This window comes from Sphingomonas bacterium, from assembly GCF_028292945.1.
GTDB lineage: Bacteria > Pseudomonadota > Alphaproteobacteria > Sphingomonadales > Sphingomonadaceae > Sphingomonas.
In genome coordinates, this window is record NZ_JAQGLJ010000029.1 from 1 (window position 1) to 43,187 (window position 43,187).

Here is a 43,187-nt window from a genome sequence, read left to right on the forward strand (position 1 = left end):
GTCGACATTGCGACGGTCAGCCGCGATGACGCGATCGCCTGGGGCTTTTCGGGGCCGATGATCCGCGCGGCTGGGCTGCCGTGGGACCTGCGCAAGTCGCAGCCGTATGACGTGTACGCGCGCATGGACTTCGACGTGCCGGTGGGGACGCGCGGCGACTGTTACGACCGGTTCATGGTGCGCGTCGAGGAGTGCCGGCAGTCGGCGCGGATCATGAAGCAGTGCCTGGCCGAGATGCCGGAAGGACCGGTGCACGCGCTCAACAGCAAGGTCGTGCCGCCCAAGCGCGCGGACATGAAGCGCTCGATGGAGGCGCTGATCCACCACTTCAAGCTGTATACCGAGGGCTTCCACGTTCCCGCGGGCGAGGTCTATGTCGCGACGGAAAGCCCCAAGGGCGAGTTCGGCGTGTATCTGGTCAGCGACGGGACCAACAAGCCGTACCGCTGCAAGATCCGGCCGACCGCGTTCAGTCACCTGCAGGCGATGGACTTCATGAGCCGCGGGCACATGCTGGCGGACACGACGGCTATTCTGGGGGCGATGGACATCGTTTTCGGGGAGTGTGACCGGTGAGGCGTGCTTACCGCATTGCTGCGGTAATCCTAGGATTTGGGGCAGCTTTCTACCTCATCTTGGTGGCTATGGATTACGTTGAGCGATCGATTTGGACGACAGTGCTGTTGGCTGCGCTTGCGGCTTACAACCTCGGCATCTTCTTCGTCGGCCTGTACCGCCGCCGACATCTGGAAACGAAGAGAGCTGTTAATGGCTGAGGCAGCGACCATTCCCGACGAAGCCGAGACCCGCGCGCGGTGGGGTGGCTTTGCGTGGAGCGAGGACAACCAGCGCAAGGCGAACGAGATCCTCGGTCGCTATCCGGCGGGGCGCGAGCAGTCGGCGTGTCTGCCGCTGCTCGACCTAGCCCAGCGGCAGGTGGGGGCGGAGACGCAGACGCAGGGCTGGCTCCCCGTGCCGGTGATCGAGTTCGTCGCGAGGGCGATCGGCGTGTCGTACATGCGCGTGTTCGAGGTCGCGACCTTCTATACCATGTACAATCTCGCCCCGGTCGGGCGCTATCACGTGCAGGTGTGCGGGACGACGCCGTGCCTGCTGGCGGGCAGCGACGACGTGCTCGCGGCGTGCAAGAACCACGGGCTGACCAAGGGGCGGACCACGCCCGACGGGCTGTTCACGCTGACCGAGGTCGAGTGCCTGGGTGCCTGCGCCAACGCGCCGATGGTGCAGATCAACGACGACAATTTCGAGGATCTGGACTACGACCGCACGACGGCCGTGCTGCAGATGCTCGCACGTGGCGAGACGCCGAAGCCGGGATCGCAGACGGGGCGGCAGGACAGCTGCCCGGCGGGTGGGCCGACCACGCTCAGGGAAATGGTCGGCTCGAACCACGACTATCGCGGGGAGTGGGCATGAAGAAATATCTCCTGCCGCTCACGGCCGTGGCGGCCGGTCTTGCAACGAGTCTGGGACTGCAGGCAGCCGAGGTGGCGCCGCTGGCTGCTAAATTGATCGGGCTGGGTGTATCCGTCTCCGTTGTCGGATCCTGGTGGCTTAGGAAGGCGCGCGGCTGATGCTCGCGGACAAGGATCGCATCTTCACCAACCTGTACGGGTTCCAGCCGTGGAACCTCGACGGAGCGATGGCGCGTGGGGATTGGGACAACACCAAGGCACTGCTCGCTACCGGGCCGGACGCGATCATCGATGTGGTCAAAGCGTCGGGCTTGCGCGGACGGGGCGGGGCGGGGTTTCCGACCGGGACCAAATGGTCGTTCATGCCCAAGGAGCCCAAGCCGGACCGGCCAAACTTCCTGGTCATCAACGCTGACGAGTCCGAGCCCGGCAGCTGCAAGGACCGCGAGATCATCCGCCACGATCCGCACAAGCTGATCGAAGGTGCGCTGATCGCGGGGTTCGCGATGCGCGCGCGCGCGGCGTATATCTACATTCGGGGGGAATATATTCGCGAGGCGGAGGTGCTGTTCGCCGCCGTTGCCGAGGCGTACGCCAAGGGATTGGTGGGCAAGAACGCTTGTGGCTCGGGCTATGACTTCGATGTGTTCGTTCACCGTGGCGCCGGCGCGTATATCTGCGGCGAAGAGACCGCGATGCTTGAATCGCTGGAGGGCAAGAAGGGCCAGCCGCGCCTGAAGCCGCCGTTCCCGGCGGGGGCGGGTCTTTATGGCTGCCCGACGACGGTCAACAATGTGGAATCGATTGCGGTCGTGCCAACCATCCTTCGGCGGGGCGGGGCGTGGTTCGCCGGCATCGGCACGCCCAAGAACGAGGGCACGAAGCTCTTTCAAATCAGCGGCCACGTCGACAAACCCTGCGTGGTCGAGGAGGCGATGAGCATCCCGTTCCGCGAGCTGATCGAGAAGCATTGCGGCGGTATCCGGGGTGGCTGGGACAATCTGCTCGCGGTGATCCCCGGCGGTTCGTCGGTGCCGCTGGTGCCCGCGCACGAGATCATCGACGCGCCAATGGATTTCGACGGGCTGAAGGCGCTGGGTTCGGGGCTGGGAACGGCGGCGGTGATCGTCATGGACAAATCGACCGACATCGTCCGCGCGATCGCGCGCCTGAGCTACTTCTACAAGCACGAGAGCTGCGGCCAGTGCACGCCGTGTCGCGAGGGCACCGGCTGGATGTGGCGGATGATGGAGCGGCTGCGCACCGGTGACGCTGACATCGGTGAAATCGACCTGCTGCAGCAGGTGACCAAGCAGGTCGAGGGCCACTCGATCTGCGCGCTGGGCGACGCGGCGGCTTGGCCGGTGCAGGGGCTGATCAAGCATTTCCGGCCCGAGCTGGAGCGGCGCATCCGCGAGCGCGGCGGCGACCTCGGGCCGATGATGGAGGCGGCGGAGTGAAGTGCGCGCGCGTCCTCGCGGCGACGCTGGCGATCGCTGCTGTTGCTCCAGCCTCGGCACAACTTGCGCCGGGCCGGTCGGGCGCTTCCGATGAGCCCAGGACCGCCAGCGAGGAGGAGTTCTGGTTCTTCATGCGCGAGCTCGGTGCCTGCCTGGCTAAGACGAAACGCGAGCAGTCGATGGCGTTCCTTGCAACGGTGGTGGACTCTCCTCAAGAGAAGCGTGCGTTTGACGGCCTGATCCGAAAGGGTGGGAGTAACGTCTGCATGCGCAACATGGTTCGCGCGACGGTGGTCCGAGCGCAAGTGCGCGGCGTGGTCGCTGAGGGTCTGTACAAGTTGCAGCCCCCAGGCGCGGTGCCTGCAGCGGTCGCGAGTGACCGACAAATCCGCTCAATTCATGATTTCGCCGACTGCTACATAGCTCGCAATCACGCCGATGCCCGTGGCCTGCTCATCACGACCAAGCTAGGTACCGTTGAGGAGAGCCAGCGCGTGCAAGCGATGTCGCAGCAGTTCGGCGTCTGCCTCCCGCAGGGTCGGAAGGTTCCCATTGTGCCGACAGACATCCGTATGGCGTTGGCCGGGGCGCTGTACCGTGCAAGCACGGTTCTCCCCATGACCGCCCAAGGGACGAACTGATGCCTAAGCTCAAAGTCGACGGCATCGAGGTCGAGGTCCCCCAAGGCGCCACCGTGCTCCAGGCGTGCGAAGCCGCGGGCAAGGAAATCCCGCGTTTCTGCTATCACGAGCGGCTGTCGATCGCCGGCAATTGCCGGATGTGCCTGGTCGAGGTGAAGCCGGGGCCGCCCAAGCCGCAGGCGAGTTGCGCGCTGCCGGCGGCGGACAATCAGGAGATCTTCACCACCACGCCGATGGTGAAGCATGCCCGCGAAGGGATCATGGAGTTCCTGCTCATCAACCATCCGCTCGACTGCCCGATCTGCGATCAGGGCGGCGAGTGCGATCTGCAGGATCAGTCGATCGCGTACGGCAAGGGGCACAGCCGCTACACCGAGAACAAGCGCGCGGTGACCGAGAAATACATGGGCCCGATCGTCAAGACGATCATGACCAGGTGCATCCAGTGCACGCGCTGCGTCCGCTTTGCCGAGGAGGTCGCCGGCGTCGAGGAGATCGGCGCGATCGGTCGCGGCGAGGACATGCAGATCACCTCGTATCTCGAGGGAGCGGTGAGCAGCGAACTGAGTGGCAACGTCGTCGATCTGTGCCCGGTCGGCGCGCTGACGCACAAGCCGTACCAGTATGAGTACCGTCCCTGGGAGCTGCGGCGGACGCATGCGATCGACGTCCACGACGCGGTCGGCACCAACGTGCGGCTCGACAGCCGCGGACGCCAGGTGCTGCGCTGCCTGCCGCGCATCAACGAGGATGTGAACGAGGAGTGGGCGCACGACAAGACGCGCTACGCGATCGACGGGCTGGTGCGGCGGCGGCTTGATCGGCCCTATATTCGCCGCGACGGCAAGCTGCAGCCCGCGACGTGGGATGAGGCGTTTGCATCGATCGCGGCCGTGGACCATGGCGGCAGCGTCGCGGCGGTCCATGGCGACCTGCTCGATTGCGAGACCATCTACGCGGCCAAGGTGCTGCTGCGGAACCTCGGCTCGACGCTGATCGAGGGGCGGCAGACCGGCGCCGACTATGACGTCTCGAGCCTGGCGGCAGTGAACTTCAACACCACCATCGCCGGGGCGGAGCATGCGGACGTGGTGCTGCTGGTCGGCACCAACGTGCGCTGGGAAGCGCCGCTGGTGAACACCCGGTTGCGCAAGGCGGTGAAGCGCGGCGCGAAGGTCTTTGCGATTGGGCCGGAGACCGAGCTGACCTACAAGGTCGAGTGGCTGGGCGACGATCTGGCGATGCTCGGGTCGCTCCCCGATGCGGTAGTAGAGGCGTTCGGCAAGGCCGAGCGGCCGATGATCGTGCTGGGCGGGCTGGCGGTAAAGCGCGCGCACGGCGCGGCGCTGGCGCTGGCCCTGCGGTTCAACCTGGTTCGCGACCAGTGGAACGGGTTCAACGTCCTGCACTTCTCCGCGAGCCGCATGGGTTCGTTGATGCTGGGTGCGGCTCAGGCTGGCGGCATTGCCGACCTGGTCGCGGCCAAGCCGAAGCTCGCCTTCTTCCTAGGCGCCGACGAGGTTGATTTCGCCGGCTTCGCAAGCAGCTTCAAGGTGTATCTGGGCCATCATGGCGATCGCGGTGCGGCGGCTGCCGACGTGGTGCTGCCGGGCGCGGCCTATTCCGAGAAGTCGGGCACGTGGGTCAACCTGGAGGGCCGGGTCCAGCGTGGTGAGCGCGCGGTGTTCCCGCCGGGCGATGCGCGCGAGGACTGGACGGTACTGCGCGCGCTGTCGGCGGTGATGGGTGCGACGCTGCCGTTCGACAGCTTGCCAGGCCTGCGCGAGGCGATGTTCGGCGAGGTGCCGGGCTTGCGCGAACAGGGGCTGGCGCAGTTCGACTGGACTCCGCCGAAGCTCGACAAGAAGGTCTCCGGCACGGTCGACGGCTATCCGGTGAAGGACTTCTACCTGACCAACGCGATCTGCCGCGCCAGTCCGACCATGCAGCGCTGCTCGCAAGAGCTGGTGCATGGCGAAGCGTTTGCGGAGGCGGCGGAATGACCGACTTCTTTCAGAACACCGTCGGGTTTAGCCATGGTGCGGCCTGGTTCACCGCAACCATTGCCGGCATCCTGCTGATCGCCTTGCCGCTGATGCTGGCCGTCGCGATGATCATCTATGCCGATCGCAAGATCTGGGCCGCGATGGCGTTGCGGCGCGGGCCCAACGTCGTCGGACCGTTCGGGCTGCTGCAGAGCTTCGCCGACGGGCTGAAGGTGTTCCTGCAGGAAACGATCATCCCGTCGGCCGCCAACCGCGTGCTGTTCCTGCTGGCGCCGATCATTACCTTCACCGTCGCGCTGATCGTGTGGGCGGTGGTGCCGTTCGATGCCGGCGTGGTGTTGGCCGACATCAATGTCGGGCTGTTGTACGTGCTCGCGGCGTCTTCGCTGGGCGTGTACGGGATCATCCTGTCGGGTTGGGCGTCCAACTCCAAATACCCGTTCTATTCGGCGCTGCGGGCGGCGGCGCAGATGGTGTCTTACGAGGTCGCGATCGGTTTCGTGCTCGTGACCGTGGTGCTGTGGGCGGGAACGTTCAACCTGTCCGGCATCGTCATGGCGCAGGTCGGGCATGGCTTCGGGCTGGTCAACGGCTTCGTGTTCAACCCGCTGCTGTTTCCGATGTGGGTCGTGTTCCTGATCTCGTCGATGGCGGAGACGCAGCGCGCGCCGTTCGACGTGACGGAGGCGGAATCGGAGCTGGTCGCGGGCTATCAGACCGAATATTCGTCGATGAGCTTCGCACTGTTCTGGCTGGGCGAATACGCCAACGTGCTGCTGATGTGCGCGCTCAACGCGACGCTGTTCTGGGGCGGATGGCTGCCGCCGCTCAACATCGATCTGATCCCGTGGTTCGACGTGCCCGGCATCGTCTGGCTGTTCGGCAAGATCCTGTTCTTCTTTTTCATCTTCAGCTGGGTGAAGGCGACCGTGCCGCGCTATCGCTATGACCAGATCATGCGGCTGGGGTGGAAGATATTCCTGCCGATGTCGCTGATCTGGGTGTTTCTGGTGTCCGGTTATCTCATGCTGAAACGTGTTCCGTGTCCTGGCACGCCAAGGACGGGCTATACCGTCCATGCGCCAGGCATCACGCCGGCCAAGTATCCTGGAGCTTGCCTGTGAGCCCCGCGCATTTCATCAAGTCGTTCACGCTGTGGGAGTTTCTGCTCGCGCACGCCAAGACGTTGCGGTATTTTTTCAAGCCCAAGGCGACGATCAACTATCCGTACGAGAAGATGCCGATGAGCCCGCGATTCCGCGGCGAGCATGCGTTGCGGCGGTATCCCAATGGCGAGGAACGCTGCATCGCGTGCAAGCTGTGCGAGGCAGTGTGCCCGGCGCTGGCGATCACCATCGAGTCCGAGCCGCGCGACGATGGCAGCCGCCGCACCACGCGCTACGACATCGACATGACCAAGTGCATCTTCTGCGGATTGTGTCAGGAGGCGTGCCCGGTCGACGCGATCGTCGAGGGGCCGAACCTGGAATATTCGACCGAGACGCGCGAAGAGCTGATCTACGACAAGGCCAAGCTGCTCGATAACGGCGATCGCTGGGAAAGCGTGCTCGCCGCAAACCTTGCCGCCGATGCACCCTACCGCTAGGCGCGCCGCCAAGATGAACGAACGCGCATGATTCAGGCCATAGCCTTTTACCTGTTTGCCATCGTCGTGATCGTGGCCGGCGCGATGACGGTATCGTCGCGCAACCCGGTCAACGCGGTGATGTGGCTGATCCTGGCGTTCTTCAACGGCGCGGGGCTGATGGTGCTGTGTGGTGCTGAGTTCATCGCGATGCTGCTGGTGATCGTTTATGTCGGCGCGGTCGCGGTGCTGTTCCTGTTCGTTGTCATGATGCTGGACATCGACGTGGCGGAGATGCGCGCGGGGTTCGCGCGCTACTGGCCGCTCGGTTTCGCGCTGGCGCTGGCGCTGGCGGCCGAGATCGTGATCGCGGTGCAGGCATGGTCGGTCGGCGGTGTCCAGCTGGCGCGGCGTGCAGGCACGACGGCGCTGGACAAGCCCAACATCGAGGCGCTCGGCGAGCTGCTCTACAGCCGCTATCTGTTCGTGTTCGAGGGCGCGGGTCTGGTGCTGCTGGTGGCGATGATCGGCGCGATCGTGCTGACGCACCGCGAGCGCAAGGGCACGCGCTACCAGAACGTAAGCCGCCAGAATTCACGGCGGCCGCAGGACGCGACGCGCAACGTCGATCAGCCGGTGGGCGTGGGGGTGGAGTTGTGATCGGTTCGGCTGCGCTGCTCCCCTCCCGCTCGCGGGAGCGGCTAGGGGTGGGCATGTTCCCTCGCCTTGCTGGACAGGCCTACCCCCAAACCCTCCCGCAAGCGGGAGGGGAGCTGTGATTGGCCTGGTCCATTACCTCGTCGTCGCGGCGATCCTGTTCGCGCTCGGCGTGCTGGGGCTGGTCGCGAACCGCAAGAACCTGATCGTCATGCTGATGGCGATCGAGCTGATCCTGCTGGCAGTGAACATCAACCTGGTCGCATTCTCCAACGCGCTCGGCGATCTGGTCGGGCAGGTGTTCGCGATGTTCGTGCTCACGGTCGCGGCGGGGGAGGCGGCGATCGGACTCGCCATTCTGGTGATCTATTTCCGTAGTCGCGGAACGATCGCGGTCGACGACGTCAATCGGATGAAGGGATGATCCTTCTCATCGTTTTCCTGCCGTTGCTGGCGGCGATCGTCGCCGGGCTGGGCAATCGCGCGCTGGGCAACGTGCCGGCGAAGCTGATCACCACGGGCGCGCTGTTCGTGTCGGCGGCGCTGTCATGGCCCATCTTCCTGGGCTTCATGACGGGATCGATCGAGCCCGGCGTGACGCCGGTTGCGAGCTGGATCGTGTCGGGGAGCATGGACGCGAGCTGGGGGCTGCGTGTCGACGCGCTGACCGCGGTGATGCTGGTGGTCATCACGACCGTGTCCGCGCTCGTGCATCTGTATAGCTGGGGGTATATGGACGAGGACCCGGATCAGCCGCGGTTCTTCGCCTATTTGTCGCTGTTTACCTTCGCCATGCTGATGTTGGTGACGGCGGACAACCTCGTCCAGATGTTCTTCGGCTGGGAGGGCGTCGGGCTCGCGAGTTATCTGCTGATCGGGTTCTGGTTCAAGAAGCCGAGCGCCAACGCCGCCGCGATCAAGGCGTTCGTGGTAAATCGCGTCGGCGATCTGGGCTTCATGCTCGGCATCTTCGCGACCTATCTGGTGTTCGACACCGTCTCGATCCCGGCGATCCTCGCCGCCGCGCCGAACATGGCGGGATCGACGATCGGCTTCCTTTGGTTCCGCGCGGATACGATGACGGTGCTGTGCCTGCTGCTGTTCGTCGGGGCGATGGGCAAGTCGGCGCAATTGGGGCTGCACACCTGGCTGCCCGACGCGATGGAGGGGCCGACGCCGGTCTCCGCGCTGATCCACGCCGCGACGATGGTGACGGCGGGCGTGTTCATGGTGTGCCGCCTGTCGCCGATGTTCGAGGCGTCACCCGATGCGCTGTCGGTAGTGCGCTTCGTCGGCGCGGCGACGTGCCTATTCGCGGCCACCGTCGCGCTGGTGCAGACCGACATCAAGCGCGTGATCGCCTATTCGACCTGTTCTCAGCTCGGCTATATGTTCTTTGCCGCCGGTGTCGGCGCCTATGGCGCGGCGATGTTCCACCTGTTCACGCACGCCTTCTTCAAGGCGCTGCTGTTCCTGGGCGCGGGCTCGGTGATCCACGCGATGCATCACGAGCAGGACATGCGCTATTACGGCGGGCTGCGTAAAAGCATCCCGCTTACCTTTTGGGCGATGCTGTTGGGGACGCTGGCGATCACCGGCGTCGGTATTCCGCATGTCTTCGGGCTGCCGCATGTCGGCTTCGCCGGCTTCTTCTCCAAGGACGCAATCATCGAGGCGGGCTGGGCGTCGGGTTGGACCGGAACGTGGTTCGTCGGCACGCTGGTGGCGATGATCACCAGCTTCTATTCGTGGCGGCTGATGTTCCTGACCTTCTGGGGCACGCCGCGCTGGGCGGCGTCGGAGCACATCCAGCACGCGCTGCACGCGCATGACCACGACCACCCGGCCGACGAGCATGGCGGCCATGCGCCGGCCGAGCACGGACCCGCGCAAGTGGACCTGCCGGCGGGGACGGGCGGCTATCATCCGCACGAGAGCCCGTGGACGATGCTGGTGCCGCTGGGCGTGCTGTCGCTGGGCGCGGTGCTGGCCGGGCTGCTGTTCTATCACAGCTTCATCGATACGGGCGCTGGTGAGCGGTTCTGGCGCGGCACGATCGCGTTCAGCGAGACGCTGGCGCACGCGATGCATGAGGTGCCGGTGCTCATCAAGCTGAGCGCCACGATCGCGATGCTGCTGGGCCTGCTGGGCGCATGGTATGCGTATATTCGGGCGCCGGGCGTGCCGAGTGCGCTCGCCGATCAGTTCGACGTCTTCCATCGCTTCTTGGCGCACAAATGGTATTTCGACGAGCTGTACCAGCTGCTGTTCGTACGCCCCGCCTTTGCGATCGGGCGGTTGTTCTGGCACCGCGGTGACGAGCAGACGATCGATCGGTTCGGGCCCAACGGCATGGCGGCTCTGGCGATGTCGGGTAGTCGCGTCGCGGGGCGGTTTCAGTCGGGCTACCTCTATACCTATGCCTTCGTGATGCTGCTCGGCCTGACGGCAGCGGTGACGTGGGCGATCACGCGATGACCGGTTTTCCGTTGCTGTCGCTGATGCTAGCCGTGCCTGCGGTTGCGGCGGTGGCATGCCTGTTTCTGTCCGCGGACAATGCGCGTCGGCTTGCGCTGGCGGCGACGCTGATCGATCTCGCACTCGGGGTGGTGCTGTGGGCCGGGTATGAGATCGGCGGGCCGCAATGGCAGTTCGTCGAGTTTCAGCCGGTGTTCGGCCAGTTTGCCTGGGCGCTGGGGATCGACGGCTTTGCTCTGCTGCTGATCGCGCTCAGCGTGTTCCTGATGCCGATCTGCATCGGTGCCAGCTGGCAGGCGATCACGACCCGCGTGCCCGAATACATGGCCGCGTTCCTGCTCACCGAGGTGCTGATGATCGGCACCTTCGCCGCGCAGGACCTGTTCCTGTTCTACATCTTCTTCGAGGCCGGGCTGATCCCGATGTACCTCATCATCGGCATCTGGGGCGGCGCGAACCGCATCTACGCCAGCTACAAGTTCTTCCTGTACACGCTGCTCGGCTCGGTCGTGATGCTGATCGCGATGCTTTACATGCGGGCGGAGGCGGGGACCTCGTTCATTCCCGACCTGATGCGGTTCGACTTTCCGCCGGACGTGCAGATCTGGTTGTGGCTGGCATTCTTCGCGAGTTTCGCGGTCAAGATGCCGATGTGGCCGGTCCATACATGGCTGCCTGACGCGCACGTTCAGGCACCGACCGCCGGTTCGGTAATCTTGGCGGGCGTGCTGCTGAAGCTCGGCGGCTATGGCTTCCTGCGCTTCTCGCTGCCGATGTTCCCCGAGGCGTCGGCGGAGCTGGCGTGGCTGATCTTCGCGCTATCCGCCATCGCAGTGGTGTACACGTCGCTGGTGGCGCTGGTGCAGGCGGACATGAAGAAGCTGATCGCCTATTCGTCCGTCGCGCACATGGCGATCGTCACCATCGGGCTGTTCGCGTTCAACCGGCAGGGCATCGAGGGCGCGATGATCATGATGCTATCGCACGGGCTTGTGTCGGGCGCGCTGTTCCTGTGCGTCGGCGTGATCTACGACCGGCTGCACACGCGCGAGATCAGCCGCTATGGCGGCCTGAGCATCAACATGCCGCGTTACGCGCTGTTTTTCCTGCTGTTCACCATGGCGTCGATCGGGCTGCCGGGCACGAGCGGGTTCGTGGCCGAGTTCCTGGCGCTGGCGGGAATCTATCAGCTGTCGACCTGGACTGCGCTGATCTGCACCACGGGAATTATTCTGGGTGCCGGGTACATGCTCTACCTGTATCGCCGCGTCGCGTTCGGCGAGATCAAGTCGGACGATGTGCGCGCAATGCCGGACCTGTCACGGCGCGAGCTGTGGCTGCTGGCGCCGATTGCGGCGGTGGTGCTGTGGATGGGTGTGTACCCGGAGAGCTTCATGGCGCCGATGCGGCAGGACGTTGCGGTGCTGCTGGCGCGACTGGACCGTGCGACGCCGCCCAGCGACTCCGCGCCCACGGTGGGACGGCCGGCGGCCAAGCCGGTGCATGTCGCGCCCGCTCATGGCGCGGTGGAGTCGCACTGATGGCCGCGAACATGATGATGACGCTGCCCGAAGTGGTGCTGGCGCTGGGTGCCATCGCGCTGATGCTGGTCGCTGCCTGGGGTGGAGCAAGCTCGACGCGGATCGTGTCGTGGACGGCGGTGGCAGTACTGGCGGGGGCGGGGATTGCGCTGCTCGGTCCGGCATCGGGTGGTGGCGAGGCGTATGCCGGCCTGTACCGCGCCGACGCCTTCGCAGCGTTCGCCAAGGCGCTGATCTATCTCGCGACCGCGGTGTCGATCGTGATCGCGCCGGGCTTCTTCGAGCGCACGTCGGGCGACGATCTGCGGCCCGAATATCCGGTGCTGATGCTGCTTGCGGCGATCGGTATGGGGATGATGGTGTCGGCGGGCGACCTGCTGACGCTCTATGTCGGATTGGAGCTGCAATCGCTCGCCTCTTATGTGCTGGCCAGCTTCATGCGGCGCGACGCGCGGTCCGCGGAGGCGGGGCTGAAGTATTTCGTGCTCGGCGCGCTGGCGAGCGGGATACTGCTGTACGGCGTTAGCCTGGTGTACGGTTTCAGCGGCACGACGTTGTTCGTCGGTGTGGCGGAAGCCTATGCCGCAACCGGTCCCGGAACAGCCAGCTTCTATGGCCTGATGTTCGGTCTGGTGTTCGTGTTCGCGGGCATCGCGTTCAAGATGGCGGTAGTACCGTTCCACATGTGGACGCCTGACGTCTATACCGGCGCACCGACGCCGGTGACGGCGTTCTTCGCCACCGCGTCAAAGGTGTCGGCGGTGGCGCTTGCGGTGCGGGTGGCGATCGGCGCGATGGGGCCGGCTTACGACCAGTGGCAGCAGATCGTCATCTTTGCGGCGCTCGCTTCGATTATTTTGGGCGCGGTGGCGGCGATCGCGCAATCCAATATCAAGCGGCTGCTCGCTTACTCTTCCATTAACAATGTCGGCTTCATCCTGGTCGGCCTGGCGGCGGGAACGGCCGAGGGCGTCGCGGCGGTGCTGTTCTACCTGGCGGTGTATACGGCGATGACGCTGGGCGCGTTCGTGGTCGTGTTGCAGATGCGATCGCCGGACGGCGAGCAGCTGGAGAGCATCGACAGTCTCGCGGGCCTGTCGCGGACCCGGCCGGGGCTTGCGGCGGCGATGGCGATCTTCATGTTCTCGCTTGCCGGCATCCCGCCGCTGCTGGGGTTCAACGCCAAGTTCGCGGTGTTCCAGGCGGCGGTGAATGCCGGGCTGTATCCGCTCGCGGTGGCGGGCTTCGTCGCTTCGGTGATCGGCGCTTACTACTATCTGCGTATCATCAAGGTCATGTATTTCGATGACCCCGCGCCGGCGTTCCAGCGCCGCGACAGCGCGGTCGAGGGCGGGATGATCGCGGTTGCGGCGGTGCTCGTGTCGCCGCTGGGCTGGGTGCTGCTGGCACCGCTGGGGGCGTGGAGCCTCCTGGCCGCGCGAACGCTGTTCTGAGCGTCATCAGGACAGTCGCGGCGACGGGATCGACCAACGCGGATCTGCTAGCGCTCGCGCGCGCAGGCGCGGCTGACGAGGGGCTATGGCTACGCGCCGAGCAACAGACGGCCGGACGCGGCCGGCAGGGCCGGACTTGGGTATCCCCGCCCGGCAATCTGTATGCGAGCACGGTGGTGCGTCTGCGCGACGTCGATCTGGCTGCGGCCACGCTCGGGTTTGTCGCGGCGGTAGCGTTGGAGGACGTCGTTTCGATGCTCATCCGTCGCGACGGTCTGATGCTGAAATGGCCGAACGATCTCCTGATCGACGGTGCCAAGCTTTCCGGCATCCTGCTCGAACGCGCGGAGGACGCGGTAGTGATCGGGTTCGGCGTCAACCTCGCGCACCATCCCGCTCTGCCGGATCGCCTTACGACCAGTCTCGCCGCGCAGGGGTGCGCCGTTGCTCCTGCCGCGTTCGTCGCGCAATTGGCGGAGCGGCTCACGACGTGGCTGGCGCGTTGGCGAGAGGGGAGCTTTGACTCCATCCGCGGCCGCTGGTTGGAGCGCGCGCACCCGCCTGGAACGCCGCTGCGCGCATCCTTGCCCGATGGCTCGACCGTCAATGGCAGCTTCGAGGACCTGGACGCCCATGGCGCGCTCATCCTGCGCTTGGCGTCCGGCGAGCGGCGTGTCATTCACGCCGGCGATGTCTTTCTGGTCTGATCGCTGATGCTGCTCGCCATCGATGCCGGCAATACCAATGTCGTATTCGCCGTTCTGGAACATCGCCGCATCGTCGCGCGATGGCGGATCGCGACCGATCCGCGCCGGACGGCGGACGAATATGCGGTCTGGCTGAGCCAGCTGCTGCAGTTGGAAGGATTGTCGCGCGAGGCGATCTCCGGTGTCATCGTCGCCACCGTCGTGCCGCGCGCGCTGCACAATCTGCAGGTGCTGGCGACCAAATACTTCAAGACCGAGGCGCTGATCGCCGGCCGCGCACCGGTCGAGTGGGGGATCGCGCTGGATGTCGACGAGCCGCAGAGCCTGGGCGCCGATCGCGCGGTCAACACGATCGCCGCGCACGCGCTGCACGGTGGCGACCTGATCGTCATCGACTTCGGCACCGCGACCACGTTCGACGTCAGCGACTATCGCGGCGCCTACAAGGGCGGCATCATCGCGCCGGGGCTGAACCTCTCGCTTGATGCGCTGGTCACCGCCGCGGCCAAGCTGCCCCGCGTGGCTATCGAGGCACCCAAGAACGGCTCGAGCGTGATCGGCACCAACACCGTCGACCAGATGCAGATTGGCATCTTCTGGGGCTATATCGCCCTGGTCGAAGGGCTGGTCGCGCGGCTGAAGCAGGAGGTCGGCCGGCCCACCAAGGTGATCGCGACCGGCGGTCTCGCGGCGTTGCTGCAGGATCATACGGCCGTGTTCGACACAGTCGAACCGGATCTGACGATCCAGGGTCTGGCGATGCTGTGGGAGCGTGCCCATATAGCGGGCTAGAGTTTTACCCGCCGGTGTTGACCGGTAACTATCAGCCGCCGGCTTTGACCGGCACATCCCCGAGCACCACTCCATTCGTCGACGGTGCCGGGCACCTGCTTCACGCAGGGCGACGAGAGAAATAGGATTACATGACTCCCAAGAACAATGAACTGCTTTTTGTCGCGCTCGGCGGCTCCGGCGAGATCGGCATGAACGTCGTGCTGTACGGCACGGCGGGCAAATGGCTGATGGTCGACTGCGGCGTGACCTTTGCCGATGCAGGCTATCCCGGCATCGATCTGATCCTTCCCGATCTTCAGTTCATCGAGGAGCGGCGCGGCGACCTGGTCGGCATCGTCATCACGCACGGGCATGAGGACCATATCGGCGCGCTGCCGTATCTGGCCGAGGATCTGGGCGTGCCGCTGTACGCGACGCCGTTCACGGCCGGGCTGGTTCGTGGCAAGCTGGAGGAAGAGGGCATTGAGCGCCGCGTCAAGCTGCGCGTGATCAGCGACGAGAAGCCGTTCCAGCTCGGGCCCTTCGCGGTCAATTTCGTGCCGGTGTCGCACTCGATCCCCGAGGCGAACGCGCTGACGATCGAGACGGCGGCGGGGACGGTGTTCCATACCGGCGACTGGAAGCTCGACCCCGCCCCGGTTATCGGCACGCCGGCAACCGGCGAGCAGCTAACGGCGATTGGCGACAAGGGCATCGACGTGCTGGTGTGCGACTCGACCAACGTGTTCAACACCGAAGCGTCCGGGTCCGAGAGCAGCGTCCGCGAGGGGTTGGTCGACGTTATCGGCAAGGCGAAAGGGCGCGTGCTCGTCACCACCTTCGCGTCCAACGCGGCGCGACTCCATACGCTGGGGCAGGTGGCGCGCGACACGGGGCGCCAGTTGTGCGTGACCGGGCGTTCGCTCGACCGTATCCTGCGGGTGGCGAAGGCGACCGGCTATCTGCTCGACTTCCCAGAAACGATCGCGCCCGACGTGGCGATGAAGTTGCCCGCCAATCAAGTGCTGATCGTCGCAACGGGCGGGCAGGGCGAGCCGCGTGCGGCGCTGGCGCGGGTGGCGGAGGGGACCCACCCGATCACCTTGGGCAATGGCGACACGGTCGTTTTTTCGTCCAAGCAGATTCCCGGCAACGAGGTCGCGATCGGGCGCATCCAGAACATCCTCGCGGGCAAGGGCGTGGCGATGATCACCGAACGGCAGGCGCACGTCCACGTGTCCGGCCACCCCGGCCGGCCCGAGCTGGCCGACATGTACCGCTGGATCCGGCCCAAGCTGCTGATTCCGGTGCATGGCGAGATGCGGCATCTGCAGGAACACGCGCGGTTCGGCACGAGCGAAGGCATTCCGCAGAATCTGGTGCAGACCAATGGCGACATCCTCCGGCTGCTGCCCGGCCCGGCGAAGAAGGTCGGCAACGCCACCGTGGGTCGGTTGGTCGTCGACGGCGACGTGATCCTGCCCGCCGATGGCGCTGCCATCAACGAGCGGCGCAAGCTCGCGATCAACGGCCAAGTCTCGGTCGCGATTGCCTTGAGCAAGGACGGACGGCTGCTCGGCAGGCCCGAGGTCAAGGTGCAGGGGTTGCCGGTCGAGGAGGACCGCGCCGCCTTCGTCGCCGATGCCGGGGAAGCAGCCGCCGACGCGGTGCGTGGCGGCAAGCGAGCCATGGACCGCGTGCGCGAGGACGTGCGACTGGCGGTACGCAAGACCGCGACCCGCTGGACCGGTAAGAAGCCGATCGTCGACGTGCTGCTGATCCAGGCCTGACGTGGCCTGGACCTCTGGCCTGGCAATCTATGCGCTGTTCTGGGCGTTCTCTGTGTTCCTGGTACTACCATGGGGCGTGCGCACGGGTGCCGAGGTCGGCGCTGAGCATGTGCCCGGCACCGCGGAAAGCGCGCCGCACGAGGTCCGGCTGGGGCGCATCGCGATTCGGGTAACGGTCGTGGCGACGACGCTGTTCACGCTGTTTCAGCTCAACTATCACTATGGCTGGGTAACCGTGCAGACGGTGACGTTCTTCAATCTCGAAGGATAGGCCCTGCATGCTGAACTTGTTTCAGCATCCACGCGAGACATCCACGATCAACCTGTACGGACAGGGCGCGCATGGATCCTGAAGCAAGTTCAGGGTGACGGATGCTACCCGGCCCTAGCGCAGCCTTTCGATCGCCTGCGCGAGCGCGACGTACAGCTTGCCCATGTCGGACGAGAGCAGCGTGACACCCAGCGGCGAGCCGTCGCGTTGCGCGAGCACTGCGCGCAGCATGGATTCGAAATCGTGGATGTAGCGGTTCACCCGCTCGCGAAAGCCAGCGTCGTCATCGTACAGCGTGACGATTGCGCGCACCTCGCCGGCGTCGAGTAGGCGGACCGCACGGCGGGTGAAGACGCCGCGATCGCCTTTCAGATACGCCGCCCACGCACTGTCCGAGACCTCCGGCGCCAGCGTGCGCGTGATGTCGATCGAGGCGGAGTTCATCGATTCGATCAGCAGCGACACGCGGCGCGCGAAGGTGTCGCGGTCGTGTTCCTCGCGCTCGACGCGCGCATCCTCGATGCGGGTCTCCACGATCGCGGTCTGATCGACGATCGTCTGGACGTGGGTTGCCAATCGCTCGGTCGCACGGGTCGAGGCGTCGACCGCAGCGGCGGTCGCGTCGGTCACGGCGGCAATCTGGCGCTCCACCGTGTCGCTGGTCGCGCGGGCAAGCGCGGCGGCGCTCGCCTCTTCCAGCCTTGCCGCAGCTTCGGGGATGACCGCGCCCAGCGTCTCGCGCGCGTTTTCGGCGGCGCTCTGCGCGGTGTCGCGGACGCGCAGCAGGGCCTCAAGCAGGCGCGGCGCGGCCTCTTCGGCGAAGCGGTGCGAGCGGCCGATCGCCTCGTCCACCATCGTACCCAGCGCGTCGGCCTTGGATCGGCCTTCGGTCAGCGTCTGCAACAGCGTGGCCGATAGCTGATCGACGATGCGGCGCTGCTCGCCGACGACGCCGGCGATCGCCTCTATCGCGTCGTGCGTGCTCTCGGCGGCTGTGACCAGCGCCAGCAATTCAGGCTTGGTGGCGGCGATCGCGGTCTTGCTGCCCGCAATTCGGCTGTCGAGCCGGCTGATCGCATCGGGCAGCGTCTCGTCGATTTCGCGCGCCGCCGAGTCGAGCGCGATCAACAGCGTTTCCGTGGTGCCGATCGTGCGCGTCGCCAGCTCCTCGCCGCTTCGCAACGCTTCCGTCATCGCATCGGCCGAGCCGCCCAGCGCGCTGATGGATGCGGCAAGCAGCTGTGAGCGTTCGACGCCGTGATGATGGAGCGTCGCCATGCGGTTCTCGACGCGTTCCAGCCCGCTCTCCAGCCCGCCGATGATGGTGTCGCCGCTGGTGCGCTGATCATCGAGCTGAGCCGCGACGCGCTCGATCGCGGCCTCGACCGTCGCGATTCGCCCGGCCAGTGCCTCCGCCGACTCGCGCGCCGCGCCGTCGAGCGCGGCCTGATGCGCGCCCACCATCGCCAGCATCGCGTCGCCCTGCGCCGCGATACCCTGTCGTGAACGGTCGACCGCGTCGGCGGTGCGGCCGAGCAGCGCGTCGACCGCACCGGTCATGTCGGCGGTCACCGTCTCGAGTCGCGCGGCGGCCGCTTCGCTGGTGCCCTCCATGCGGGTGAGGTGATCCGCGAGCGCAAGCGCAGCGGTACCGGCGATGCGATCCGCCTCGCGGCCGCGCTCCGCCAGCGCGGTCAGCTGAGCGTCGAGCGCGCTGGCATGCTGGGCGGCATCGGAGCCGGCTTGCAGGAGCGCGCGCGTCGCCTCTTCCGTCTCGGCGCGCGCGCGCGGCAGGTCGGCGAGCACCGTGCCGACGCTCGCCTGGGTGTTGCGCGCCACGTTGACCAGGCTGGTCGCGTGCCGCTCGGCCAGGGCGATCTCGCCCGACAAGGCATGGCCGAGCGAAGCAAGCCGTGCAGCGGCCGCGTCGCCGCTGGCGATCAGCGCGTCGACCTGTGCGGTCAGCTGATGACCATGCGCCTCCACCGTCATGCCCATGGCCGCGATCGCCCGTTCCAGGCTGGCGGCTTCGGCGCGCATGGCGGCGGCGGTCGAGCCGAACCGACGCGCCTCCGCGTGGCTGGTGCGAAGGCCGATCAGCCAAAGGACTCCGATCAGCGCGGGGACGGTGGCGAGCCCGGCGACGAACTGCGCCACGCCCACCGCGGTGAGCGACGGCAGGGTCGATCGGGCTAGCCACAGCATGCCAAGCACCCATGCGGCCGCGACTACGACGCCCAGCCCGGCCAGCCCGTGACGCAGGTTGAGTCGGGGCGAAGGCTCTTCCTCCGAGGAAGTGTCGAGCCACTCCTGCTCGAGCAGCAAATCGGGCTCGGGCTGGTGCGGGATCGTCCCACGACTGCTGTCCGCACGTATCTCGACCAGCATGGAACCCCCGCTCATGGTTTCTGGTTACCATGTTTCGACGCGCCGCAAAGCCCCGCCGCAACGGTTCAGTAACGACCGTGGCGATAGGGACACGCATGGCCTACGACCCCGGAGCGATCGAAGCGACACTGGCAGCAGCGGTCGGCGACGATCCCGGCCTGATCGCGGAGTTGCGGATCGCCTTTGTCGAGAGCGCGGACAGGGCGCTGATCGCGATGGAGCGCGCCCACGACGCCGAGGCGTGGTGCGCGGCGGCGTGGCGGCTGAAGGGGCTTGCGGCCAGCTTTGGCGCGGTGCGGCTGATGGCGCTGGCGACGGACGCGGTGAACGCGGGCGTGCCCGACGCGGCGCTGGCGGCCAAGCTGCGGCGGCTGGTTGCCCGGCTCTAGCCGCGACGCCTCGCGCGCCGTAACAACCGCGTGTGATGATCGCGGGACTGCTCTTTGCCATTGGCGAAACCGATGATCGGCCGGAGCGGCTGACTGCGACGCTGCCGTTCGGCGGCGTGACGTTGATCGAATATCAGGCGCGGCTGCTGGTCGAGGCGGGCGCTTCGCAGATCATCATCCTCGTCGCGCGGCTGACGCCTGAACTGCTTGGCGCAGTGTCTCGGATCGGGCGACGCGGCGTGACCGTCGACGCGGTCAGGCACGCCAGCGAGGCTGCGGCCAAGCTGCACCCGCTCGCCCGCGTGCTGATGCTGGCGGATGGGCTGATCACCACCGAGCGGGTCGTAGCCACGCTGGCCGAAGAGGGCGGCGATGCGCTGCTGGTCGTGGCGCAGGCCGACGCGGGGCAGGTGTTCGAGCGATTGGGAGGCGGACAGGCCTGGGCGGGTGTCGCCCGGCTCGATCCGCAGCGGATCGGGGAGGTGGCGCGACTGCCGCGCGATTACGACCCGCAATCCACGCTGGTGCGCGTCGCGGAACAGGCGCGTGCGGTCCACGTCCTGCTGCCCCCCGACGCGCTGGCGCATGGGCATGGCATCGAACGCAACGGCGCGGCGCTGGCGACTCGCGGGCGGGCGGTACTGGCGGCGATCGTGTCGGATCGGCGCGGCTGGTATGACCGCTGGCTGTTGGCGCCGCTTGCCCGATTGGCCTTGCCGGCGATGATCGCGCGGCAGTGGCCGGGCGCGTTGGTCGGCGGGGCAGGTGCGGCGCTGGGGGCGCTGGGGCTGGCAGGATTGGCGTTCGGGTGGAGTATCGCCGGGCTGGTGCTGGCCTGTGTCGCCTGTCTGGTTCTGGGGCTCGGCGCGACGCTGAGCGGACTGCGAGACGAGCCGGGGACGGAGCGGGGGCAGCGGGTGGCGGGGCTGGCCATTCCCGCCCTGGCATCGCTGTTTCTCGGCGCGGCGGAGAGCGGGCGCAGCGGCAATCTGGCGGCGCTAGCGGTCGCCGCAGCGCTGGTGACGCTGGCCGCCCTGGCCGAGCGCGCCGGGCCGGAGCGGCTGCGGGCATGGTGGTGGGGCAGTGCCCCGGCTTACCTCCTCGGAATCCTCGCCGCTACTTCGGTCGGGTGGCCCGTGATCGGCATGGCGGCGGCGGCCGCCTATGCGACCGCCACGCTGGGGGCGGCCATCGAGCGGCTGCGGCAGCCTTAGTCGCGCTTTAACGACGCTGCGTTTACAGCGTGTCCATGCCTGCCGACGCACCCCTGCAAACTGCCGCCGCGCGTGCCGCCCAGGCGCGCGCGCTTGCGGATGCGCGGCTGCGCGGCTCGATCGACGACCTGCTGCTGGCGGACGACGCCCGGCTGGACGAGCGAACGCGGGTGATGCTGTCGAGGCTGCTGCACGAGACCATTGCCGCCATCGAGACGGAGCTGCGCCGCCAGGCCGCGCGGCTGCTGGCGGCGCGCGGCGGGGTCACCGCGGCCGAGGCGTTGCTGAGCGAGAGCCTGGCCGCCGGCCGGCTGATGGCGGCGGGGTTGCTGCGCGATGAAGCGTTGATCGAGGCGCTGGTCGCGCGCGTGCGGCACGACCTGATCGCATCCGCGCTGCCGGCCGGATCGCGCGACGCTACGACGGGGTCGGACGAGGCAAGCCTGCTGGTCCGGCTGGCAGCGGTGCCCGACCGGGTCGTCGCCTCCGCCGCGCGGGCGCTGCTGGTGGCGGACAGTCGTGGCGGCGTGATCCTCGCCGCCGAGGTCCAGCATCGACTCGTCTGGTGGGTAGCGGCGGCGATCCGTCCGGCCCTGGACGACCCCGACACCGACCGCGCGATCGCGGAGGCGGCAGTACGGTCGCTGGGCGCGCATGACGAGGGCGAGGGCGGGGACGCGGTGGCGATGCGGCTGGCGGCGGCGATCGACGCGCGGCCGGACGAACTCGCGCCGCTGCTTCTGGAAGCGCTGAGCGACCGGCGGCTGTCACTGTTCGTGGCCGTGCTGGCGCAGGCAATCGGGCTCGATTTCGAGCAGGCGCAGGCACTGGTGCTGGAGCCGGATGGAGAGCGGCTGTGGCTGGCGCTGCGCGCGGCGCAGCTGGACCGGCCGACGATCGCGCGGATCGCGCTGGCCCTGAGCGACGCCGACCCGCGTCGCGACATCGAGGCGTTCGCGGACGACCTGGACCGGATTGCGAGGGTCGATCCGGCCGACGCGCGGCTGGCGCTCGCGCCGGAGACGCTGGGACGCGACTTCCGCGTCGCCATCCGAGCGCTGGCGCGGACGGGCAGGGCATGAACGTGTTCGGAGCCGACCGTGCTGTGGCACATGCGGAGGTGGACGCCGAAGGACGGTTGCTGGCCGCCGACCCGGCCATCGACGCGCTGAACGGGCGGGCGGGAGGCGCAATCGGCGCGCCGCTCGCGGTGCCGCAACTGGCGACGGCCGCGCGGCTGGCGCGGCGGCTGGGTGTGATCGTATCGCGCGGGATCGTCGTCGCTGACGCCGATACCGACCTGGAGCTTTGGGTGCGGGCGCAGCCTGATGGCGACAGGGTGCGGCTGGCGGTCAGCGGCTGGCGCGAGAAGCCGGCGTGGCGGCCGACCGGTCGCGACGCGGCGATGTTCGCCCCGGCGGCGGACTGGCGGTGGGAAACCGACGCTTCGCTGCGGCTTACCTTCGTGTCGCTGGAGGCCGCGACCGCAGCGGGACTGGACGCCTTCACGCTGCTTGGTCAGCCGCTGACCGCGCTGTTCGCGCTGGAGGATGGCGCGGACGGGGCGTTGCCGATCCTGGACGCGCTGGCGCGGCGGCGCTCCTTCGAGGCGCAGCCCGCCCGCATCCGCGCGTCGGGGCAAAAGGTGCTGCTGTCTGCCGTGGCACGGCGGGACCAGGTGGACGAGTTCGCCGGTCTGAGCGGGGCTGCGGAGATGATCGTGACGCCGGCGACTCCCGAGGCCGTGCCGCTCCCGGCGAGTTTCACGGGCGGACTCGACAAGGCGCTGCGGACGCCGTTGGCGCGGATCGTCGCCAATGCGAACAGCATTCACGCGCAGACCGACGGACCGATCGCGCCCCGCTATGCAAGCTATGCCAACGACATTGCCGACGCCGGGCGGCACTTGCTGGAACTGGTCGGCGACCTGGTCGACCTGCAGGCCGTGGAGCGACCGGACTTTCGACTGACCCCCGAGCGCATCGACCTCGCCGACGTGGCGCGGCGCGCGGCCGGCCTGCTTGGCGTTCGGGCGGGCGACGCTGGCGTCGTCGTCGCGCAGCCACCGGCCGAGCGGACGGTGCCTGCGTCCGGCGACTTTCGCCGCGCCTTGCAGATTGTCGTCAACCTGCTGGGGAATGCGCTGCGCTACTCGCCGAAGGGCAGTGTCATCGTCATCGAGGTCGGGTCCGATGGCGGTCGGGCTCGATTGACGATCGCCGATCAAGGCAAGGGCGTCGCGCCGGCCGATCAGGCACGCATCTTCGACAAGTTCGAGCGGGTCGATCCCAGCGAACCGGGCGGCAACGGCCTGGGTCTCTACATTGCCCGCCGGCTGGCGCGCGCGATGGATGGCGATCTGACGGTGGAGAGCGACGCCGGCGGGGGCGCGCGCTTTACGCTCAGCCTACCGGCGATAACGCCGCGCGAGTAGCACCAGCAGCAACCCGGCCACCGCCAGCGCCGCGCCGTAATCGGCCCAGACGCGCTGGCTGAGCATGAAGCTGGACGCCGGCCAGCGAATATACCCCAGACCCTGCCCGATCCACAGCGCCCCGATCAGCGCCATCGCGACGCCGACGATCGTCACGATTCGCCGCGCCCTCATCAGCGTTGATCGAGTGCAACGTACGGCCGCGCGGTCGGGCCGGTGTAGAGCTGACGCGGGCGGCCGATCTTCTGGTCGGGATCGGTGATCATCTCGTTCCACTGCGCCACCCAACCGACCGTGCGGGCAAGCGCAAACAGCGCGGTGAACATCGAGGTCGGGAAGCCGATCGCCGACAGGATCACGCCCGAGTAAAAATCGACGTTGGGGAACAGCTTCTTCTCGGCGAAGTAATCGTCCTTGAGCGCCAGCTCCTCCAGCTGGATCGCCACGTCGAACACGGGGTCGGAGACCTTCATCGCCGCGAATACCTCGCGCACGGTCTTCTGCATCACCGTCGCGCGCGGATCGTAGTTCTTGTACACCCGGTGACCGAAGCCCATCAGGCGGAACGGGTCATTCTTGTCCTTGGCGCGCGCGATGAACTCGGGGATCCGCTCGGGATGGCCGATCTCGCGCAACATGTTGAGCGCCGCCTCGTTGGCGCCGCCATGCGCAGGACCCCACAGGCACGCGATGCCGGCAGCGATGCACGCGAACGGGTTCGCTCCCGATGAGCCGGCGAGCCGCACCGTCGAGGTGGAGGCATTCTGCTCATGGTCGGCGTGGAGGATGAAGATACGGTCCATCGCGCGTTCGATGATCGGATCGACGACATAGGGCTCGGCGGGCACGCCGAACGTCATGCGCAGGAAATTGCCGGTGTAGCTCAACGAGTTGTCAGGGTAGAGGAACGGCTGCCCGACGCTGTATTTATACGCCATCGCGGCGATCGTCGGCATCTTGGCGATCAAACGGTGCGACGCGATCACGCGTTGCGCGGGATCGTGGATATCGGTGGAGTCGTGGTAAAAGGCGGAAAGCGCGCCGACCACGCCGCACATGATCGCCATCGGGTGCGCGTCGCGGCGAAACCCGCGAAAGAACTGCGCCAGTTGCTCGTTGACCATTGTGTGGCGGGTGATGGTGGTGGTGAACCGGTTCAACTCGGCCGCCGACGGCAGTTCGCCGTTGAGCAACAGGTAGCTGACCTCCATGAAGTTGGACTGTTCGGCCAGCTCGCCAATCGTGTAGCCGCGATGCAGCAGCACGCCCTCGTCGCCATCGATATAGGTCAGCGCCGACTGGCAGCTCGCCGTCGAAGTGAAGCCCGGATCATAGGTGAACATGCCCGTGTCGGCATAAAGTTTGCGGATGTCGACCACGTCCGGCCCGACCGAGCCGGACATCCGCTTATATCGATGATCGCCGAAGGAGACGGTGCCGTCGGTCATGCTGTCACTTCCTCAAAGCTGGCCTGGTCGGCAATGCGGTGAAGGCTTTCCTCGCGCCCGAGCAGCGCCAGGACGTCGAAGATGCCGGGCGACGTGCGTCGTCCGGTGAGCGCGGCGCGCAGCGGCTGGGCGGCCTGACCCAGCTTGAGCCCGGCTGCGTCCGCCACCTGCCGCACCGCAGCCTCAAGCGTACCCGTATCCCAGCTTGGCACCGCGTCAAGCGCCGCGTGCAGCCGGCCGAGCGTGGCGCGTGCTTCGCCCGCCAGCAGCGGTTCCGCGTCTGAGGCGATCGGCAGCGGGCGGGTCGCAAACAAAAAGGCGGCGCTGTCCGCCAACTCGTTGAGATTGGCCGCACGCGGCTTCAGCGAGGGCATCGCCCGCTGCAGCAGGTCGAGATCGTCGATGCCGACGCGCTTGGCGACCAGGGCCGCCAGCCGCGCGTCGCTCGCCTCACGGATGTAGTGGCCGTTGAGGTTTTCGAGCTTCTTCAGATCGAACCGCGCCGGGGACTTGCCCACCGCGGCAAGGTCGAACCACTGGACGGCCTGCTCGCGACTGATGATCTCGTCGTCGCCATGCCCCCAGCCGAGCCGCAGCAAGTAATTGTCGAGCGCTTCTGGCAGAATGCCGAGCTCGTCGCGATAGGCCTCCACGCCGACCGCACCGTGCCGCTTGGACAGCTTGCCGCCATCGGCACCGTGGATCATCGGCACGTGCGCGTACACCGGAACTGGCCAGTCCATCGCCCTGATGATCGGCAGCTGGCGGAAGGCGTTGTTGAGGTGATCGTCGCCCCGGATGACATGGGTCACGCCCATGTCGTGATCGTCGACCACGACGGCGAGCATGTAGGTCGGCGTGCCGTCCGACCGGAGCAGGACCAGGTCATCCAGCTCGGCATTCTGGACGGTCACGGCGCCCTGCACCTGATCGTCGATGGTCGTAGCACCTTCGCGCGGTGCCCGGAGGCGCACCACGAACGGCTGGTCGGCGGGGCCTTCGACACGGTCGCGCCACGGCGAGCGGATCCGCAGCGGCTTCTTGGCGGATTCGGCTTCGGCGCGCTGCGCGGCGATCTCGTCCGTCGTCATCCAGCAGCGATAGGCGTTGCCCGACCCGATCATGTGCGCCGCCACCTCGGCATGGCGGGTCATGCGGGCGAACTGGAACACCGCGTCACCGTCCCAATCAAGGCTTAGCCAACGCATCCCTTCCAGAATCGCGTCGATCGCCGGCTGCGTGGAGCGGGCGCGATCGGTGTCCTCGATGCGCAGCAGGAACCTGCCGCCATGATGACGCGCGAACAGCCAGTTGAACAACGCCGTGCGGGCGCCGCCCAGATGGAGAAACCCGGTCGGTGACGGTGCGAACCGTGTCACCACCTGCGCAGGCTCCACCAGAGACCCTGGGCCATCGATCTTGTCGGTTGCGCCCAAGCGCTGCTGCTCCCAAGCTGCGGATCATGGCCTCATCAGCCGCCGCCGCCGCTAGCATACGCCCCCCGTCGCGACAAACGGTGTGGCGACCGGGCGCGGCGGCGGAGCGATGGCTGGAAGCGGAGCGCGATCAGCTGCCGCTATGGCTGCCCGTGGCGTTGGGGGCGGGGATCGCGATCTGGTTCCTGTTGCCGGATTCGCGGGCGTGGACGGCGGCGGCGCTGACGCTGGTGGGGGTCGGGCTCGCGGCGGTGGCGCTGGGGCGGCACGGGCGACTGGCCCGCGCGGTCGGGACAGGCGCGCTGACGGCGGCGTTGGGGTTGGGACTGATCTGGTGGCGGGCGGAGCGGATCGCCTCTCGGGTGCTGGCAGGACCGACGGTCGCACGGTTCACGGCAACGGTCGACCGGGTGGAGCCGCTCGCGGCGCGCGGGCTGGTGCGGTTGACGCTGTTGCCGGCTGCCGATGCCACGGACGCACGGGAGCACGCGGTTGAGTTGCCACCGCGCGTGCGGGTCAATCTGGCCGAGGCGGACGTGCCGAAGAGCGTGGGGCAGGGTGCGATCATCAAGCTGCGCGCGCGGCTGATGCCGCCGCCGGCCGCGGCGGTGCCCGGTGCCTACGACTTCGCGCGGCAGGCGTGGTTCTGGGGCGTGGGCGGGACAGGCCGGGGCTTTGCGCCGGTCACGGTGGTGCAGGCCGCTGAGGGCGGCGGCGGGCTGCGCGCGGCGCTGTCGCGGCACATCGGCGAGCGGCTGCCCGGCAGCGAGGGCGGGATTGCCGCGGCGCTCGCGACGGGTGATGTCGGCGCCATAGGGCTGGAGGACGCCGAGGCGATGCGGCGCGCGGGGCTGGCGCATCTGCTGTCGGTCAGCGGGCTGCACATTACAGCCGTGATCGCGGCGACGTTCCTGCTCGTGCTGCGGCTGTTGGCGTTGAGCCCCTGGCTGGCGCTGCGGATACGGCTGCCGCTGGTGGCGGCGGTGGCGGGCGCGGTGGCGGCGATCGGCTACACGCTGCTGACCGGATCGCAGGTGCCGACCATCCGGTCATGCGTCGCGGCGCTGCTCGTACTGGCGGCGTTGGCGATGGGGCGCGAGGCAATGACGCTGCGGCTTGTCGCGACAGGTGCGCTGGTGGTGCTGTTGTTCCGGCCCGAGTCACTGGCCGGGCCGAGCTTTCAGCTTTCCTTCGCCGCGATCACCGCGATCGTCGCGCTGCACGAACACCCGCGGATGCGCGTGTTCCTCGAACCGCATGAGGAGGGGATCGCGCGGCGCGGGGGGCGGGCGCTGGTGTCGTTGCTGGCGACGGGGCTGGTGGTCGAGGTCGCGCTGATGCCGATTGCGGCGTACCATTTTCATCGCGCGGGGCTGTACGGAGCGCTCGCGAACATCGTCGCGATCCCGCTGACGACCTTTGTCATCATGCCGCTCGAGGCGGGTGCCTTGTTGCTCGACCTGATCGGGCTGGGAGCACCGCTCTGGTGGCTGGCCGGGGTGGCGTTGAGTGCGTTGCTGTGGCTCGCGCATGTCGTCGCCGCCGCGCCGGGGGCGGTGGCGGCATTGCCGGCGACGCCCGGTGGTGCGTTCGGGCTCATGGTCGGCGGCGGACTGTGGCTGGCGTTGTGGCGGACGCGCTGGCGGCGACTGGGCCTCGCGCCGCTCGCGTTCGGGGTCGGTTGGGCGCTCACGACGCCGGCGCCCGACCTGCTCGTGACGGGCGACGGACGGCACCTGGCGATCAGGATGGGAGACGGGCAGATGGCGCTGCTGCGTGACCGCGCGGGGGATTACACCCGAACGATGCTGGCGGAGAATAGCGGGGTGGCCGGCGAGCTGGCGCTGCTGCCCGACCAGGGCGAGGCACGGTGCAGCGCCGACCTGTGCATGGTCGACGTCCTGCGGGGAGGGCGAAGCTGGCGGGTGCTGGCGACCCGCAGCGGCTATCCCGTGCCGGCGCTCGAGCTGATCGCGGCGTGCCGACAGTCGGACATTGTTGTCAGCGAGCGCTGGCTGCCACGGGGCTGCCGCCCGCGGTGGCTAAAGCTTGATCGGCCTGTGCTGGCGGGAACCGGGGGCGTGGCGATCACCTTTGGGGATGCGCCCCGGGTAGTGACGGTGCTTCGAGCAGGAGATCGCCATCCGTGGAGAGTGCCACCAATGGTCGCCAGGCCCACACCGGCGTGGACGCCACGTCGCACGTCAAATCGCCGCAATGTGGGTCCCGGTGACGATTCGCGGCGACACCGAACTACCACCAGCAGCTGACCCAGGCAGGCGACGTCGCGCCGGCGTGTCAGTCGTACCGGCGCAGAATGCCCGAGAGCTTGCCCTGTATACGGACCTGATTGGGCGTATAACGCTGCGGGTCGTAGGAGCGGTTGGCCGGATCCAGCCGTACCATCGCGCCCTCGCGCCGGAAATATTTCAGCGTCGCTTCGACTTCGTCGATCAACGCGACGACGATCTCCCCGTCGCGGGCGACCTCCTGACGCTTTACCAGCGCATAGTCGCCATCGAGGATGCCCGCCTCGACCATCGAATCGCCGGCGACCTCCAGCGCGTAATGGTCGCCCTGGCCCAGCAACGCTGCGGGAACGGCAAGCATGGCGGAGCCTTCGAACGCCTCGATGGGGACGCCGGCAGCAATGCGGCCGTGCAACGGGATCTCGATGACATCGTTGGCGGGGGCCGGCGGCAGACTGCGAAGGTTTCGGGACACGGGCGACGACGCGCCCTTCTTCTCGGCACGCTCGGGCATGCGCAGCACTTCCAGCGCGCGGGCGCGGTTGGGCAGGCGGCGGATGAACTGGCGCTCTTCCAGCGCGGAGATGAGGCGATGGACCCCCGACTTTGACTTCAGCTCGAGCGCGTCCTTCATCTCCTCGAATGAGGGCGAGACGCCGGTGTCGGCAAGGCGGTCGTTGATGAAGCAGACGAGTTCGTGCTGCTTTCGCGTAAGCATCAGGCGGTCCTCCGTCGGGGAACAGACGCGGAACTGCTATGGAACAAAATGACCGCCGTCAAGTCCGCCGCCTAGGCGAGATCGATCAGCTCGACGTGATCGCCGGGTTGGGCTGCCGGAGCGTTCGGCGGTCGGATGACGAGGCAGGTCGAACGCGCGAGCGTCAGCAGCATCGAGCTGTCCTGAATAGCGGCCACATGGACGCGCCCGTCGCGTTCGATCCCGCGCAGATAATCCGCGCGAGCATTGTTGGCCGGCAGTATTTCACCCAGCACGCCCAGAGAAGTGCTGGGCAGCGGGTCGCTTGCGCCGGCGAGGTGGGCGATCATGGGGCGGACGAACAGGATGGCGGTCACGAATGCGGACACGGGGTTGCCGGGCAGGCCGAGCACCGTAGCGTCCCCCAACCGGCCAGCCATCATCGGCTTGCCGGGGCGCAGCGCCACGCGCCAGAAATCGATCGTCGCGCCGGCCGCTTCGAGCGCGGGGCGGACCAGGTCGTGGTCGCCCACCGACGCGCCGCCGGTGGTGACGAGGAGGTCGCATGCGACGTGGGCGAACGCATCGCGCTGGATGTCGAGGCGGTCAGGCAGGATGCCGAGATCGATCAGTTCAACGGGAAGATCGGCGAGCAAGGCCGCGAGCATCGCACGATTGGATTCGGGCAGGGCCGCGTCTGGCCCAGGTTGGCCAGGCTCGACCAGTTCGTCACCGGTCGAGGCGATCGCGACGCGGACCCTGCGGCGGACGGGCAACGCGCCATGGCCGGCCGTCGCGGCCACTGCCAGCCGGGCAGGCGTGATGCGCTCGCCGGCCGCGATCAGGCGATCGCCAGCCGTGAAATCGAGGCCGCGGCGGCGGGTGTTGCGGCCGACGTACGGTGGCCCCTCGCCTGCAAGGTGGAGCGTGTCGCCCTCGCGTCGTGCCTCTTCCTGCACCAGCACCGTGTCGGCGCCGTCCGGCATGGGCGCGCCGGTGAAAATGCGCGCTGCCTCGCCTGCGCTCACTGACGTGACGAGCGGCCGTCCCGCAGCGCTTTCGCCGACGACGCGCCACGGGCCGGGCAGGTCCGCGAAGCGCAGCGCGTAGCCGTCCATCGCCGACAGGTCGGCGGCGGGTTGCGTACGTTTGGCGGGGATATCGGCGGACGCCCAGCGTCCAGCGGCTTGGGCGAGGGAAGCGGTCTCCACGCCAACCGGCTCGGCCAGCGCGAACAGCCGGCGCTGCGCCTCCGCAATCGGCAGCAGCGGCTTGCTCACCCCTTGCGCACCTCGCCGCCCTCGTCGCGCAGCAGCCACGGGCGCAGCAGGCGCGAGACATTGGGGATGATGACCGTGGTCAGCACGACCGCATGATCAAGGAGGTGATCGCCAGCTGAACCGGGATGGCAAGGCCGCCCGCGAGCCATTTGACCGTCGTCGAGAGCAGGAGAATCAGCGGATACACGCACCCCCCAGGTCATCAGCACCACCTTCCAGCCGGGCGGGTCGGCACGCTGGGCAGCCGGAACCGCACCAGATCGCCGGTAGCAGCCTGGTGGTGCTGGATCGAGAAGGCATCGCCGTCGCGGCTCAGCGAGGTGAACGCCCCGGAGGCTTCCCAGGTCGCTAAATGCTCTTGCGTCTCGAAATGACAGATGAGGTGAACGAGCCCGCCGGGCTGCTCCAGCCGGACATCGGCGCGATGGCCCTGGGCCTGCCGTGCGGCGCCATCGAAGCGCGTCGCCCAGTCCTCAAATGCGTTCGCGCCGACTGCGGAGATGACGCGCGAGGTGATGGCGGTGGCAGGGCCGACGCTCATGCCGTCCAATTACCCGATGTGCCGCCGGTCTTCGTTAACACTTTAATGTCTTGCAAAACCATGTGTTTGTCGAGCGCCTTTGCCATATCGTAGATGGTCAGCAGCGCGACCGAGACGGCGGTGAGCGCCTCCATCTCGACGCCGGTTTTAGCATCGGTTGCACAGGTCGCGGTGGCCGTGATGGCACCGTCGCCAAGGCGAAGGTCGAGCGCGACGCGGGTGAGGGGGAGCGGATGGCAGAGCGGGATCAGGTCACTGGTGCGTTTGGCCGCCATGATCCCCGCTACGCGGGCGACGGCGAGAACGTCGCCTTTCTTCGCGGTGCCGGTGCGGATCGCGTCCAGCGCGAAGGCGGACATGGTGATGCGGCCGGTCGCGGTGGCTTCGCGTGCGGTGACAGCCTTTGCCCCGACATCGACCATGTGTGCGGCACCGGCGGCGTCGAGATGGGTGAGGTCAGCCATTCAGCAGCGCGCGCGTCGCGGCTTCTATCTCCGGCTGTCGCATCAGCGACTCCCCGACGAGAAAGCAGCGAATGCCGTGTTCCGCCGCTGCCATGAGGTCCGCATGCGTGGCGATGCCGCTTTCGGAGACCAGTGTGTAGCCGGCCGGCGCACGCGCGGCGATCTGCCACGCGCGGGTCGGATCGACGTGGAAGGTCTTTAGATCACGGTTGTTGATCCCAAGCAGGGAGGACTTCAGCCGCAGGGCGCGGTCGAGCTCGTGCTCGTCATGGACCTCAACCAGCACGTCCATGCCATAGTCGAGCGCCGCGGCCTCGATCTCCGCCATCTGCCCATCGTCGAGAGCGGCGACGATGATGAGGATCGCGTCCGCACCATGCTCGCGCGCCTCCGTGACCTGCCACGGGTCGACCATGAAGTCCTTGCGCAGTACCGGCAGATCGCAGGCGGCGCGCGCCTGAACGAGATAGTCGAGATGGCCTTGGAAAAAGGGCTCGTCGGTAAGCACGGACAGGCAGGCGGCACCGCCGGCGGCATAGGCGCTGGCATGCGCGGCGGGGTCGAAATCGGCGCGGATCAGGCCCTTGGACGGGCTGGCTTTTTTGATCTCGGCGATCAGGCCGAAACCGTCTTGTGCCTTGGCGTCGAGAGCGCGTTGAAAGCCGCGCGGCCCGCTCGGCGCAGGCAGGTCGCGGGGCGTCAGTCGCTTGCGATGGGCAACCTCCTCGCGCGTGGCGGCCAAGATTTCGGCGAGGCGATTATTCATGCCTCCACCCGTCTGTCATGCTGAACCTGTTTCAGCATCCACGCGTGAGCCGTCCCAGCCGCGACACGCCTCGGCTTGAGCGACTCGCATGGATGCTGAAACGAGTTCAGCATGACGGAGGCGCTGTCGCTCACCAGGCGATCCAGCGGTCGAGGAGGTCGTTGGCGGCACCTGAGTCGATCGCTTCCGCAGCGCGCGCAGCACCATCCGGCAGCCTCTCGCACGTACCCGCGAGCACGAGGGCGGCGGCGGCGTTGAGCAGCACGGCGTCACGATAGGCACCCGCCTCGCCGGAGAGCAGGTGACGCAACGCGATCGCATTGTCCGCAGGATCGCCGCCGCGGATCGCGCTGAGCGGTTGCCTAGGCAGCCCGGCGTCCTCCGGCACGATCCTCTTGGGCAGGTCGATGTCGCCGATACTCTCCGCGACGCTTGGGCCCGCGCAAGACAGCTCGTCCAGCCCTTCCTCACCCGACACGATCAGCGCGGCCTCGGTGCCGAGCAGCTGGAGCGCCTCGGCGTAGACGGGCGCATAGTCGGGCCTGGCGATGCCGATCAGCTGGCGGGTGACATGCGCGGGGTTAGCGAGCGGGCCCATCAGGTTGAAGATCGTCCGCCGGCCGAGCCGCTGGCGGATCGGCTGGATGCGCTTCATCGCCGGGTGGTGGTTGGCCGCGAACAGAAAGCAGATGCCCAGCGCGTGGAGCGTGTCCTCGGCCGCCGCGCCGGCACGCGTCATGTCGAGGCCAAGCGCCTCCAAGGTGTCCGCCGCGCCCGCCTTGGACGAGGCGGCGCGGTTGCCATGCTTGGCGACCGGCACGCCGCACGCCGCGACGACCAGCGCAACGGCGGTGGAGACGTTGAGCGTGTGATGCCCGTCACCACCCGTGCCGCAGACGTCGATCGCGCCGGGCGGCGCGGTGATCGGCAGCAGCCGTTCGCGCAGCGCGCGCGCCGCCTCGGCGATCTCGATCGAGGTCTCGCCACGCTCGGCAAGGTCGATCAAGAAGGTGGCGATCGCCTCCTCGGTCGCGCGGCCGTCGAGGATGTCGGCGAACGCCGCGTGTGCCGACTCGTGCGACAGCGGCGTTGCGGGCGAGGGAAGGAGCGCGACCGTTGTCATCGCTTTCCCCTCCCGCTTGCGGGAGCGGTTAGGGGAAGGCCCGTTCGATGGAGCCCTGAGCGGGACATGCCCACCCCCGACCCCTCTCGCGAGCGGAGCAGAATGGTCATGCCAACTCCTTGACCGGCATCCTGGCGATCCGCAGGAAATTGGCGAGCATCGCGTGGCCATGCTCGGTCGCGATCGACTCCGGATGGAACTGCACACCGTGGATCGGCAGCGTCGCGTGGCGGAAGCCCATCACCGCGCCATCGTCCGCGCGCGCGTTTATCAGCAGCGGCTCTGGCACGTCATTGACGATCAACGAATGGTAGCGTGTGGCGGTGAAGGGTGACGGCAGGCCCTCGAACAGTCCGGTGCCGTCGTGATGCACCGGCGAGGTCTTGCCGTGCATCAGGTGCCCGCGCTCGACCCGCCCGCCGAAGTACTGGCCGATCGCCTGATGGCCCAGGCACACGCCCAGCAGCGGCCGCTCCTCCCTCACGCAGGCGGCGACGAGATCGAGGCTGACACCGGCGTCGTCGGGGGTCTTGGGCCCCGGCGAGATCAGGAACGCACCGGCGCCCGAGGACAGCGCCTGACCCGCCGACATGGCGTCATTGCGCACGACCTCGACCGCCGCACCGAGCTCCTGGAAATAATGCACGAGGTTCCAGGTGAAGCTGTCGTAATTGTCGATGACGAGAAGCTTGGCGGCCGAGGGCATGGCCGCGCTGTAGCGAGCAGGGGTCCGCTTGCAAGCCGCGAGGGCGCGGCTTAGCTCCCCAGCCGATGCCGTGGTGGAGAAGATCGGAGCCGCGCAGGCTCACGGTGGGCGAGCTGCGCGCCGCCGGCGATGTGTTCGGCGACGCGATCGACTGGCACCGGGTGCGGTTGTACGCGCGGCCATTCGTCTGGCTGCAACCCCGCGGTACCGCGACCTCGCCCAACGGCGCGGTCTACTTCCATGCGGTCGATCACTGTCCCGACTTCTCGGTCGAGTGGCGGGGCATGGCGTGGCTGATCCACGAGCTGACGCATGTGTGGCAGCACCAGAGCGGACAATGGGTGATCCCGCGCGGGCTGTGGGAGCGGCGCTATCGCTATGGCGTGATCGACCCTGGCCGTCCGCTGGAGCGCTGGGGGATCGAACAGCAGGCGGCGATCGTCGAGGACTGGTACCGGCTGACGCAGGGGCAGATGCCGTGGCGCGGGAGTGGGTCGGTGGCCGACTATCGCGCGGTCATCCCGTTCCTGCCGGTGGGAGCGAACGGATGGGTAGCGCGTTGACGGCGAAAGGAGTCGTACCCATGCTTCGTCTCGCCCTGATCGCTGCCTTGACCGCCGCGCCGTCATTGGCGGCGGCGCAGGAGGGCACGCCACCCGAGCGCATCCGCAACGTCCAGGTCGCCAAGGGTCAGACCTGTCCAAAGGGTGCGCCCGGTGAAGTCGTGGTCTGCTCGACGCTGGAAGATCCGTTCCGCATCCCCAGCGCGCTACGCGACACCGGGCCGATCGCCTCGGCGCGACAGAGCTGGGTCAACCGCGCCGCCGACATCGACCAGACCAGCAAGATCGCCGGTGGTCTGCCCGACACCTGCTCGCCGATCGGCACAGGCGGGCAGTCGGGCTGCTTTCAGGCGAACGCCAGGGCGTGGGCTGCGGAGAGGCGGGCGGCGGCGAACGGGCAGGCGACCGAATAGCCGGGCGCTACTGACCCCAACCCGCGTCACCTGCACGCGCGACGGCATCGCGCGCGGCCGCGAGGATCGCACCCGCCTTGGCCTCGCATTCGCGCTGTTCGGATGCGGGGTCGCTGTCGGCGACGATGCCGGCGCCTGCCTGGGCGTTGATGACCCCGTCCTTCACCACGGCGGTGCGCAGGACGATGCACGAGTCCATCGACCCGTCCGGCGAGAAATAACCGACGCCGCCAGCGTACGCACCACGGCGTTCCGGTTCCAGTTCGGCGATGATCTCGCAGGCGCGGACCTTCGGCGCGCCCGACACCGTGCCGGCGGGAAAGCCGGCGAACAGGGCATCGAGCGCGTCGCGGCCGGGCGCGAGCTCGGCGACGACGTTCGAGACGATGTGCATGACATGGCTGTACAGCTCGACGCCATAGCTGTCGGTGACGCGCACGCTGCCCGGCACCGCGGCGCGGCCGGCGTCGTTGCGGCCGAGGTCGAGCAGCATCAGGTGTTCCGCGAGCTCCTTGGGATCGGCGAGCAGTTCGGCGCGGTTCGCCTCGTCCTCCACCGCCGTAGCTCCGCGCGGGCGCGTGCCGGCGATCGGGCGGACGGTGATGGCGCCGTCGCGCACACGGACGAGGATTTCCGGGCTCGAACCGATCAGGGCGAAACCGGGCAGATCGAGATGGTAGAGGAAGGGCGACGGATTGATGCGCCGGAGCGACCGGTACAGCTCGAACGGCGGCAGGGTAAAGGGCGCGGTGAAGCGCTGCGCGAGGACGACCTGAAAGATGTCGCCGGCGACGATATAGTCCTTCGCGCGCGCAACCATCGCGCGATAACGCTCCGGGGGCAGCACGTTCGTGAAACGCAGCTCCGCCGGCTCCGCACGCGCGGGGGGTGGGAGCGGCGTGGCGGTCAGGCGCGCGGCGGTGGCGTCGAGTCGCTCTTGCCCCTCCGCCACGATCGCGGCCGGATCGCGTGCGGGATCGGGCCAGGCGGGGGCGACGAGGTAGAGCGCGTCGGCGAGGCGGTCGAACACCAACACCACTGTTGGTCGCACGAACAGCATGTCGGGCAGGCCGAGCGGGTCGGCGGCGGGCTGGGGTAGTCGCTCGACAAGCCCGATCGCCTCATAGCCGAAATACCCGACCAGACACGCCAGCGCGCGGGGAAGCTCGGGGGGCACGTCGGCGCGGCACTCGGCGACCAGCCCACGGAGCGCGGCGAGCGTCGGACCAGCCGGTTCGAAGGCATCACGGTCGCTCCCCCACCGGCGGTTGATCTCGGCACGATCTCCGTGCGCGCGGAACACCAGGTCGGGCGCGAGGCCGATCAGGCTGTGGCGGCCGCGAGTCGCGCCGCCCTCCACCGATTCGAGCAGGAAGTCGCCGCGGCCAGGCTCGATCAGCTTCAGCGCGGCGGCGACCGGCGTCTCGGTGTCGGCGACCTGCCGCCGCCAGATCAGCGCGGGACGGCCCGCCGCGAGCGCGGCGACCGCCTCAGTTTCCTGCGGCACCCTGTCCGGTCAGCTGCTTCTTGAGGCGGTCGACCGCGGCCTTGTCGGTGGTGGAACCGACGACCTTCTGCGCGGCACGCGCGAACTGTTCGGCATATTCGCGTCCGATCAGCTGTCCGAACGCCTGCCGGATCGCGGCGACGCGGGGCTGATCACGCGACGAGTCACCCGGCTGGATGCGTTCGAGCTTGACTACCGCCCAGCCGCCATTGCTGGGCGCCTCAAGGAGCTTGGCCGTGCCTGGCGCCATCGCAAACATCAGCGCCAGCGGCGCGCGGCCGGGGCCTTGCTGACGATCCATGTCCTCGCGACTGGCGACCAGCGGCTTGGGCCCGTCCGTGCGCAAGCCCGATGCTGCCCAGGCCTGCTGCATCGACGCCCCGCCGTTGACGCGCGCGAGCAATTGCTGCGCGATGCGGCGCGCGGCGATGCGGGCACGATCGCCGGCGAGATCGCGAGACACCTGCTCGCGAATGGCGGCGAGGGCCCGCGGCGCTGCGGGGATGATGCGGGCAAGGGCGACCACGGCAAAGCTGCCGTCCTCACCGGTCTGCACCAGCTGCGGATCGTCGCCCTCGTTCATGTCGAACGCAGCCTGCACCAACGGCGCGAGCGCGGCGTCGGGCGCGGCAGGACGATCCGGATCGACGCCCGAGGCGATCAGGGCGGGGCTCGTCTGCGCCTGCAAGTTCCGATCCTTGATCAGCTCGTCAAACGTCGCGTTGTCACCCAGCGCGTCCTCGATCGCGTCACGCTGCGCCTCCAGCGCGTCCGCCGTCTTGCGGATGGTCAGCGCTGCTGCGATTTCGTCGCGCGCCTGTCCAAGGCTCCGGCCGGCGACCTGGCGCACGTCCTCAACCGCCGCGACGGCGAAGCCGATCCCGCCGCGAACAGGGCCGACCACCGCCCCCTTGCTCGCCGCGAAAACCGCGTCCGCCAGTGCAGGCGAGGTCTCACTTGCCAGGGCAGCCTTGGTCAGTGACGTCTTGGTGGAGCTGGTCAGGCCGGCGGCCGTGGCGGCCTGCACCAGTGGCGTGCCGGAGCGGACACGCGCGGCGAGCCGATCCGCCCCCGCCTTGTCCAGCACCACCACCTGCGTGATCGTGCGCCGTTCGGTGGGTGCGTATCTGGCGCGATCGGTCGCATAGGCCTGCGCGATTTCGGCCTCGGTCGGAACCGCGGCGGCGCGGACCTGATCCAGCGTGATGCGTGCGAAGCGGAACTGGCGGCGCTCCGGGATCGTGTAGCGCGCAAGGTTGCGGCTGTAGAAGGTCTGAAGCTCGGCGGCGGTGGGAACCGGGCCGGCGGGGGCTGCGCTGGTCGGCACGAACGCGATCACGCCGGCACGCCGTTCGAGCGACAGGTTGGCATAGGGCATCGCGAGCTGGAGCGGCACCGGCTGGCGCTCGACCAGCCGCCCGGTCAGCGCAGTCGCCAGCGCGTCGCGCGCGATGTCCTCGCGCACGCCCTTCTCGGTCAAGTTTCGCTGCGCGAGCAGCTGGCGAAAGATGGTCGGGTCGAACTGTCCGTTGGGGCCTTGCAGACCCGGCAACGATGCGATCTGGCCGTCGATCGCACGCTTGGACACCACCATGCCCTGGGTGCGGGCGAACTCTTCCAGCGCGAGGCCGCTGGTCAGTCGGGTGAGCGACGCATCGAAGCCGCCACCCGCGATGAACTGCGCCATGTCCAGCGTCGGCTGTTGTTGACGGTAGGCCTCCATCTCGCCCTGCACACGCTGGCCGAACTCGGCGCCTGTCACCTGCTTGTCGCCGACGGAGACCAGGCCGTCCGCGCCCGCGACGGTCCCCATCCCCTGCGAGCGGATGTTGGACACATCGCCCGCGGCGAATGCGAACGCGATCATCGCCAGAAAAGCGAAGACGATGATCAGGCCGATCTTGGATTTGGTCAGGCGGCGAAAGAAGGCGAGCATGCGCGGGGTCCTAGGGGAGGGGCGGCACCGCATCAAGCTTGTGCCGGATGGCGGGCGCGCTATCGGCAGGGCGCAAGGAGAAGGTGATGCGACGCAAGCTGGTGGCGGGCAATTGGAAGATGAACGGGCTGAGCACCGACCTTGCCGAACTGGACGCCATAGCGGCGGCGGCGAAAGTCACCCAATGCGATGTCGCCATAGCTGTTCCGGCGACGTTGATTCTACTGGCCGCCAAGCGCGTGGTCGACTCTCCCGTGATGATCGGTGCGCAGGACGTTCATTCAGCAGAGAAGGGCGCGCATACAGGGTGCCTGTCGGCGGCGATGCTGAATGACGTTAACGCCAGCTTCACGCTCGTTGGACACAGCGAACGGCGTGCAGATCAGGGTGAGACAAGCGCGGATGTCAAAGCCAAGGCTGAAGCTGCGCGAGACCTTCTTTCGGTGATCTTATGCATTGGCGAGACGCTTGCGGAGCGAGACGCGGGTCGAGCCGAGGAGATCGTGACTACGCAGCTTGAAGCGTCTTTGCCAAAGGGGGCAGCGGCCAACTGGCTTTCAGTCGCGTACGAGCCGGTCTGGGCGATCGGCACCGGGCGGACGCCGACGGTCGCGGACGTGACCGCGATGCATGGCGCGATCCGGGCGAAGCTGCGTGGACTGATCGGAGGCGAGGCGGATGCGGTGCGCCTTCTGTACGGCGGATCGGTGACTGCGGAGAACGCGGCGGCGCTGCTGAGCGCCGGTGATGTGGACGGCGCTCTGGTTGGTGGCGCGAGCCTGACGGCGGCCAAGTTCGTGCCGATCATCGAGGCGGCTGCTGCGGCCTAACTCCCACTCCCGCTTGCGGGAGAGGGAGATCAGCGCGAGTATCGCTCCTTCAGCACCTGATACGCCGCCCGGACGCCGAACGCGTCGCCGCCTTTCGGCCTTCCCGCCTTTGCCGCCGGTCGCCAGGCGAACACGTCCATGTGCGCCCATGCCACCCCGGCGGGCACGAAGCGGCGCAGGAACAGAGCGGCGGTGATCGCGCCGGCCATGCCGCCCTCGGGGGCGTTCTGCAGGTCGGCGATGTCGGATTTCAGTCCGTCGTCATAGCCGTCCCATAGCGGCAGCCGCCACAGCGGGTCGTGCAGCGCCGTTCCGGCCGCGAGCAACGCGTTCGCGAGCGCATCGTCGTTGCTGAACAACGGCGGCAGGTCCGGGCCGAGTGCCACGCGTGCGGCACCGGTCAGCGTCGCGAAATCGAGGATCAGCTCGGGCTTGCCCTCGCCCGCCTTGGTGAGCGCGTCGCCGAGGATCAGCCGGCCCTCGGCATCGGTATTGGTGTTCTCCACCGTCAACCCGGCGCGAGTGCGCAGCACGTCGCCCGGGCGGAAGGCGTTGCTGCCAATGCTGTTCTCCACCGCCGGAATCAGCAGATGCAGTCGAACGGGTAGCCGCGCCGCCATGACCAGGCTCGCCAGCGCCAGCGCATGCGCGGCCCCGCCCATGTCCTTCTTCATCAGCCGCATCCCCGCCGACGGCTTGATGTCGAGCCCGCCGGTATCGAACGTGACGCCCTTGCCGACGATCGCCACGCCGGGGTGCGACGGGTCACCCCATTCGAGCTCGATCAGCCGCGGGTGGCGATCCTTGCTCGCCGCCTGCCCGACCGCGTGGATCATGGGATAGCCGCTCGCCAGCGCGTCGCCGCGCGTGACGGTCATCGTCGCGCCATGCGCCTTGGCGAGGCTGTCGGTGGCGGCCTCCAGTTCGGCGGGTCCGCAGTCGGACGCGGGCGTGTTGACGAGGTCGCGGACCAGCGCGGTCGCCTCTGCGAGCCGTACCGTCTCCGCCAGCCGCGCGGCGTCGGGGGTGAGCAGCACGCGCGCGCCGCCCTCGGCGGGCTTGCGATAGCGTTCGAAGCGATGTTGGCCGAGCAGCCAGCCCAGCGCGCCCGCACCCGTAACGCCGTCGGCGAGCCGATAGGTGCCAGCTGGCAAAAAGGCGCTCATCGACGCGAACCGCCACGGCGAGCTGACCGGCTCGTCGCACACCAGCAGCGCCGACCAGTCGTCGGGCCCGTCGCCGGGCAGGATTACCTTGTTGCCAGGTTTGCCTGTCAATCCGTGTGCGGCGAGGGTAGCGCGGGCGCGGGGCGGCTGCTTGACGAGCCAGTCGGCCCAGTTGTCGGGCGCGATAACCTCGACAAGGCGCGCGGGCTGACCGCGGTCGGGTTGCAGCAGGTCGGACAGGTCAATCACGAGGCGGGCTGCACGATGAACTGCTCGTAGCGGCCGTTTGGACCGGGCTCGGTATAGGTGATGATGCGCAGGCGGCGGGTGGGATAGGTGACCACATAGTTGCGATTGACGAAGCCGCCGCGCAACCGCGCCGGTCGCGCCAGCTCGAAGCCTACAGGCCGGCCGAGCGCGGACAGGCTGGTCCGGTAATCGGCGAGCGTGACCGGCTTGAAAAAGTAACGCGCGTTTTCGGTCAGCGCCGCGCGGTTCGGCGCGCCCGCGACCAGGCTGTCGAACATGCCACGCGCGCGGGCGGTCATTGCGCCGTCGTCTGCGGTCGCCGCGGAGGCGGGTAGGACGATGCCGGTCAGCCCGGCGGCGATGGCGGAGGCGGCGTTGGAAAAGTCACCGTTGATGATGACCGTGATCGCCACCTTGTCGTCCGGATAGACGAAGTTCTGCGTGAGGAAGCCGACCGCCGCGCCATCGTGACCGACGAAGCGCCGCCCGTCGCGCTTGGTCGAGAACACGCCCAGCGCGTAGCCCGTGTCGGTGCCGTCACTGAGCGGTACGACCTTCTCCTGCTCAGCCCAGTCCTCGGCCGGCAGCAGTGCGCGGTTCAGGCGCGCGATGTTCCACCGGGCGAGGTCGGCGGCCGACATCGCGAGGTGCCCGGTCGCGTACATCCAGCCGCTCGCCGGCAGCTGCGCGACGCGCACCGGCCCGAGCGCATGGCGTTCATAGCCCTGCGCAAAGCCGCGACCGACGGCCAGGTCGTGATCGACGGCGCGGATTCCGAGGGGGCGGAACAGCCGCTCGTGCATGAAGGCCATCAACGGCTGACCGGCCGCCTTCTCGGCGATCATTCCGGCGACGGTGTAGCCCGTATTGGAATATTGCCACTGCGCGCCCGGTGCGAAGTCGAGCGGCTTGCCGGCCCAGCGCTCGACGATGCCGCGCGGCGCGATCGGCCGCTCCATCGCAGCGAAGCTGTAATCCTGCGGCCAGTAGTCCTGCAGGCCGGCGGTGTGCGACAGCAGCTGCCGGATGGTGATCCGCTCGCCGCCGGTGACGCCGGGCAGGTGCCTGGCCACCGGATCGTCCAGCGATAGCTTGCCCTCGTTTTCCAGCAGCAGCAGCGCGGCGGTGGTGAACTGCTTGGACACGGACGCGATCGGCTGCGGCAGGTTCGGATCGGGCGCGTTGCAGCGTTCGCATTGCTTGCCCCAAGCCTTGGCGAGCACGATGCGACCGCCGCGAACGATCGCGACCGACGCGGACGGGACGCCCGTCTCGCGCAGCGTTTCGGTGACGACCTTGTCGACGCGCGCGAGTTCGGCCGGGGTGAGAGGTTGGGCGACGGCGGGGGTGGCCAACAGGGCGAGCGAAGCGAGGAGCGGGCGGAGCATGACGCCATCGAAGCAGAACCGCCCCGCCTTGTCATCCCCGCGCAAGCGGGGATCCACCTCCCGCCCTCGCGAGGTGGCGAGATGGATTCCCGCTTTCGCGGGAATGACAAGGGTCAGGCCGGCACGCCGAACAGGTCGTGTTCGTCGGCATCCTCGATTAGAACAGGCACGATGTCGCCGGGCGACAGATGCGCGGCGTCGCGGAGCAGGACCTGGCCGTCGATCTCGGGCGCGTCGGCCTGACTGCGGCCGGTGGCGCCCTCGTCGCCGACCTCGTCGATGATGACGGACAGGGTTCGTCCGATCTTCGCCTGCAACTTCGCCGCCGAAATCGCGGCAGTACGCTCCATGACGCGGGCGTAGCGCTCTTCCTTCAGCGCCTCCGGCACATGGTCCGGCAGGTCGTTGGCGGCGGCGCCGGCGACGGGCTCGAAGCGGAACGCGCCGACACGGTCGAGCTGCGCCTCGTCGAGCCAGTCGAGCAGATACTGGAAGTCCGCTTCGGTCTCGCCGGGGAAGCCGACCACGAACGACGAGCGGATCGCGATGTCGGGGCAGATGCTTCGCCAGGTGCGCAGCCGCTCCAGCACCTTGGCCTCATTGGCGGGGCGGCGCATGCGCTTCAGCACCGAGGGGCTGGCGTGCTGGAACGGGATGTCGAGATAGGGGAGCACCAGACCCTCGGCCATCAGCGGGATGACGCTGTCGACGTGCGGGTAGGGGTAAACATAGTGTAGCCGCACCCAGGGCGCGATGCGGCCGAGCTCGCGGGCGAGGTCGGTCATGTGGGGCACGACCTCGCGGCCCTTCCACTGGCGCGGCTCGCGGCGGATGTCGACGCCGTAGGCGCTGGTGTCCTGACTGATCACGAGCAACTCGCGCGTGCCGGCGGCGACCAGCTTTTCCGCCTCGCGCAGGATGGCGTCGGGGCGGCGGCTGACGAGATCGCCGCGCAACGAAGGGATGATGCAGAAGGCGCAGCGGTGATTGCAGCCCTCCGAGATCTTCAGATAGCTGTAGTGGCGCGGCGTCAGCTTGAGGTCGGTGTCCTCGACCGAGCCGCCGGGCACGAGATCGAGATAGGGCGAGCGCGTCACGGGCGCGGCGGCGTGGACTGCGCCGACGACCTGCTCGTACTGGTGCGCGCCGGTGACGGCGAGCACGCTGGGAAAGCGGGCGCGGATGACGTCGGCTTCCTTG

Annotated in this window: 39 protein-coding genes and 2 pseudogenes; 25 read left to right on the forward strand and 16 right to left on the reverse strand. The window is 68.0% G+C overall.

Features of this window, described 5'->3' with window-relative positions; genetic code table 11:
• From JWN21_RS03755 to JWN21_RS03835, 17 genes and pseudogenes are all read left to right on the forward strand, one after another.
• Window positions 1-576, forward strand: a pseudogene (locus JWN21_RS03755) (NADH-quinone oxidoreductase subunit D); the annotation flags it as partial.
• 192 nt (window positions 577-768) lie between these two features.
• Entirely contained in the window at window positions 769-1,437 is a 669-nt protein-coding gene (locus JWN21_RS03760) for an NAD(P)H-dependent oxidoreductase subunit E (protein WP_299646380.1), read from the forward strand.
• Complete coding sequence (locus JWN21_RS03765) at window positions 1,434-1,595, forward strand: hypothetical protein (RefSeq protein WP_299646382.1); 162 nt, start codon at window positions 1,434-1,436, stop codon at window positions 1,593-1,595. The genes JWN21_RS03760 and JWN21_RS03765 overlap by 4 nt, the downstream gene beginning before the upstream one ends.
• On the forward strand, window positions 1,595-2,896 hold the full coding sequence (nuoF, locus tag JWN21_RS03770) for an NADH-quinone oxidoreductase subunit NuoF (RefSeq protein WP_299646384.1): 1,302 nt from the start codon (window positions 1,595-1,597) through the stop codon (window positions 2,894-2,896). Before JWN21_RS03765 ends, nuoF begins: the two co-directional genes overlap by 1 nt.
• On the forward strand, window positions 2,893-3,537 hold the full coding sequence (locus JWN21_RS03775) for a hypothetical protein (RefSeq protein ID WP_299646386.1): 645 nt from the start codon (window positions 2,893-2,895) through the stop codon (window positions 3,535-3,537). Before nuoF ends, JWN21_RS03775 begins: the two co-directional genes overlap by 4 nt.
• Complete coding sequence (gene nuoG, locus JWN21_RS03780; protein WP_299646388.1) at window positions 3,537-5,540, forward strand: NADH-quinone oxidoreductase subunit NuoG; 2,004 nt, start codon at window positions 3,537-3,539, stop codon at window positions 5,538-5,540. Before JWN21_RS03775 ends, nuoG begins: the two co-directional genes overlap by 1 nt.
• Window positions 5,537-6,574 (forward strand): annotated as a pseudogene (gene nuoH / locus JWN21_RS03785) (NADH-quinone oxidoreductase subunit NuoH); the annotation flags it as partial. The gene nuoG and the pseudogene nuoH, both read left to right, overlap by 4 nt.
• Window positions 6,575-6,663: 89 nt before the next feature.
• Window positions 6,664-7,149, forward strand: coding sequence for an NADH-quinone oxidoreductase subunit NuoI (gene nuoI / locus JWN21_RS03790; RefSeq protein ID WP_299646390.1), 486 nt, complete (start codon window positions 6,664-6,666; stop codon window positions 7,147-7,149).
• Between the two features lie 27 nt (window positions 7,150-7,176).
• Window positions 7,177-7,788: an NADH-quinone oxidoreductase subunit J gene (locus tag JWN21_RS03795; protein ID WP_299646392.1), complete on the forward strand. Its 612-nt coding sequence runs from the start codon at window positions 7,177-7,179 to the stop codon at window positions 7,786-7,788.
• 115 nt (window positions 7,789-7,903) lie between these two features.
• Window positions 7,904-8,209, forward strand: a complete 306-nt coding sequence (nuoK, locus tag JWN21_RS03800; protein ID WP_299646394.1) for an NADH-quinone oxidoreductase subunit NuoK — start codon at window positions 7,904-7,906, stop codon at window positions 8,207-8,209.
• Window positions 8,206-10,263 (forward strand): NADH-quinone oxidoreductase subunit L, encoded by a 2,058-nt coding sequence (gene nuoL / locus JWN21_RS03805; protein WP_299646396.1) that lies wholly within the window; start codon window positions 8,206-8,208, stop codon window positions 10,261-10,263. The genes nuoK and nuoL overlap by 4 nt, the downstream gene beginning before the upstream one ends.
• Entirely contained in the window at window positions 10,260-11,804 is a 1,545-nt protein-coding gene (locus JWN21_RS03810; RefSeq protein ID WP_299646398.1) for an NADH-quinone oxidoreductase subunit M, read from the forward strand. Before nuoL ends, JWN21_RS03810 begins: the two co-directional genes overlap by 4 nt.
• A complete protein-coding gene (nuoN, locus tag JWN21_RS03815; RefSeq protein WP_299646400.1) occupies window positions 11,804-13,258 on the forward strand; it encodes an NADH-quinone oxidoreductase subunit NuoN in 1,455 nt (484 codons plus the stop codon). The genes JWN21_RS03810 and nuoN overlap by 1 nt, the downstream gene beginning before the upstream one ends.
• A complete protein-coding gene (locus tag JWN21_RS03820; RefSeq protein WP_299646402.1) occupies window positions 13,225-13,965 on the forward strand; it encodes a biotin--[acetyl-CoA-carboxylase] ligase in 741 nt (246 codons plus the stop codon). The genes nuoN and JWN21_RS03820 overlap by 34 nt, the downstream gene beginning before the upstream one ends.
• Window positions 13,966-13,971: 6 nt before the next feature.
• Window positions 13,972-14,757, forward strand: a complete 786-nt coding sequence (locus JWN21_RS03825; RefSeq protein WP_299646404.1) for a type III pantothenate kinase — start codon at window positions 13,972-13,974, stop codon at window positions 14,755-14,757.
• A 131-nt stretch (window positions 14,758-14,888) separates the two neighbouring features.
• Window positions 14,889-16,529 carry a ribonuclease J gene (locus JWN21_RS03830; protein ID WP_299646406.1) on the forward strand — a complete coding sequence of 547 codons (1,641 nt, stop codon included), beginning with the start codon at window positions 14,889-14,891 and terminating at the stop codon, window positions 16,527-16,529.
• 1 nt (window position 16,530) lies between these two features.
• The gene (locus tag JWN21_RS03835; protein ID WP_299646408.1) at window positions 16,531-16,800 is read left to right on the forward strand and encodes a DUF1467 family protein; all 270 of its coding nucleotides are present in this window, start codon (window positions 16,531-16,533) and stop codon (window positions 16,798-16,800) included.
• A 114-nt stretch (window positions 16,801-16,914) separates the two neighbouring features.
• Here the strand turns inward: JWN21_RS03835 and JWN21_RS03840 are convergent, their stop codons facing one another.
• Window positions 16,915-19,203: a hypothetical protein gene (locus JWN21_RS03840; RefSeq protein ID WP_299646410.1), complete on the reverse strand. Its 2,289-nt coding sequence runs from the start codon at window positions 19,201-19,203 to the stop codon at window positions 16,915-16,917.
• An 80-nt stretch (window positions 19,204-19,283) separates the two neighbouring features.
• Between JWN21_RS03840 and JWN21_RS03845 the strand changes: the two genes are divergently transcribed.
• From JWN21_RS03845 to JWN21_RS03860, 4 genes are read left to right on the forward strand one after another with little or no spacing between them, the layout of a single operon-like run.
• A complete protein-coding gene (locus JWN21_RS03845) occupies window positions 19,284-19,577 on the forward strand; it encodes an Hpt domain-containing protein (RefSeq protein ID WP_299646412.1) in 294 nt (97 codons plus the stop codon).
• Window positions 19,578-19,612: 35 nt separating this feature from the next.
• A complete protein-coding gene (locus JWN21_RS03850) occupies window positions 19,613-20,791 on the forward strand; it encodes a hypothetical protein (RefSeq protein WP_299646414.1) in 1,179 nt (392 codons plus the stop codon).
• 35 nt (window positions 20,792-20,826) lie between these two features.
• Entirely contained in the window at window positions 20,827-21,873 is a 1,047-nt protein-coding gene (locus tag JWN21_RS03855) for a DUF2336 domain-containing protein (RefSeq protein ID WP_299646416.1), read from the forward strand.
• A complete protein-coding gene (locus JWN21_RS03860; protein WP_299646418.1) occupies window positions 21,870-23,225 on the forward strand; it encodes a HAMP domain-containing sensor histidine kinase in 1,356 nt (451 codons plus the stop codon). The genes JWN21_RS03855 and JWN21_RS03860 overlap by 4 nt, the downstream gene beginning before the upstream one ends.
• On the opposite strand, the gene JWN21_RS03865 is transcribed toward JWN21_RS03860, so the two are convergent.
• The 3 genes from JWN21_RS03865 to gltX are packed head-to-tail and all read right to left on the reverse strand — an operon-like array spanning window position 23,199 to window position 26,109.
• Window positions 23,199-23,381: a hypothetical protein gene (locus tag JWN21_RS03865; protein ID WP_367182907.1), complete on the reverse strand. Its 183-nt coding sequence runs from the start codon at window positions 23,379-23,381 to the stop codon at window positions 23,199-23,201. The genes JWN21_RS03860 and JWN21_RS03865 overlap by 27 nt on opposite strands.
• A gap of 17 nt (window positions 23,382-23,398) precedes the next feature.
• Complete coding sequence (locus JWN21_RS03870) at window positions 23,399-24,673, reverse strand: citrate synthase (RefSeq protein ID WP_299646420.1); 1,275 nt, start codon at window positions 24,671-24,673, stop codon at window positions 23,399-23,401.
• Window positions 24,670-26,109, reverse strand: a complete 1,440-nt coding sequence (gene gltX, locus JWN21_RS03875; protein WP_299646421.1) for a glutamate--tRNA ligase — start codon at window positions 26,107-26,109, stop codon at window positions 24,670-24,672. Before gltX ends, JWN21_RS03870 begins: the two co-directional genes overlap by 4 nt.
• 26 nt (window positions 26,110-26,135) lie before the next feature.
• Here gltX and JWN21_RS03880 point away from each other — a divergent pair, with 26 nt between their 5' ends.
• The gene (locus JWN21_RS03880) at window positions 26,136-28,379 is read left to right on the forward strand and encodes a ComEC/Rec2 family competence protein (RefSeq protein ID WP_299646423.1); all 2,244 of its coding nucleotides are present in this window, start codon (window positions 26,136-26,138) and stop codon (window positions 28,377-28,379) included.
• Window positions 28,380-28,407: 28 nt separating this feature from the next.
• Here the strand turns inward: JWN21_RS03880 and lexA are convergent, their stop codons facing one another.
• The 7 genes from lexA to JWN21_RS03915 form a co-directional block, all read right to left on the reverse strand.
• Window positions 28,408-29,076: a transcriptional repressor LexA gene (gene lexA, locus JWN21_RS03885; RefSeq protein ID WP_299646425.1), complete on the reverse strand. Its 669-nt coding sequence runs from the start codon at window positions 29,074-29,076 to the stop codon at window positions 28,408-28,410.
• Window positions 29,077-29,147: 71 nt separating this feature from the next.
• Window positions 29,148-30,335, reverse strand: a complete 1,188-nt coding sequence (locus tag JWN21_RS03890; RefSeq protein ID WP_299646427.1) for a molybdopterin molybdotransferase MoeA — start codon at window positions 30,333-30,335, stop codon at window positions 29,148-29,150.
• Between the two features lie 202 nt (window positions 30,336-30,537).
• Window positions 30,538-30,876: a hypothetical protein gene (locus tag JWN21_RS03895; protein ID WP_299646429.1), complete on the reverse strand. Its 339-nt coding sequence runs from the start codon at window positions 30,874-30,876 to the stop codon at window positions 30,538-30,540.
• A complete protein-coding gene (gene moaC / locus JWN21_RS03900; RefSeq protein ID WP_299646431.1) occupies window positions 30,873-31,340 on the reverse strand; it encodes a cyclic pyranopterin monophosphate synthase MoaC in 468 nt (155 codons plus the stop codon). The genes JWN21_RS03895 and moaC overlap by 4 nt, the downstream gene beginning before the upstream one ends.
• Complete coding sequence (gene trpC / locus JWN21_RS03905) at window positions 31,333-32,106, reverse strand: indole-3-glycerol phosphate synthase TrpC (protein ID WP_299646433.1); 774 nt, start codon at window positions 32,104-32,106, stop codon at window positions 31,333-31,335. The genes moaC and trpC overlap by 8 nt, the downstream gene beginning before the upstream one ends.
• Window positions 32,107-32,236: 130 nt before the next feature.
• A complete protein-coding gene (gene trpD, locus JWN21_RS03910; RefSeq protein WP_299646435.1) occupies window positions 32,237-33,229 on the reverse strand; it encodes an anthranilate phosphoribosyltransferase in 993 nt (330 codons plus the stop codon).
• Window positions 33,230-33,335: 106 nt separating this feature from the next.
• The gene (locus tag JWN21_RS03915) at window positions 33,336-33,935 is read right to left on the reverse strand and encodes an aminodeoxychorismate/anthranilate synthase component II (protein ID WP_299646437.1); all 600 of its coding nucleotides are present in this window, start codon (window positions 33,933-33,935) and stop codon (window positions 33,336-33,338) included.
• A gap of 65 nt (window positions 33,936-34,000) precedes the next feature.
• On the opposite strand from JWN21_RS03915, the gene JWN21_RS03920 reads away from it, so the two are divergent.
• Both JWN21_RS03920 and JWN21_RS03925 read left to right on the forward strand, forming a co-directional pair.
• Window positions 34,001-34,498: a vgr related protein gene (locus tag JWN21_RS03920; protein ID WP_299646439.1), complete on the forward strand. Its 498-nt coding sequence runs from the start codon at window positions 34,001-34,003 to the stop codon at window positions 34,496-34,498.
• A gap of 20 nt (window positions 34,499-34,518) precedes the next feature.
• Window positions 34,519-34,911, forward strand: coding sequence for a hypothetical protein (locus tag JWN21_RS03925; protein WP_299646441.1), 393 nt, complete (start codon window positions 34,519-34,521; stop codon window positions 34,909-34,911).
• Window positions 34,912-34,918: 7 nt separating this feature from the next.
• Here JWN21_RS03925 and JWN21_RS03930 read toward each other — a convergent pair whose 3' ends face one another.
• Both JWN21_RS03930 and JWN21_RS03935 read right to left on the reverse strand, forming a co-directional pair.
• Window positions 34,919-36,418 (reverse strand): anthranilate synthase component I family protein, encoded by a 1,500-nt coding sequence (locus JWN21_RS03930; protein ID WP_299646443.1) that lies wholly within the window; start codon window positions 36,416-36,418, stop codon window positions 34,919-34,921.
• On the reverse strand, window positions 36,402-38,354 hold the full coding sequence (locus tag JWN21_RS03935) for a peptidylprolyl isomerase (protein WP_299646445.1): 1,953 nt from the start codon (window positions 38,352-38,354) through the stop codon (window positions 36,402-36,404). The genes JWN21_RS03930 and JWN21_RS03935 overlap by 17 nt, the downstream gene beginning before the upstream one ends.
• 83 nt (window positions 38,355-38,437) lie before the next feature.
• Here JWN21_RS03935 and tpiA point away from each other — a divergent pair, with 83 nt between their 5' ends.
• The gene (gene tpiA, locus JWN21_RS03940; RefSeq protein WP_299646455.1) at window positions 38,438-39,184 is read left to right on the forward strand and encodes a triose-phosphate isomerase; all 747 of its coding nucleotides are present in this window, start codon (window positions 38,438-38,440) and stop codon (window positions 39,182-39,184) included.
• 29 nt (window positions 39,185-39,213) lie between these two features.
• Here tpiA and JWN21_RS03945 read toward each other — a convergent pair whose 3' ends face one another.
• The 3 genes from JWN21_RS03945 to rimO form a co-directional block, all read right to left on the reverse strand.
• A complete protein-coding gene (locus tag JWN21_RS03945; RefSeq protein WP_299646447.1) occupies window positions 39,214-40,599 on the reverse strand; it encodes a M17 family metallopeptidase in 1,386 nt (461 codons plus the stop codon).
• Window positions 40,596-41,987 carry a serine hydrolase gene (locus JWN21_RS03950; protein WP_299646449.1) on the reverse strand — a complete coding sequence of 464 codons (1,392 nt, stop codon included), beginning with the start codon at window positions 41,985-41,987 and terminating at the stop codon, window positions 40,596-40,598. The genes JWN21_RS03945 and JWN21_RS03950 overlap by 4 nt, the downstream gene beginning before the upstream one ends.
• Before the next feature lie 113 nt (window positions 41,988-42,100).
• Window positions 42,101-43,187: 30S ribosomal protein S12 methylthiotransferase RimO (gene rimO / locus JWN21_RS03955; protein ID WP_299646451.1), on the reverse strand; the 1,087-nt coding region annotated here is incomplete at its 5' end.

Coding starts and splice junctions, on each gene's coding strand:
- JWN21_RS03760 (WP_299646380.1), top strand. CDS start 769: ATGGCTGAGGCAGCGACCATTCCCGACGAAGCCGAGACCCGCGCGCGG.
- JWN21_RS03765 (WP_299646382.1), top strand. CDS start 1,434: ATGAAGAAATATCTCCTGCCGCTCACGGCCGTGGCGGCCGGTCTTGCA.
- nuoF (WP_299646384.1), top strand. CDS start 1,595: ATGCTCGCGGACAAGGATCGCATCTTCACCAACCTGTACGGGTTCCAG.
- nuoG (WP_299646388.1), top strand. CDS start 3,537: ATGCCTAAGCTCAAAGTCGACGGCATCGAGGTCGAGGTCCCCCAAGGC.
- JWN21_RS03795 (WP_299646392.1), top strand. CDS start 7,177: ATGATTCAGGCCATAGCCTTTTACCTGTTTGCCATCGTCGTGATCGTG.
- nuoL (WP_299646396.1), top strand. CDS start 8,206: ATGATCCTTCTCATCGTTTTCCTGCCGTTGCTGGCGGCGATCGTCGCC.
- JWN21_RS03810 (WP_299646398.1), top strand. CDS start 10,260: ATGACCGGTTTTCCGTTGCTGTCGCTGATGCTAGCCGTGCCTGCGGTT.
- nuoN (WP_299646400.1), top strand. CDS start 11,804: ATGGCCGCGAACATGATGATGACGCTGCCCGAAGTGGTGCTGGCGCTG.
- JWN21_RS03825 (WP_299646404.1), top strand. CDS start 13,972: ATGCTGCTCGCCATCGATGCCGGCAATACCAATGTCGTATTCGCCGTT.
- JWN21_RS03830 (WP_299646406.1), top strand. CDS start 14,889: ATGACTCCCAAGAACAATGAACTGCTTTTTGTCGCGCTCGGCGGCTCC.
- JWN21_RS03840 (WP_299646410.1), bottom strand. CDS start 19,203: ATGAGCGGGGGTTCCATGCTGGTCGAGATACGTGCGGACAGCAGTCGT.
- JWN21_RS03845 (WP_299646412.1), top strand. CDS start 19,284: ATGGCCTACGACCCCGGAGCGATCGAAGCGACACTGGCAGCAGCGGTC.
- JWN21_RS03850 (WP_299646414.1), top strand. CDS start 19,613: ATGATCGCGGGACTGCTCTTTGCCATTGGCGAAACCGATGATCGGCCG.
- JWN21_RS03855 (WP_299646416.1), top strand. CDS start 20,827: ATGCCTGCCGACGCACCCCTGCAAACTGCCGCCGCGCGTGCCGCCCAG.
- JWN21_RS03860 (WP_299646418.1), top strand. CDS start 21,870: ATGAACGTGTTCGGAGCCGACCGTGCTGTGGCACATGCGGAGGTGGAC.
- JWN21_RS03870 (WP_299646420.1), bottom strand. CDS start 24,673: ATGACCGACGGCACCGTCTCCTTCGGCGATCATCGATATAAGCGGATG.
- JWN21_RS03880 (WP_299646423.1), top strand. CDS start 26,136: ATGGCCTCATCAGCCGCCGCCGCCGCTAGCATACGCCCCCCGTCGCGA.
- lexA (WP_299646425.1), bottom strand. CDS start 29,076: ATGCTTACGCGAAAGCAGCACGAACTCGTCTGCTTCATCAACGACCGC.
- JWN21_RS03895 (WP_299646429.1), bottom strand. CDS start 30,876: ATGAGCGTCGGCCCTGCCACCGCCATCACCTCGCGCGTCATCTCCGCA.
- moaC (WP_299646431.1), bottom strand. CDS start 31,340: ATGGCTGACCTCACCCATCTCGACGCCGCCGGTGCCGCACACATGGTC.
- trpC (WP_299646433.1), bottom strand. CDS start 32,106: ATGAATAATCGCCTCGCCGAAATCTTGGCCGCCACGCGCGAGGAGGTT.
- trpD (WP_299646435.1), bottom strand. CDS start 33,229: ATGACAACGGTCGCGCTCCTTCCCTCGCCCGCAACGCCGCTGTCGCAC.
- JWN21_RS03915 (WP_299646437.1), bottom strand. CDS start 33,935: ATGCCCTCGGCCGCCAAGCTTCTCGTCATCGACAATTACGACAGCTTC.
- JWN21_RS03920 (WP_299646439.1), top strand. CDS start 34,001: ATGCCGTGGTGGAGAAGATCGGAGCCGCGCAGGCTCACGGTGGGCGAG.
- JWN21_RS03925 (WP_299646441.1), top strand. CDS start 34,519: ATGCTTCGTCTCGCCCTGATCGCTGCCTTGACCGCCGCGCCGTCATTG.
- JWN21_RS03935 (WP_299646445.1), bottom strand. CDS start 38,354: ATGCTCGCCTTCTTTCGCCGCCTGACCAAATCCAAGATCGGCCTGATC.
- JWN21_RS03950 (WP_299646449.1), bottom strand. CDS start 41,987: ATGCTCCGCCCGCTCCTCGCTTCGCTCGCCCTGTTGGCCACCCCCGCC.